Source organism: Streptomyces sp. ISL-12 (genome assembly GCF_018614415.1).
In the GTDB taxonomy this organism is placed as follows: domain Bacteria; phylum Actinomycetota; class Actinomycetes; order Streptomycetales; family Streptomycetaceae; genus Streptomyces.
The window spans coordinates 1-52,722 of sequence record NZ_JAGGOO010000048.1; the positions used below are offsets into that span (position 1 = coordinate 1).

A 52,722-nucleotide genomic window follows, 5' to 3' on the forward strand; every position below is an offset into this window, starting at 1 on the left:
CCCCCGCCCCTCTCCCCGCCCGCGAGGTGACCCCGCAGCACCTCCAACCCCGGGTGGGCATTGTCCCGGTGCCAGAGGAGTGAGTGTGGGTAGACGGGGGTCGGGTCGGTCACCGGGATGAGGCGCAGGTCGTGGCCCGTCGGCCAGATCAGGCGGGTGCGGGCGCCCATGAACGTGGCCAGGGTCGGCGTGTCGGCGATGGTGTCGAGCAGCGCGTCGCTGCCGAAGTTGGGGCCGGTCGCCTCGATGGTCAGGCCGAACTCGGCGACCAGGTCGTCGTAGTACGCGGCCCACTCCGTGCCCGGGACGACGCCCGGCATCCAGATCCGGTGGCCGGCGAGGTCGGCGAGACGCACCGAGCGGGCGTCGGCCAGGGCGTGGTCGGGGCCGGTCAGCAGGTGCAACGGCTCGTCGAGTACGCGGACCGACGCGATGTCATCGGGGAGCGGCCGGCCGGGTGCCGCCACCGCGCGGAACGTCGCGTCGAGCGCGCCCGAGCGGAGCGCGGTGACGGCCGTGTCGATGCCGAAGATCGTCATCACGTCGAGGTCGATCTCGGGGTGCGCCTCGTGGAAGCCGCGCATCAGGCGGGACTGCGCGCTGCGTGAGGTGAGGACGTCGACGCGCAGGGGGCGGCGGTCGGCGCGGACGGACGCCTCCGCGCGCTCGGCCACGCGCAGCAGCTCGCGGGCGTGGGGGAGGAAGGCCCGTCCGTCGATGGTCAGGTCGGCGCCGCGCGGCGTACGGACGAACAGCCGGACGCCGAGGCTCCGCTCCAGCGCGGCGACGCGTTTGGAGACGGCCTGCTGGGTGAGGCCCAGCACGGCGGCGGCCTCCTGGAACTGTCCCGCGTCGGCGACGGCGACGAAGGTCCGGACGGTGGCGAGGTCCATGACGACACCGTAGTCGTACAACCAGGGGTTGTGGGGGAAGGGTGTCCGGGTTGTTTGATGCCGGCGCTTCCCGATCGCTTTGATGTCGGCATGGGATGGCTCTGGGCGGCGTACGGGACCAGCGCGCTCGGGACGTGGCTCGCCTTCGGGGCGTTTCCGCTGATCGCCGTGCAGGTACTGCATGCTGGACCGGCCCAGGTCGCCGCGCTGTCCGCCGTGGGGACCGCCGTGGGCGCGGCCGTGGCGGTGCCGCTCGGGCCGTGGGTGGAGTTCCGGCGGAAGCGGCCGGTGCTGATCGGGATGGATCTGGTGCGGTGCGTGGCGCTGCTGACGGTACCCGTCGCGTACGGGGTCGGCGTGCTGACCTTCGTACAACTGGTGGTGGTAGCGACAGTCGTCGCCGTGGGCGATATCGGGTTCCGGGCCGCCTCCGGGGCGTATCTGAAGGCGGTGCTGGACGGGGAGGAACTGCTCGTCGCCAACGCGCGGCTGGAGGCCACCACTTGGTCGGCCACGATCGTCGGGCCGCCGCTGGGCGGTGCGGTGATCGGGGTGCTCGGGCCGGTGGTGACCGTCGCGGCCGACGCGGTCAGCTATCTGCTGTCCGCGCTGGGTATCCGGGCGATGGGCCGGGGAGGGCGGGACGCCTTGCCCCGGAGGCCGGAGGCCGCGGCGCGGATGCGGGCGGGGGAACTGTTCGACGGGTGGCGGTTCATCGTCTCCGACGCGGCGCTGCGGGCGCTGTTCCTCAACACCGCGCTGTTCAACGGGCTGGTGATGGCCACCTCGCCGTTGCTGGCCGTGCTGATGCTCGGGCCGCTCGGGTTCGCGCCGTGGGAGTACGGGCTGGCCTTCGCCGCGCCCTCGATCGGCGGGCTGCTCGGGGCACGGCTCGCCCGGCCGCTCGTCCGGCGGTTCGGGCCGTACCGGGTGCTGGTCGGGGCGGGGGCGTCGCGCGCTCTCTGGCCGGTCGGGCTGGCCTTCGTCGGGCCGGGGGCGGGTGGGCTGCTGGTGGTGGCCGGGGTCGAGTTCGGGCTGATCCTGTGCTGCGGGGTCTTCAACCCCGTCCACGCCACCTACCGCCTCCAGCGGACCCCGGCCGACCGGGTCACCCGCACGCTGACCGCCTGGACGGTCACGACCAGGGGCTCGACCGCGCTGCTCACCGCCCTGTGGGGCGTACTGGGCGGGCTGCTCGGGCCGCGTACGGCCGTCGGTCTGGCCGGCGTACTCCTGCTGGCGACCCCGCTGCTGCTGCCCCGCCGCCCGGCGCCGGACGGCGGGGCCGGGCGGCGGCCGTGAGGTCAGTGCCAGTCGACGGTCACCTCGCGGGTCTCCAGCTCGGCCAGGACGGGGTCGGGCCGGTCCGACAGCGCCTGCGCGCGCATCTGGCGCGACCTCTTGACACGGCGCAACGACTCCACGTCGAGCAGGGGGCCGGTGTCCGTGAGGAGGGGGAGATCGATGAAGTCGATCTCGGCGAGGGCGGGCAGCGCGGTCAGGGCGCTGATGTCCGTCAGCTTCTCCATGGTCCCCAGCTCCAGCTTCCGGAGCGAGGGGTGAGCGGTCAGCGGGGACAGGTCCGGCCACGGCAGGTGGGACAGGGAGAGTTCGGTGAGGGAACCGGCTTCGGGCAGCTCCGTCAGGGACTCGGTCCGCCGGAGATCCAGTTTCCGCAGGCCGGGGCAGTTCTCCAGGCCGCGCAGTGCGGGCAGGCCCGGGGCGTCCATCAGTCTCAGCTCGGTGAGCGGGGTGCCGGACAGCCCGCTGATGTCGGTGAGTGCCCGGCAGCCCGACAGGTCGACCTTGGTGACCGGGGCGCCGGCCAGCGCGTCGAGGTCCGTGAGCGCCGGGCAGTCCCAGACGCGTACGTGACTGAGGGAGGGCAGCCGGTTCAGCCGCCCGAGGCCGGTGAGGGAGGGGACGCCGGTCAGCTCCAGTTCGCGCAGGGCCGGCAGGCCGTCGAGGTCACCGACGGTGCGCAGGCTGGGGGCCTGCTGGACGGAGCACCGGGTCAGCTCGGGGTGGACGCCGAGGCCGGTCAGGTCGGCCAGCCCGTGGCAGGTGCCGAGGCTGAGCGTCCGCAGGCCGGTGAGCGCGGCGAACGGGGCGAGGTTCCGCAGCGCACCGGTTCCGGTCAGGTGGAGGTGGCGCAGACCGGGGAGGAGGGCCAGGTCGGCGAAGTCCTCCAGCGCGGTGCAGCCGAGGAGGACGAGCCGTTCCAGGGAGGGCAGCGGGCCGACGCCCGCGACGGAGACGAGTCCCTCGCCCCCCTCGACGCGCAGGTCCGTCAGGCCGGTCAGCGCGGCGACGCCGGTCAGGTCGCGCAGGGCCGGACAGCCCTTGACCCTGAGGGTCGTCAGCCGGGGGTGGTGGCCGAGCCCGCGGAAGCTCTGGAAGCGGGGGCAGTCCTCGACGACCAGCTCGGACAGGTTCGGGGCCGCGGCGACGCCGGTCAGGTCGCGCAGGGCTTGCAGCTCGCCAGGTCGAGCGCGAAGAGGTCGGGGACGTCGGCCAGGCCGGTCAGGTCGCGGATGCCGGTCCAGCCGAGGTCCAGCCGGGTGAGCCGGGTCAGTCCGGACAGCTCGGCGGGGGTCTTGAAGGACCGGCAGCCGCGCAGGTTCAGCCGCTCAAGCAGCGGGAAGGCCGCGCCGAAACCGGCGACCGACGTCACCCGCGTCATGCTCAGGTCCAGGTCGCGCAGGCGGCCGAGGGTCAGCAGGGGCGCCGTGTCGGCCACGGCGCGGCAGCGGTGCAGGTCGAGCCGGGTCAGCTCGGTGAGGGCGCTCAGCGGGGTGAGGTCCTCGACCTTGGCGCAGCCGCGCAGGTCGAGGCCGGTCAGGCCGGTGAGGGCGGCGAGCGGGGAGATGTCCTCGACCTTGGCGCAGCCGTACAGCCCGAGGGAGGTCAGGCCGGTGAGCGCGCCGATCTCCGTGAGGTCGGTGATGTCCTTGCTGCTCTCCAGCTCCAGCTTGCGCAGCGTGGTCAGGTGGCGCAGCCCGGTCAGCGTGACCATGCGGGTCAGCCGCAGCACGGTACGGCCCTCACGGCGGAACGCCGGTGCCAGCACGGCGGCGGCGAAGCCGTCCTCGTCGGCGGCGGACCCCCACCACAGCTGCAGCAGCGAGTCCGAGGACAGCTCGGCGACCGGCGCGAAGCGCGCGGCCAGCTCCAGCGCCGCCCCGTCGTCGGAGATCCGCACCAACTCCCGTAAGGCGGAGCGGGCCTGGGCGCGGGTGGCCGTCTCCAACCGCCCGCTCCAGTACGCGACTCGGGAACCGATGGCGTTGTGGGAACCGTCATTCGAAGGCATGCGCGAACCCTAGGGGGCGGGTGTGACACGGCACACCCGGAACGGCCGGAGCGGCGCCCGTAGGTGAACTCCCCGCCAACTCTGTGAGGGAGCTTGGCGACAGCTGTCCCAAACCCCTACCGCTCACTGTGAACACTGTTCTTGTCTGGAACGATGAGACATCCGTTGCCCCCGCTCACCGCGACCGTCCCCGCCCAGCGCTCCTCGGCACGCCACGGGACGCGCGGGACGGGCACGGCCGGGGGACGGGGCGCGGGGCGCAGGCTGTACGTGATCGACGGCATCCGTCTCGTCGCAGCCCTGATGGTGGCCCTGCACCACTTCGCCGGCACCGAGCGGACCGACCGGCCGGGCAACGTCATCTGGGGCCGGCCGGTCGGCGACATCATGCCGACGGTGCACCACGTCGGCACCTACGGCTGGATCGGCGTCGAGATCTTCTTCGTGATCAGCGGCTTCGTGATCTGCATGTCGAGCTGGGGGCGCACGCCCCGCCAGTTCTTCGTCTCCCGGGTGATCCGGCTCTACCCGGCGTACTGGTTCGCGGTCCTGTTCACCACGGCCGTCCTGGTCGCCGTACCGGGCGTGTGGGAGCGCCTCAAGGTGCGCGAGGTCCTGCTCAACCTCACCATGCTCCAGTCCGGCTCGGCCGTGCCGAACGTCGACGGCGTCTACTGGACCCTCTGGTCCGAGCTGCGCTTCTACCTGCTGTTCCTGGTCGTCGTCGCGATGGGGCTGACGTACCGCAGGGTCGTCGCCTTCTGCTGCGTGTGGGGCGCCGTGGCGATGCTGGCGCCGGTCTCCGACCTGCCGCTGCTGGAACTGGTCGCCAACCCGGACGGCGCCTGGTTCTTCATCGCCGGACTCGCCCTGTACCTGATGCACCGCTTCGGTCCCGACCTGCTGCTGTGGGGCATCCTCGGCACGGCCTGGCTGATGGGCCAGCTGGAGCTGGGGAAACGCATCGACGAGGTCGAGCACGTCTCCGGCTGGCGCGGCGCCTTCCTGATCTACACCGTCTTCCTGCTCTTCATGGCCGCCGTCGCCCTCGGCCACACCGACCGGATCCAGTGGAAGTGGCTGGTGACGGCGGGTGCGATGACGTATCCGCTGTACCTGATGCACTACGCGGCGGGGACGGCGCTGATCAGCCGGCTGCGGGACACGATGGACCCCCGGCTGCTGGTGGTGGTGCTGATCGCCGGGTTCTGCGTACTGAGCTGGCTGGTCCACCGGCTGGTGGAGCGCCCGGTGGCCCGCGCGCTCAAGAAGGGGCTGGACCGGTCCTTCACCCGGCTGTGGGAGGCCGACGCCCGCCGGGACTGAGCAGCCGCGGCGGGCGCCGGCCGGGGCTCAGCCGATGGTCCACTTCTGGTTGGCGGTTCCGGCGCAGGTCCAGATCTGCAGGCGGGTGCCGTCGGCCGAGGAGTTGTCCTTGGCGTCCAGGCACTTGTCGGCGCCGGTGTTGGTCAGGTCCCTGGCCGCGGTGTACGTCCACTGCTGGGCCTTGGTGCCGTTGCAGGTCCACAGCTGCACCACCGCGCCGTCCGCGGTCGAACCGCCGCTCACGTCCAGGCACTTGCCCAGCGCCCGGACCGTGCCGTCGCCGGGCAGCGTCCACTGCTGCGCGGCGACGCCGTTGCAGTCGTGGAGCTGGACGGGCGTGCCGTCGGCGCTGGAGGCACCGGCCACGTCGACGCACATGCCGCCGATGCCCTTGATCGGCCCGCCGGTGGCGCCACCGCCGGAGCCGGCGGCGGAGACCCGGACGTAGTCGACGGTCATCGTCTGCGGGAAGGCGGTGGCGGAGTCGGGGCTGCCGGGCCAGTTGCCGCCGACCGCGAAGTTGAGGATGAGGAAGAACGGGTGGTCGAAGACCCACTTGTTGCCGTTCACCCCGGACGGCGTCAGCGTCTTGTACGTCTGCCCGTCCACCGACCAGGTGATCGCCTCGGGGCTCCAGTCGACCGCGAAGGTGTGGAAGTCGTCGGCGAACGCCTTGCCGCCGGGCAGCGTGTACGCCGCGCCGATGCCGCCGCTGCCGGAGTAGCCGGGGCCGTGCACCGTGCCGTGGACCATGCCGGGCTCGTAGCCGACGTTCTCCATGATGTCGATCTCGCCGCTGTTCGGCCAGCCGACGCTGCCCAGGTCGTCGCCGAGCATCCAGAACGCGGGCCACACGCCCTGGCCGCGCGGCACCTTGACGCGGGCCTCGAAGCGGCCGTACTTCTGCGTGAAGGTCTTGGCGGTGTTCAGCCGGGCCGAGGTGTACTGGCAGGTGCCGTACCAGCACTGGAGGCCGCTGTCGGTGTTCTTGCGGGCGGTGATGACCAGGTTGCCGCTGCCGTCGAGGGCCGCGTTGGACGTGCTGTCCGTGTAGTACTGCAGTTCGTTGTTGCCGTTGCCCGTGCCGCCGGTCTCCAGCGTCCACTTGCCGGGGTCCGGGCGGCTGCCGGCGGCGCCGTCGAACTCGTCGGACCAGGTCACCGCGGCCTGAGCCGCGTCGGCCCGGTGCGTACCGGGCCCCGACGTGGTCAGGAGCAGGGCGACGACGAGCGCGCCGGTCACCAGCAGGACCAGTCCGCCCAGGGACCATCTGCGGGCGCGATGAGCAGCCATGATGAGCACACCTCGTTCATGGGGGGAGAGCGATGCCGTGCCGGGCATGCTAGGGAGCTGGTCATGACAAGCACTAGTGGACCCGAGTCCGGTCTCACTGCTCTGACCTGCGATTACCCCGGGTAATAAGCTTCGGGTGAGAGTGCTTAAGCGGCCTTTAACGGCCAGTTAAGGCGCGCGGCGCGGCCCGCCTGGTTTGAGGTGAGGTGCCGGCGGGGTAATGTCGTCGGCTCGATTGGCGTCCTCGATGCCCCGTATGGCAGACTAGCGGGGTTGCTCGGTCGAGTGCCGATGCTGCGCGCCTCCCGCCGGGAGGACCGGAAGCGAGTCCCACAGTACTCGTCGCCCCAGGTAGTGCACCGGAAGGTGCGGGGGCGGACGTACGGGAATCTTTCGGGAAGCGTATGCGGGGTTCCGGCCAGGCGCCCGGTGGGTCTTCGCCCCCGGTCCGCGGTTCCGGAAGGGCCCGCACTCCCCATAGCAGGGATGTTCGAAGTAGGGGCATCTGTGTCAGCGGGAGCGCGACACGCCCGACCGCGTGGGTCGGAGACGGGGACAGGAAACTCCGGGTCCCAGAGCGTTAGAGAGACAGGACTACGAAGTAGCCATGGCGGGACAGAAGATCCGCATCCGGCTCAAGGCCTACGACCACGAGGTCATCGACTCTTCGGCGAAGAAGATCGTCGAGACGGTGACTCGCACTGGTGCGTCGGTCGCGGGCCCGGTGCCGCTGCCCACTGAGAAGAACGTGTACTGCGTCATCAAGTCGCCGCACAAGTACAAGGACTCGCGCGAGCACTTCGAGATGCGCACGCACAAGCGCCTGATCGACATCCTCGACCCGACCCCCAAGACCGTTGACTCTCTGATGCGACTCGACCTCCCGGCCGGTGTCGACATCGAGATCAAGCTCTGAGGCCGGTGATCTGAAGATGACCAAGCAGATCAAGGGCATCCTGGGCGAGAAGCTCGGCATGACGCAGGTGTGGGACGAGAACAACCGTGTTGTTCCGGTCACCGTCGTCAAGGCCGGCCCCAACGTCGTCACCCAGGTCCGCACGAACGACGCCGACGGCTACGAGTCGGTCCAGATCGCCTTCGGCGAGATCGACCCGCGCAAGGTGAACAAGCCCCTCAAGGGCCACTTCGCCAAGGCCGACGTCACGCCCCGCCGCCACCTCGTCGAGATCCGCACGGCCGACGCCGCCGAGTACACGCTCGGCCAGGAAGTCACCGCCGAGGTCTTCGAGGCCGGTGTCAAGGTCGACGTGACCGGCAAGAGCAAGGGCAAGGGCTTCGCCGGTGTCATGAAGCGTCACAACTTCAAGGGCCTCGGCGCCGGACACGGCACCCAGCGCAAGCACCGCTCGCCCGGCTCCATCGGTGGCTGCGCCACCCCGGGCCGCGTGTTCAAGGGCCTCCGTATGGCGGGTCGCATGGGCAACGAGCGGGTCACCACCCAGAACCTGACCGTCCACGCCGTTGACGCGGAGAAGGGTCTGCTGCTCATCAAGGGCGCGGTTCCCGGTCCGAACGGCGGCCTCGTCCTGGTCCGCACCGCGGCCAAGGGGGCCTGAGGTAACCGATGAGCACTGTTGACATCCTTTCGCCGGCGGGCGACAAGGCCGGTACCGTCGAGCTCCCCGCGGAGATCTTCGACGTCGAGAAGGTCAGCGTCCCGCTGATCCACCAGGTCGTCGTCGCACAGCTGGCCGCTGCCCGCCAGGGCACCCACAAGACCAAGACGCGTGGCGAGGTCCGCGGCGGTGGCAAGAAGCCGTACCGCCAGAAGGGCACCGGCCGAGCCCGTCAGGGTTCGACCCGCGCGCCGCAGTTCGCCGGTGGTGGCGTCGTGCACGGTCCCGTGCCGCGCGACTACTCGCAGCGCACCCCGAAGAAGATGAAGGCTGCCGCCCTGCGTCACGCCCTCACCGACCGGGCGCGTCACAACCGCATCCACGTCGTCTCCGGCGTGGTCGAGGGCGAGATCTCCACCAAGGCCGCCAAGACGCTGTTCGGCAAGATCAGCGAGCGCAAGAACCTGCTGCTCGTCGCCGACCGCTCGGACGAGGCCGCGTGGCTCTCCGCCCGCAACCTGCCCCAGATCCACATCCTGGAGCCGGGCCAGCTGAACACGTACGACGTTCTCGTCTCGGACGACGTGGTCTTCACCCAGGCCGCGTTCGAGTCCTTCGTGTCTGGCACGGCTAAGTCGCCGGCTGCTGACACCGAAGGGAGCGAAGCCTGATGGCTACGCGTCACCCGAGCATCGCCTCGAAGGCGGCCAAGGCCGCCAAGGCCGCGCGCGTCGCCAAGGCACGTCGCCACGAGGCCGAGGGCAAGAACACCGTCGTCACCCCGGCGAGCAAGGCGTTCACGGACCCCCGTGACGTCCTGCTGAAGCCGGTCGTGTCGGAGAAGAGCTACGCGCTGCTCGACGAGGGCAAGTACACCTTCATCGTCGCGCCGGGCGCCAACAAGACCCAGATCAAGCAGGCCGTGCAGGCGGTCTTCTCGGTCAAGGTCACCGGGGTCAACACGATCAACCGCCAGGGCAAGCGCAAGCGCACCCGCACCGGTTTCGGCCAGCGCGCCGCGACCAAGCGCGCCATCGTGACCCTCGCCGAGGGCGACCGTATCGACATCTTCGGCGGTCCGACCTCCTGACGGAGGTCCGGATCGTCCGATATCGGACGAGGACTGAGAAATGGGAATCCGCAAGTACAAGCCGACGACTCCTGGCCGTCGTGGCGCCAGCGTCGCCGACTTCGTCGAGGTCACGCGGTCCACGCCGGAGAAGTCGCTGGTTCGCCCGCTGCACAGCAAGGGCGGCCGTAACAACGCCGGTCGTGTGACCGTTCGCCACCAGGGTGGCGGACACAAGCGCGCCTACCGCGTGATCGACTTCCGTCGGCACGACAAGGACGGCGTGCCGGCGAAGGTCGCGCACATCGAGTACGACCCCAACCGCACCGCGCGCATCGCGCTGCTGCACTACGCCGACGGCGAGAAGCGCTACATCCTCGCCCCGCGCAACCTGCAGCAGGGTGACCGCGTCGAGAACGGTCCCGGGGCCGACATCAAGCCGGGCAACAACCTGGCCCTCCGCAACATCCCGGTCGGTACCACGATCCACGCGATCGAGCTCCGCCCCGGTGGCGGCGCGAAGTTCGCCCGCTCCGCCGGCGCCTCCGTGCAGCTGCTCGCGAAGGAGGGCGCCTACGCCCACCTGCGCATGCCGTCCGGTGAGATCCGCCTGGTCGACGTCCGCTGCCGCGCCACTGTCGGCGAGGTCGGCAACGCCGAGCAGTCGAACATCAACTGGGGCAAGGCGGGCCGCAAGCGGTGGCTGGGCGTTCGCCCGACCGTCCGTGGTGTGGTCATGAACCCGGTGGACCACCCGCACGGTGGTGGTGAGGGCCGGACCTCCGGTGGCCGCCACCCCGTGTCCCCGTGGGGCAAGAAGGAAGGCCGTACTCGTTCGCCCAAGAAGGCGTCGAACAAGTACATCGTCCGCCGCCGCAAGACGAACAAGAAGCGCTAAGGACGGGTTGAGATGCCGCGTAGCTTGAAGAAGGGGCCCTTCGTCGACGACCACCTCATCAAGAAGGTGGACGCACAGAACGAAGCCGGCACCAAGAACGTCATCAAGACCTGGTCCCGTCGCTCGATGATCATCCCCAGCATGCTGGGCCACACGATCGCGGTGCACAACGGCAAGACCCACATCCCGGTGTTCGTCACCGAGTCCATGGTCGGCCACAAGCTCGGCGAGTTCTCGCCGACCCGCACCTTCCGGGGTCACGTCAAGGACGACCGGAAGTCGAAGCGCCGCTAAGGCGGGGTGGAATCGACTATGACTAACACCGAAGGGACAACCATGGAAGCCAGGGCCCAGGCGCGGTACATCCGCGTCACGCCCATGAAGGCCCGCCGCGTGGTGGACCTCATCCGTGGCATGGACGCCACGGAGGCTCAGGCGGTCCTGCGTTTCGCCCCGCAGGCCGCGAGCGTGCCGGTCGGCAAGGTGCTGGACAGCGCCATCGCCAACGCCGCGCACAACTACGACCACACCGACGCCGACAGCCTCTACATCTCCGAGGCGTACGTCGACGAGGGCCCGACCCTGAAGCGGTTCCGTCCGCGCGCCCAGGGCCGCGCCTACCGGATCCGCAAGCGGACCAGCCACATCACCGTGGTCGTCAGCAGCAAGGAAGGAACCCGGTAATGGGCCAGAAGGTAAACCCGCACGGGTTCCGGCTCGGTGTCACGACCGACTTCAAGTCGCGTTGGTACGCCGACAAGCTGTACAAGGACTACGTCAAGGAAGACGTCGCCATCCGTCGGATGATGACGTCCGGCATGGAGCGCGCCGGCATCTCGAAGGTGGAGATCGAGCGCACCCGTGACCGTGTCCGCGTGGACATCCACACGGCGCGTCCGGGCATCGTCATCGGCCGCCGCGGCGCCGAGGCCGACCGCATCCGCGGTGACCTGGAGAAGCTGACCGGCAAGCAGGTCCAGCTGAACATCCTCGAGGTCAAGAACCCGGAGACGGACGCTCAGCTGGTGGCCCAGGCCGTCGCCGAGCAGCTCTCCTCCCGCGTCTCCTTCCGCCGCGCCATGCGCAAGAGCATGCAGTCGGCGATGAAGGCGGGCGCCAAGGGCATCAAGATCCAGTGCGGTGGCCGCCTCGGCGGCGCCGAGATGTCCCGCTCGGAGTTCTACCGCGAGGGCCGTGTGCCCCTGCACACGCTCCGCGCGAACGTGGACTACGGCTTCTTCGAGGCCAAGACGACCTTCGGCCGCATCGGCGTGAAGGTCTGGATCTACAAGGGCGACGTCAAGAACATCGCCGAGGTCCGCGCCGAGAACGCCGCTGCCCGCGCCGGCAACCGCCCGGCCCGTGGTGGCAACGACCGCCCGGCCCGTGGTGGCCGCGGTGGCGAGCGTGGCGGTCGCGGTCGCAAGCCGCAGCAGCAGTCGGCTCCGGCCGCCGAAGCCCCCAAGGCTGACGCGCCCGCCGCTGCGGCTCCGGCTGAGAGCACCGGAACGGAGGCCTGACCAGTCATGCTGATCCCCCGTAGGGTCAAGCACCGCAAGCAGCACCACCCCAAGCGCAGTGGTATGGCGAAGGGTGGCACGCAGGTTGCGTTCGGCGAGTACGGCATCCAGGCGCTGACCCCGGCGTACGTCACGAACCGCCAGATCGAAGCGGCTCGTATCGCCATGACCCGCCACATCAAGCGTGGCGGCAAGGTCTGGATCAACATCTACCCGGACCGCCCCCTCACCAAGAAGCCGGCCGAGACCCGCATGGGTTCCGGTAAGGGTTCGCCGGAGTGGTGGGTGGCCAACGTCAAGCCCGGACGCGTCATGTTCGAGCTGTCGTACCCCAACGAGAAGATCGCGCGCGAGGCCCTGACCCGTGCGGCTCACAAGCTGCCGATGAAGTGCAAGATCGTCAAGCGCGAGGCAGGTGAAGCGTGATGTCGGCCGGTACCAAGGCGTCCGAGCTGCGCGAGCTGGGCAACGAGGAGCTGCTCAACAAGCTCCGCGAGGCCAAGGAAGAGCTGTTCAACCTCCGCTTCCAGGCGGCGACGGGTCAGCTCGAGAACCACGGCCGGCTCAAGGCCGTCCGTAAGGACATCGCGCGGATCTACACCCTGATGCGTGAGCGCGAGCTGGGCATCGAGACGGTGGAGAGCGCCTGATGAGCGAGAGCAACGTGACTGAGAACAACACCGAGGCGCGCGGCTTCCGTAAGACCCGTGAGGGCTACGTCGTCAGCGACAAGATGGACAAGACCGTCGTCGTCGCCGTCGAGGACCGCGTCAAGCACGCGCTGTACGGCAAGGTCATCCGCCGTACCAACAAGCTCAAGGCGCACGACGAGCAGAACGCCGCGGGTGTCGGCGACCGCGTCCTCCTCATGGAGACCCGGCCGCTGTCCGCCACGAAGCGCTGGCGCGTCGTCGAGATCCTCGAGAAGGCCAAGTAATTCTCCTGCGGGCAAACCCGCAGGACAGTTCCGCCAGGCTCCGGGGGCCGGTCGCTGACCGGCCCCCGGGGAACCGGCAGACAATCAGGAGATAGACGTGATCCAGCAGGAGTCGCGACTTCGTGTCGCCGACAACACGGGTGCGAAGGAAATCCTCACCATCCGTGTACTCGGTGGCTCAGGTCGCCGCTACGCGGGTATCGGTGACGTCATCGTCGCCACCGTCAAGGACGCGATCCCCGGTGGCAACGTGAAGAAGGGTGACGTCGTCAAGGCGGTCATCGTTCGCACCGTCAAGGAGCGCCGCCGTCCGGACGGCTCGTACATCCGCTTCGACGAGAACGCCGCCGTCATTCTGAAGAACGACGGCGACCCTCGCGGCACCCGTATCTTCGGCCCCGTCGGCCGTGAGCTGCGCGAGAAGAAGTTCATGAAGATCATCTCCCTCGCGCCGGAGGTGCTGTGAGCATGAAGATCAAGAAGGGCGACCTGGTCCAGGTCATCACCGGTAAGGACAAGGGCAAGCAGGGCAAGGTCATCGCGGCCTTCCCCCGCGAGGACCGCGTCCTGGTCGAGGGTGTCAACCGGGTCAAGAAGCACACCAAGGCCGGGCCGACCGCTCGCGGTTCGCAGGCCGGCGGCATCGTCACCACCGAGGCGCCGATCCACGTCTCCAACGTCCAGCTGGTCGTGGAGAAGGACGGCAACAAGGTCGTGACCCGCGTCGGTTACCGCTTCGACGACGAAGGCAACAAGATCCGCGTTGCCAAGCGGACGGGTGAGGACATCTGATGGCTACCACCACCACTCCGCGTCTGAAGACGAAGTACCGCGAGGAGATCGCGGGCAAGCTGCGTGACGAGTTCAAGTACGAGAACGTCATGCAGATCCCCGGCCTCGTCAAGATCGTGGTCAACATGGGTGTGGGCGACGCCGCCCGCGACTCCAAGCTGATCGACGGCGCGATTCGCGACCTCACCACGATCACCGGTCAGAAGCCGGCCGTCACCAAGGCCCGCAAGTCCATCGCGCAGTTCAAGCTGCGCGAGGGTCAGCCGATCGGTGCCCACGTCACGCTCCGTGGCGACCGCATGTGGGAGTTCCTGGACCGCACCCTGTCGCTCGCGCTGCCGCGCATCCGCGACTTCCGCGGCCTGTCCCCCAAGCAGTTCGACGGCCGTGGCAACTACACCTTTGGTCTCACGGAGCAGGTCATGTTCCACGAGATCGACCAGGACAAGATCGACCGCGTCCGGGGTATGGACATCACCGTGGTCACCACGGCGACCAACGACGCTGAGGGCCGCGCGCTCCTTCGTCACCTCGGCTTCCCCTTCAAGGAGGCGTGAGCGAGATGGCGAAGAAGGCTCTGATTGCCAAGGCTGCTCGCAAGCCGAAGTTCGGTGTGCGTGGCTACACCCGCTGCCAGCGCTGTGGCCGCCCGCACTCCGTGTACCGCAAGTTCGGCCTCTGCCGCGTGTGCCTTCGTGAGATGGCTCACCGTGGCGAGCTGCCGGGCGTGACCAAGAGCTCCTGGTAGTCCCCTTACAGGGACTCCCCAGGGCTCTCGGTAAGCAACTGGGTCGGCAGGGGCCCACCCTCGCATGCCTTAGGCTTGTGGGGTTGGGCGCCTGTCGTGCCCATACGACTTACTACGCCGTAGGTCCACCGCGCCGCACCCGTCCCGTCTCGGATCGGGGAGAGGGATGGCGCACCAGGAAACCCCGGCGAGAGAGGCCGAAGGCCAATTCATGACCATGACTGATCCGATCGCAGACATGCTTACGCGTCTGCGGAACGCGAACTCGGCGTACCACGACTCCGTGACGATGCCGGCGTCCAAGATCAAGTCTCACATCGCGGAGATCCTCCAGCAGGAGGGCTTCATCACGGGCTGGAAGGTCGAGGACGCCGAGGTCGGCAAGAACCTCGTCCTGGAGCTGAAGTTCGGCCCCAACCGTGAGCGCTCCATCGCGGGCATCAAGCGGATCTCCAAGCCCGGTCTCCGGGTTTACGCGAAGTCCACCAACCTGCCGAAGGTGCTCGGCGGCCTGGGCGTGGCGATCATCTCCACGTCGCACGGGCTCCTCACCGACAAGCAGGCCGGCAAGAAGGGCGTGGGTGGGGAAGTCCTCGCCTACGTCTGGTAGCGGAAGGGAACGGAGGAAACAGCTATGTCGCGCATCGGCAAGCTCCCCATCGCGGTTCCCGCCGGCGTGGACGTCACCATCGACGGCCAGACGGTCTCGGTCAAGGGCCCCAAGGGCTCGCTGACCCACACCGTCGTGGCGCCGATCGAGATCGCCAAGGGTGAGGACGGCGTGCTCAACGTCACCCGCCCCAACGACGAGCGTCAGAACAAGGCCCTGCACGGCCTGTCCCGCACGCTGGTGGCGAACATGATCACCGGCGTGACCCAGGGTTACGTGAAGAAGCTCGAGATCAGCGGTGTCGGTTACCGCGTTGTCGCCAAGGGTTCGAACCTGGAGTTCTCCCTCGGCTACAGCCACCCGATCCTGGTCGAGGCCCCCGAGGGCATCACCTTCAAGGTCGAGGCCCCCACCCGTTTCTCGGTCGAGGGCATCGACAAGCAGAAGGTCGGCGAGGTCGCGGCCAACATCCGCAAGCTGCGCAAGCCCGACCCGTACAAGGCCAAGGGCGTCAAGTACGAGGGCGAAGTCATCCGCCGCAAGGTCGGAAAGGCGGGTAAGTAAGCCATGGCATACGGGCAGAAGATCCTCAAGGGCGACGCTTACAAGCGCGCCGCGATCAAGCGCCGTCACATCCGCATCCGCAAGCGTGTCGCGGGTACGGCGGAGCGTCCCCGTCTGGTCGTGACCCGCTCCAACCGCCACATCGTGGCGCAGGTCATCGACGACCTGAAGGGCCACACCGTGGCGTCGGCGTCCACCCTGGACACCTCGATCCGCGGTGGCGAGGGCGACAAGTCCGCGCAGGCCAAGCAGGTCGGTGCCCTGGTCGCCGAGCGCGCCAAGGCCGCCGGTGTCGAGGCCGTGGTGTTCGACCGTGGTGGTAACCAGTACGCCGGGCGCATCGCCGCCCTGGCGGACGCCGCCCGCGAGGCCGGGCTCAAGTTCTGAGCCGCTTGTAGCTAGCGGAAAGAGAGAGGTAATCCAATGGCTGGACCCCAGCGCCGCGGAAGCGGTGCCGGTGGCGGCGAGCGGCGGGACCGGAAGGGCCGTGACGGCGGCGCTGCTGCCGCCGAGAAGACCGCATACGTTGAGCGCGTCGTCGCGATCAACCGTGTCGCCAAGGTTGTGAAGGGTGGTCGTCGCTTCAGCTTCACCGCGCTGGTCGTGGTGGGCGACGGTGACGGCACCGTGGGTGTCGGTTACGGCAAGGCCAAGGAGGTGCCGGCCGCCATCGCCAAGGGTGTCGAGGAGGCCAAGAAGCACTTCTTCAAGGTCCCCCGTATCCAGGGCACCATCCCGCACCCGATCCAGGGTGAGAAGGCTGCCGGCGTCGTGCTGCTCAAGCCCGCGTCGCCCGGTACCGGTGTTATCGCCGGTGGTCCCGTGCGTGCCGTGCTCGAGTGCGCCGGTATCCACGACATCCTGTCGAAGTCGCTCGGCTCCGACAACGCGATCAACATCGTGCACGCGACCGTGGCGGCCCTCAAGGGCCTGCAGCGTCCCGAGGAGGTCGCGGCCCGCCGCGGTCTGCCGCTCGAGGACGTCGCCCCCGCGGCTCTTCTCCGTGCGCGTGCCGGGGCGGGTGCGTAATCATGGCGCAGCTCAAGATTACGCAGGTCAAGTCCTACATCGGCAGCAAGCAGAACCACCGTGACACCCTGCGTTCCCTTGGTCTCAAGGGCATCAACACGCAGGTCGTCAAGGAGGATCGTCCCGAGTTCCGCGGCATGGTGCACACCGTCCGCCACCTCGTGACGGTCGAGGAGGTCGACTGATCATGGCGGAGCAGAACCCGCTCAAGATCCACAACCTCCGTCCCGCCCCGGGCGCCAAGACCGCCAAGACCCGTGTGGGTCGTGGTGAGGCGTCGAAGGGTAAGACGGCCGGTCGTGGTACCAAGGGTACGAAGGCCCGCTACCAGGTTCCGGAGCGCTTCGAGGGTGGCCAGATGCCCCTCCACATGCGTCTTCCGAAGCTGAAGGGCTTCAAGAACCCGTTCAAGACCGAGTACCAGGTCGTGAACCTCGACAAGCTGGCCAAGCTCTACCCGCAGGGTGGCGAGGTCACGGTCGAGGACCTGGTGGCCAAGGGCGCCGTTCGCAAGAACAGCCTGGTCAAGGTCCTCGGCGAGGGCGAGATCTCCGTGGCGGTCGAGGTGAAGGTCGACAAGGCCTCCGCCTCCGCCAAGGAGAAGATCGCCGCCGCCGGCGGCAGCGTCACCGAGCTCGTCTGAACACCACAGGCGTCTCGATGACTTGAGCGATCCCGACCGGGGATACCCCACAAATGGGGTATCCCCGGTTGGTCGTTCCAAGGGCAGTGGTCTCGCCGGTAAGGTGACCGGAACTGCCCACTTTCACGGGTGTCACACATGGGGCACCCTGAGCGGCAGTTGACCGTTACTCATTAAGTCGTCAGTCGAACCTCAAGACCGTCACCCTTGACGCGCCAGCGCGGGGGTCGCAGGAGGCACCGTGCTCACCGCGTTCGCCCGGGCGTTCAAGACGCCCGACCTGCGCAAGAAGCTCCTCTTCACGCTCGGGATCATCGTCGTGTACCGCGTGGGTACGCACATCCCCATCCCGGGTGTCGACTACAAGAGCGTTCAAGAGTGTGTGGACCAGGCGTCCGGCAACCAGGGCCTCTTCGGTCTGGTCAACATGTTCAGCGGCGGCGCCCTGCTGCAGATCACGGTCTTCGCGCTCGGCATCATGCCGTACATCACGGCCAGCATCATTCTGCAGCTGCTGACCGTCGTGATCCCGCGCCTGGAAGCCCTGAAGAAGGAGGGCCAGGCCGGCACGGCGAAGATCACGCAGTACACCCGCTACCTGACCATGGCACTCGCCATCCTCCAGGGCACCGGCCTGGTGGCCACCGCGCGCAGCGGCGCCCTGTTCTCCGGCTGCACCGTCGCCGGCCAGATCGTTCCCGACCAGGCGATCTTCACCACCATCGTCATGGTGATCTGCATGACCGCCGGTACCGCCTGCGTCATGTGGCTCGGTGAGCTGATCACCGACCGCGGCATCGGCAACGGCATGTCGATCCTCATGTTCATCTCGATCGCCGCGACCTTCCCGTCCGCCCTGTGGGCCATCAAGACGCAGGGCTCGCTGGCCGACGGCTGGATCGAGTTCGGCACGGTCATCGCGGTCGGCCTGGTCATGGTCGGCCTGGTGGTCTTCGTCGAGCAGGCACAGCGCCGCATCCCCGTGCAGTACGCCAAGCGGATGATCGGCCGCCGTTCCTACGGCGGTACGTCCACGTACATCCCGCTCAAGGTGAACCAGGCGGGCGTGATCCCCGTCATCTTCGCGTCGTCGCTGCTGTACATCCCGGCTCTGATCGCCCAGTTCTCCAGCGGCACGTCCGGCTGGAAGACCTGGATCGAGGCCAACCTCGTCCAGGGCGATCACCCCATCTACATCACGCTTTACTTCTTGCTCATTGTTTTCTTCGCGTTCTTCTACGTGGCGATCTCCTTCAACCCCGAGGAAGTCGCGGACAACATGAAGAAGTATGGTGGCTTCATCCCGGGCATCCGGGCTGGCCGACCGACCGCTGAGTATCTGAGCTACGTACTCAACCGGATCACCTGGCCGGGTTCGCTGTATCTGGGTCTTATCGCTCTCGTGCCGACGATGGCGTTGGTTGGTTTCGGGGCAAACCAGAACTTCCCGTTCGGTGGTACCAGCATCCTGATCATCGTGGGTGTGGGACTGGAGACGGTGAAGCAGATCGAGAGCCAGCTCCAGCAGCGCAATTACGAAGGGTTCCTCCGCTGATGCGAATCGTCCTCGTCGGGCCGCCGGGTGCCGGTAAGGGAACGCAGGCCACCCGCCTTGCCGAGACGCTGCACATCCCGCACATCTCCACGGGTGATCTGTTCCGCGCCAACATCAGCCGGCAGACGGAGCTGGGCAAGCTCGCGAAGTCCTACATGGACGCGGGGAATCTCGTCCCCGACGAGGTCACCATCGCCATGGCGAAGGACCGCATGGAGCAGCCCGACGCCGAGGGCGGCTTCCTGCTGGACGGCTTCCCGCGCAACGTCTCCCAGGCGGAGGCGCTGGACGAGCTGCTCGAAACCGAGGACATGAAGCTCGACGCGGTGCTGGACCTGGAGGCGCCGGAGGAAGAGGTCGTCAAGCGCATCGCCGGACGGCGCGTGTGCCGCAACGACTCGTCGCACGTCTTCCACGTCACGTACAAGCAGCCGGCCAAGGAGGGCGTCTGCGACGTCTGCGGCGGGGAGCTGTACCAGCGGGACGACGACTCCGAGGAGACCGTGCGCAAGCGGCTGGAGGTCTACCACACGCAGACCGAGCCGATCATCGACTACTACAAGTCGCAGGGGCTGGTCGTGACCATCTCCGCGATGGGGGCGGTCGACGAGGTCACGGGGCGGGCGCTGGAGGCGCTCAAGCGGGACCAGTAGGTTTTACGTGCGTGCAGCCGCGGTCCGCCTTCCGGCGGGCCGCGGCTGTCGTATGGAGGGCGTCGCGCGGCCCGGCGCCGGCGGCGTACCGTCCGCGCCCATCCGTGCCGCCCGGCGGCACGGATGGGCGCGGATCGACGGCCCCGTATCGTTGAGGGTGTTCGTCCCCTTCCCCTGGTTGAGAGAGGCCGCAGGTTTTCCATGGTGCAGATCAAGAGTCCCGAGCAGATCGCCAAGATGCGTGAGGCGGGGCTGGTCGTCGCCGCCATTCACGCGGCCACGCGGGAGGCGGCCGTGCCCGGCGCCACCACCAAGGACCTGGACCAGGTCGCCCGCAAGGTGCTCGCGGAGCACGACGCCAAGCCGAACTTCCTCGGCTACGGCGGCTTCCCCGCGACGATCTGCACCTCGGTCAACGAGGTCGTCGTCCACGGCATCCCCTCCGACGAGGTCGTGCTGAAGGACGGGGACGTCATCTCCATCGACTGCGGCGCGATCATCGACGGCTGGCACGGTGACGCCGCCTACACGGCCTTCGTGGGCTCCGGTCACTCCCCGGAGCTGGTCGAGCTCTCCCGGGTGACCGAGGAGTCGATGTGGGCCGGGATCGCTGCCATGAAGCAGGGCAACCGGCTGGTCGACATCTCCCGGGCGGTCGAGACGTACATCCGCCGGCAGCCCAAGCCCGGCGGCGGCCGGTACGGGATCATCGAGGACTACGGCGGCCACGGCATCGGCACCGAGATGCACATGGACCCGCACCTGCTGAACTACGTCGACCGGCGCCGGGGCAAGGGGCCGAAGCTGGTCCCCGGGTTCTGCCTGGCCATCGAGCCGATGGTGTCGCTCGGCACCCCGCGGACACGGGTGCTGGAGGACGAGTGGACGGTCATCACGACCGACGGCACCTGGTCCTCGCACTGGGAGCACTCCGTCGCGCTCACCGAGCAGGGCCCCCTGGTGCTGACCGCCCCCGACGGCGGCAAGGCCAAGCTGGCGGAGCTGGGGATCACGGCCGCGCCCGACCCGCTCGCATAGTGATCTCCCCGGTGGGCCAGACTTCCTCGTTTCGCCTTTCCGGGGGTGCTGACGTAGACTGACTCGTCGGCTCTGGTGCACCCGCATGTCTGCATGCAGACGTGTGTAAGTGTCGCGGGAGTCGATCAAGGTAGTCGATTCGAAGGGCGAAGCGTGGCCAAGAAGCAGGGTGCCATCGAGATCGAGGGCACTGTCGTCGAGTCTCTGCCGAACGCCATGTTCAAGGTTGAGCTCCAGAACGGCCACCAGGTCCTGGCACACATCAGCGGCAAGATGCGTATGCACTACATCCGCATCCTCCCTGACGACCGGGTCGTGGTGGAGCTGTCTCCGTACGACCTGACGCGTGGCCGGATCGTCTACCGGTACAAGTAGATCTTGCCCACGTCCCGTGGCCGCCAGGCCGGGGGGCCGCCGGCAACTGACCCGGAGAACCTCACCCCATGAAGGTCAAGCCGAGCGTCAAGAAGATCTGCGACAAGTGCAGGGTGATCCGCCGTCACGGTCGGGTCATGGTCATCTGCGACAACCCGCGCCACAAGCAGCGCCAGGGCTGACGCAGAACCCTCCCTCCGCGATTCGCAGTACTTCGCGCGACGCGAGCTGAATATGTTCATACGCAGAACCCGGGCGCTCAGGCGCCCGACACCCCCGGTTCGGAGGCCGGGGACCCTGTTCGTACCTGGTACGGCGGGCGGGGAGCCGGTTCTGTGGAAGACCTCCGAAGATCACCAGGAGCCATTGAATGGCACGCGTTTCCGGTGTTGACATCCCGCGCGAAAAGCGCGTGGAGATCGCCCTCACCTACGTGTTCGGCATCGGCCGGACCCTCTCGCAGCAGACGCTCGCCGCGACCGGCGTGGACCCGAACACCCGTGTTCGGGACCTCTCCGAGGAGCAGCTCGTCGCGATCCGCGAGTACGTCGACAACAACATCAAGACCGAGGGTGACCTCCGTCGCGAGATCCAGGCCGACATCCGCCGCAAGGTCGAGATCGGCACCTACCAGGGTCTGCGTCACCGCCGTGGTCTGCCGGTGCGCGGTCAGCGCACCAGCACGAACGCTCGTACCCGCAAGGGCCCGCGTCGCGCCATCGCCGGTAAGAAGAAGCCGGGCAAGAAGTAGTCCTCAGCGGACAACGCTTCATCAGCGGTCTTCGCTGTAGGACCGACCACCTCCCCGTAGGAGTTACAGATGCCCCCCAAGGGACGTCAGGGCGCTGCCAAGAAGGTGCGCCGCAAGGAAAAGAAGAACGTCGCTCACGGCCACGCGCACATCAAGAGCACGTTCAACAACACGATCGTGTCCATCACGGACCCGACCGGCAACGTGATCTCCTGGGCCTCCGCCGGCCACGTCGGCTTCAAGGGCTCCCGGAAGTCCACGCCGTTCGCCGCGCAGATGGCCGCCGAGTCGGCTGCCCGTCGCGCGCAGGAGCACGGCATGCGCAAGGTCGACGTGTTCGTGAAGGGCCCGGGTTCCGGTCGTGAGACCGCGATCCGCTCCCTCCAGGCCACCGGTCTCGAGGTCGGCTCCATCCAGGACGTCACGCCGACCCCGCACAACGGCTGCCGTCCGCCGAAGCGCCGTCGCGTCTGACGTTCGCTTTTCGGCTTGCGGTTCCGGGCGGTACGGCTCCTTTCGGTCGTGCCGCCCGTACCCTTGCAGTACATGGTCGGGCGTCAAATAGCGGGCGCCCCTGACTGAAGGAACACACATGCTGATCGCTCAGCGTCCCTCGTTGACCGAAGAGGTCGTCGACGAATTCCGCTCCCGGTTCGTGATCGAGCCGCTGGAGCCGGGCTTCGGCTACACCCTCGGCAACTCCCTGCGTCGTACGCTCCTGTCGTCGATCCCCGGTGCGGCTGTCACCAGCATCCGGATCGATGGTGTCCTGCACGAGTTCACCACCGTGCCGGGCGTCAAGGAGGACGTCACCGACCTGATCCTCAACATCAAGCAGCTGGTCGTCTCCTCGGAGCACGACGAGCCGGTCGTGATGTACCTGCGCAAGCAGGGTCCGGGTCTGGTCACCGCCGCCGACATCGCGCCGCCGGCCGGTGTCGAGGTGCACAACCCCGACCTCGTCCTCGCCACGCTCAACGGCAAGGGCAAGCTGGAGATGGAGCTGACGGTCGAGCGTGGCCGCGGTTACGTCTCCGCCGTGCAGAACAAGCAGGTCGGCCAGGAGATCGGCCGTATCCCGGTCGACTCGATCTACTCGCCGGTGCTGAAGGTCACGTACAAGGTCGAGGCCACGCGTGTCGAGCAGCGCACCGACTTCGACAAGCTGATCGTCGACGTCGAGACCAAGCAGGCGATGCGTCCGCGTGACGCCATGGCCTCCGCCGGCAAGACCCTGGTCGAGCTGTTCGGTCTCGCCCGCGAGCTGAACATCGACGCCGAGGGCATCGACATGGGTCCGTCCCCGACGGACGCCGCGCTCGCCGCCGATCTGGCGCTGCCGATCGAGGAGCTGGAGCTCACCGTTCGGTCGTACAACTGCCTCAAGCGCGAGGGCATCCACTCCGTGGGTGAGCTGGTCGCGCGGTCCGAGGCGGACCTGCTCGACATCCGCAACTTCGGTGCGAAGTCGATCGACGAGGTCAAGGCCAAGCTCGCGGGCATGGGCCTGGCGCTGAAGGACTCGCCTCCCGGGTTCGACCCGACCGCCGCGGCCGACGCCTTCGGCGCGGACGACGACGCGGACGCCGGGTTCGTGGAGACCGAGCAGTACTGACGGTTGTGCCTTCCGGGGGACGTCCGCGTCCCCCGGATCTCCGACAGGCGACCGCCTGCTCGGATACTGACTCCGGTACCTGATACGGCCGGGGCAGACACCTAGGAGAAACATCATGCCTAAGCCCACCAAGGGTGCCCGTCTGGGCGGCAGTGCCGCGCACGAGAAGCTGCTGCTCGCGAACCTCGCGAAGTCGCTCTTCGAGCACGGCAAGATCACCACCACCGAGGCGAAGGCCCGCAAGCTGCGGCCGTACGCCGAGCGTCTGGTCACCAAGGCGAAGAAGGGCGACCTTCACAACCGCCGTCAGGTGCTCCAGGTGATCACGGACAAGAGCATCGTCCACACGCTCTTCACCGAGATCGGCCCGCGCTACGAGAACCGGCCGGGCGGCTACACGCGTATCACCAAGATCGGCAACCGCCGTGGTGACAACGCGCCCATGGCCGTCATCGAGCTGGTCGAGGCGCTGACGGTCGCCCAGGAGGCGACCGGTGAGGCCGAGGCCGCGACGAAGCGCGCGGCCAAGGACGCCGAGGCGGCCGAGGCCACCGAGGCGCCCGCCGAGGAGTCGAAGGACGCGTAAGCGTCTGCGGGGTTCTGTGCGGTTGGCGGCTGCGGCTCGTTCGTGGCTGGTCGCGCAGTTCCCCGCGCCCCTTGAGGGGCGTGTTGCGGGTCCGTTCCTTTTCGGAGGGGCGGGCCCGCTTTCGCGTGGGTGAAAGGATCTGGGTGTGAGCGATGGAGTAGCGGACGGGCACGTGCGGGTGCGGCTCGATCTGTCCTACGACGGGACCCACTTCTCCGGCTGGGCCAAGCAGGCCGGGGGGCGGCGGACCGTGCAGGGGGAGATCGAGGACGCGTTGCGGACGGTCACGCGGTCGGGGGAGCGGACGTACGAGCTGACCGTGGCCGGGCGGACGGACGCGGGGGTGCACGCGCGGGGGCAGGTCGCGCACGTCGATCTGCCGGCGGAGGTGTGGGACGAGCACCGGGAGAAGCTGCTCAAGCGGCTGGCCGGTCGGTTGCCGAAGGACGTGCGGGTGTGGTCGGCCGAGGAGGCGCCGGCGGGGTTCGACGCGCGGTTCTCCGCGGTGTGGCGGCGGTACGCGTACCGCGTCACCGACAACCCGGGCGGGGTCGACCCGCTGCTGCGGGGGCATGTGCTGTGGCACGACTGGCCGTTGGACGTCGACGCCATGAACGAGGCGGCGCGGGCGCTGCTGGGGGAGCACGACTTCGCTGCCTACTGCAAGCGGCGGGAGGGCGCCACCACCATCCGGACCTTGCAGGAGCTGAGCCTGGTGCGGGGGGCGGACGGGGTCGTCACCGCGACGGTGCGGGCCGACGCCTTCTGCCACAACATGGTGCGGTCGCTGATCGGGGCGCTGCTGTTCGTCGGGGACGGACACCGGGGGCCCGAGTGGCCGGGGAAGGTGCTGGCGGCCGGCGTGCGGGACTCGGCGGTGCACGTGGTGCGGCCGCACGGGCTGACGCTGGAGGAGGTCGGCTACCCGGCCGACGAACTGCTGGCGGCGCGGAACCTGGAGGCCCGGAACAAGCGGTCATTGCCCGGCAGGGCGGGCTGTGAAGCCTGCTAGTTCCACAGACTCTCCCTCCGCTGCCGGAGCGCCGTAGGCGGCGGGAGTCAGCCGCTCGCCGCCGCCGAGGCCTGTGCCTCCCCCCGTCGGTGGATCTGGCGGTAGGTGAACGTGCCCAGGTCGTCGCCGGTGCGGAAGACCGCCGTGTCCTGTTCCGTGACGTCCTTGCCGCCGGTGAAGCCGGCGACGGTGAAGTAGACGTAGCGGCCGTAGGAGTTGGTCGTGTTCCGGCAGACGGGGCCGTCGCAGAAGGAGGCGACGCCGCCGCCGGAGAGCGGCTTGACGATGCTCTTGGTGTCGGTCTGCGCCTTGGCCTGGGCCGCCTTCGCGGCGGTGTCGAAGACGGCGACGCCGACCGTGACCGCGATGTCGTCCTTGGTGTAGGTGACGCGCATCAGCCGGGTGCAGTCGTTGGCCTCCAGCACCTTCGGCAGCGTCTGCTGGGCGGCTGAGGAGCAGGTGGTGGTGTCGGCCGTCGGGCCCTTCTTGTAGACCGTCTCGCCCATGGTCAGCTGGGTGCCGGGGAAGAGGGTCTCCGGGCTGAGCGCGGCCGTGTCCTTCTTGGCGCTGGAGATGAAGTCCTTCGGGTCCAGCGGAGGCGGCGCGCTGGTCGGGGCGAACGACGGGGCCGCGGCCGACGCGCTCGGGATCTCGGCCGCGCTCGGCAGCTGGGACGTCGGCGAGTCCGACGCCTGGCCCGAGCCGTCCGCCGAGACGACGGCCACGGCGACGGCGGTCGCCACCGCCACGGTGGCCAGCGCCCCGCCGCCGATGAACAGCAGCCGGCGGCGCTTGGCGCGTGCCTCGGACGCCTCGGCCAGCGCGGCCCAGTCCGGGGTGTCACCACCCCCGCTGTTCCACGGCTGTTGCTGCTGTTGGGATTGCGGTGTCCAGGGATCCCACTGGGAGTCAGGTCCCCCCTGCCCAAAGCTCATGGGGCGCATCTTAGACGGGACAGATGGCGTGCTGGTCCGTGTCCACAGGGAGGGGAGCGCCTAGCGTTCCGGTCATGCGTACGGGCAAAAGTGACATCTCGGGGTGGTTGGGGCAGCCGGCGGGGCGGGCGGCGTGGGCGGTGCTCGTGGCGGTGCTGGGTGTTTTGGTGGTGCACACGGCACGGGTGACCTCGGACGGAGGGATGGACAACGCCATCGTCGTGCGGGCCGCCCGGGCCTGGCTGGCCGGCGGCGATCCCTATGACGATCCCCACTTCCTCTATTTCCCGAGCGCGGTCCTGGCCGCCGTACCGCAGGCCCTGCTGCCGCCGGCGGTGCTGCGGTGGGCGGTGCCGCTCGTGGTCGCCGGGCTGCTGGCGCTGGGCTGGGCGTGTGCGCTGCGGCTGCACGGGGTGGCGCGGGGCAGCCGGCTCGCCGTCCTGGGGCTGACCGGGCTCGCGGCGGGGTTCGCGCCGTTCGCGCACCTGGTGCGGCTGGGCAACTGGACCGTCACGGCGGCCCTCGCCCTGCCGCTCTGCCTGCTCCTCGCGCACCGGGGCCGGTGGGCCGCGGCGGGCGCGGTGCTCGGCGCCGCCGTCGCGCTGAAGCCGCTGCTCGTCCCGGCCGCCCTGCTCTTCCTGCTGGCCGGGAGGTGGCGGGCGCTGGCGGCGGCCGTCCTGGTGCCGGCCCTCGCCTCCGGGGCGGCGGCGCTGCTGATGCCCGACCCGGCCGGCTTCTTCACTCGCACTCTCCCTTTCCTGCTGAGCGGCGACGACGGCTTCGTGCGGCTCTACGAGGCGTCCCCGGCCGCCGTGCTGCCCCGGCTCGGCGTGCCCGCGCCGCTCGCCCAGGGGGCGGCCGTCCTGGCGGCGGGCGCCGGGGTGCTGTGCGCCCGGGGGCGCTGGCGGCGCGGTGACCCCGGGCCGCTGCGGTACGCCGAGACCGCCGCCGGCCTGATGCTCTCGGCGTTCCTGGTCTCCCGCCCGTCCTACGACCACTATCTGCTGGTCGTCGTGCCCCTGCTGCTCGCCGGGCTGCCGTACGGCGGCTCGGTCGCCCGGCGCCCCGGCTTCTGGGTCGCGCTGGTGCCGCAGCTGCCCGGGGTGACCTGGCCCTGGCTGGAGACGGGGCGGCGGCGGGCCTTCAGGGACGCGTTCACGCTGGGTGCGCTGGCGGTGACGGTGGCGGCGCAGGCCCGGGGCCGCCGGGCGCCTCAGGTTCGGGAGGGCGGTGCCGTCCGGTCACGTACGCTGGAGATGGACAGCGGTTCCGGGCGACCCTCGTTTTGACCCTTCTGGGGGCACACCGGTATCCTGCATGTTCGTTGTGTATTGGCTTGCTCATTCTCACGGGACGGGCCCTTACACCGGTCCACCGGGCCGATGACCAGCGACCCACGTACGCGGTATGCGTCGCCGCAGTGCGGTCCAGGCTGTCGTGATCGTTTCGGTGACCTGTTCAGGACCATTCACTCGAAGCGAAGGCTACGAACCGTGCGTACGTACAGCCCCAAGCCCGGCGATGTGACGCGCCAGTGGCACGTCATCGACGCTCAGGACGTCGTCCTGGGCCGTCTGGCCTCCACCGCGGCCTCCATCCTGCGTGGCAAGCACAAGCCGATCTACGCGCCCCACGTCGACACCGGTGACTTCGTCATCATCATCAACGCCGACAAGGTGCACCTCTCCGGCAACAAGCGGACCCAGAAGATGGCCTACCGCCACTCCGGCTACCCGGGCGGTCTGCGCTCCGTCCGCTACGACGAGCTCCTGGACAAGAACCCGGAGAAGGCCATCGAGAAGGCCGTCAAGGGCATGCTCCCCAAGAACACGCTGGGCCGTCAGATGCTCTCGAAGCTGAAGGTCTACAAGGGTGACCAGCACCCGCACGGCGCGCAGCAGCCGCAGCCGTTCGAGATCACCCAGGTCGCGCAGTAAGTCCGGCCACCCCCAAGACTGAACAGAATCTTCTGAGGAGAATCGTGGCCGAGACCACTGCCGAGCAGCCGCTCGAAGAGCTTGACATCGACAGCTACACCACCGAGTCCGAGGTGCCCGTCGAGGGCGAGTACACCTCCGAGTCGATGGCCTCCCGCTTCGGCGAGCCCCAGCCGGCCGCCGGCCTGGGCCGCCGCAAGAACGCCATCGCCCGTGTCCGGATCGTCCCGGGCACCGGCAAGTGGAAGATCAACGGCCGCACCCTTGAGGACTACTTCCCCAACAAGGTGCACCAGCAGGAAGTCAACGAGCCCTTCAAGGTGCTCGAGCTGGACGACCGCTACGACGTCATCGCCCGGATCTCCGGCGGCGGCGTCTCCGGCCAGGCCGGTGCCCTCCGTCTCGGTGTCGCCCGCGCGCTGAACGAGGCCGACGTGGACAACAACCGCGGCGCCCTCAAGAAGGCCGGCTTCCTGCGCCGCGACGACCGCGCGGTCGAGCGGAAGAAGGCCGGTCTGAAGAAGGCCCGCAAGGCTCCGCAGTACAGCAAGCGCTAAACCCCACGCGCCTGCGCGTACTCCGAACGCCCCGGCGGCACGCCACTTGTGCCTCCGGGGCGTTCGTTTATCCACAGCCGGGGGCGTATAACGGCACAAGACGCTCAAAGGCTTATGTGATCGGATGTCGGTTCGGGTGTCGGTGCGGTGTGCATCTGACGATTCCTCAGGAGGACAAGTGGGACGACTCTTCGGCACGGACGGCGTGCGCGGTGTCGCCAACGCGGATCTGACGGCCGAGATGGCGCTCGGCCTCTCCGTCGCCGCGGCGCACGTACTGGCCGAGGCGGGCACGTTCGAGGGGCACCGGCCGACCGCCGTGGTCGGACGTGATCCGCGGGCGTCCGGCGAATTCCTGGAGGCCGCCGTCGTCGCGGGCCTGGCCAGCGCCGGTGTCGACGTGCTGCGGGTCGGTGTGCTGCCGACGCCCGCGGTCGCCCACCTCACCGGCGCGCTCGGCGCCGACCTCGGGGTGATGCTCTCCGCGAGCCACAACGCCATGCCCGACAACGGGATCAAGTTCTTCGCCCGCGGCGGCCACAAACTCGCCGACGAGCTGGAGGACCGCATCGAGTCCGTCTACGCCGAGCACCGCACCGGGGCGCCCTGGGACCGGCCGACCGGGGCCGGCGTAGGCCGGGTGCGGGAGTACAAGGAGGGGCTCGACCAGTACGTCGCCCACCTCGTCGGCGTGCTGCCGAACCGGCTGGACGGGCTGAAGATCGTCCTCGACGAGGCGCACGGCGCGGCCTGGCGGGTCTCGCCGGAGGCGTTCGCGCGGGCCGGCGCCGAGATCGTCACCATCGGTGCCGAACCGGACGGCCTCAACATCAACGACGGCTGCGGCTCCACCCACCTGGACCTGCTGAAGGCCGCCGTCGTGGAGCACGGCGCCGACCTCGGCATCGCGCACGACGGCGACGCCGACCGCTGCCTGGCCGTGGACCACACCGGCGCGGAGGTGGACGGCGACCAGATCCTCGCCGTGCTGGCCCTGGCGATGCGGGAGCGCTCCGCGCTGCGCTCGGACACGGTGGTCGCGACCGTCATGTCCAACCTCGGCTTCAAGCTGGCCATGGAGCGCGAGGGCATCCAGTTCGTGCAGACCGCGGTCGGCGACCGGTACGTGCTGGAGGCGATGAAGCAGCACGGGTACGCCCTCGGCGGCGAGCAGTCCGGGCACGTGATCGTGCTGGACCACGCCACCACCGGCGACGGCACCCTGACCGGGCTGCTGCTGGCGGCGCGGGTCGCGCAGTCCGGACGTACGCTGCGGGAGCTGGCCTCCGTCATGGAGCGGCTGCCGCAGGTGCTGATCAATGTGCCCGATGTGGACAAGTCCCGGGTGAAGACCTCCGCCGAGCTGGCCACGGCGGTCGCCGAGGCGGAACGCGACCTGGGCTCCACCGGGCGGGTGCTCCTGCGTCCCTCCGGGACGGAGCCGCTGGTGCGGGTCATGGTCGAGGCGGCCGACATCGAGCAGGCGCGGGCCGTGGCGGGGCGGTTGGCGGATTCGGTGAAGTCGGCGCTCGGCTAGCGGTCCGCGCCGGGTACGGGGCGAGGCGCTGTGGGGTGCGGGGCGGGGGCGGGCGGCCTGACGTGTGGCTCCCCGTACGCCGTGTGCCCCGGACACCCGTCCGTACCCGTCGGGCGGACCGCCCGTCACGCCATCCGGAAACCCGCGGGCCCTCGCACCGCGGCGGCGGCGAGTTCCCCGACCCGGGCGGCGGGCACGGGCACACCGGGCGCCTGCTGGACCCAGGCCACGAACTCGGTGACCGTGAGGCCGGACGGCGGCTGACCCACGTACGGGAGGGCGTACAGCGGGGTGTTGGGTTCGCTGCGCCAGCTGTCGGCCAGGGGGCCGAGGTCCACCGTGTCGAAGCCGAGGACGTCCAGCAGGCCGGCCACCTCCTTCTTGGCCCCCGGATCGTCGCCGGACAGGGGTAGCGCGGTGCGGTCGGGGGCTCCGGCCGGGCGGAACAGCTCCAGCAACTGCTTGGGGCCGATGTTGTGCAACGCCTTCACCACCCGGGCGTCCGCCAGATGGCGCTGCACCAGTTCGCTGGAGGTCAGCTCGTCGCGGTCGAGTTCAGGCACGCGGAAACCGGGATACAGCGCGTAGTTCATCGGGTCGATCACGGTCTTGCCGGCCAGCTCCGCCCGGGGCAACCGCTGGTGGGCGGCGAGCGGTACGGCGGCGAGGACCAGGTCACCGGCGCTCGCCGCCTCCGCCGGGGTGGCCGCGCGGGCCCGCTCACCGAGCTCCGCTACGACACCGGCCAGCGTCTCGGGGCCGCGCGAGTTGCTCAGTACGACGTTCAGGCCGGCGTCGACGGCGCGGCGGGCGGCCCCGAGGCCGACCATGCCGGTGCCGATGACACCGAGGGTTGTTGCGCTCACTGTGCTGTCCGTTCTGTGCTGCGTTCGCTTGTCCCCATCACAGCCCGAGTGACCTGCGCGAACAATGACCAGAAACGCTCCGCTGCGATCACATCGTGTGATAGATCGGGGTGATGGAACTGAGGGCGTTGCAGTACTTCGTCACCGTCTCCGAGGAACTGCACTTCGGGCGCGCGGCGCAACGGCTGGGCATAGTGCAGCCGGCGGTGAGCCAGCAGATCGCCCGGCTGGAACGCGAGCTGGGCGTGCGGCTGCTCGACCGCACGTCGCGCCGGGTACAACTCACCCCGGCCGGCGAACGCGTGCTCGCCGCGGCCCGCGAGGCCCTCGCCGCGGCGGCCCGGGTGCGGGTGGTCGCCTCGGAACCGGCGGCCGTCCTGCGGATCGGGGTGGCGTCCTGCGCCACCCGGCGGATCGACCGGGCGGTGCGCCGCCTGAGCGACGGCGAACGCCCCGCCGAGCCGAGACTGGTCGATCTGCCGGTGGCCGCGCGACTCGACGCCGTCCGCGACGGAGAGCTGGACCTGGCGCTGGTGCGGGGCGCGCTCACCTCCACGGCGGTGCCGGTAGTGCGAGCCGTGCGGGCCTGGTCAGAGCCGCTGTACGCGGTGATCGGGCGGGAACACCCCGCCGCCCGCAGGCCCGCGGTCAGCCTGCGCGACCTCGATCCGCGCGGTCTGCGGCTGCCGGCCCGCGACAGCGACCCGCCGCTGCACGACGCGATCCTCGCCGCCCTGCCCGTGGCTCCGCTCCGGCCGCCCGCCGGGGACCTGCTCAACGTACTGTTCGAGGTGGGCCGGGACACCGAGGGCTGGACACTGGTGCCGGCCGAGCAGTTCGACGGGTCCCGCTCCGAGCGGCTGCTGCGGATGCCGCTCGACCCGCCGGTGACCGTCGACGGCCACGTCGTCGCCTCACGGGCCACCCCGGAGCCGTGCATGGCGTCGTACGTGGCCGCGTTCGCGGATTGAACTCCAGGGCGGACCCGCACGGACCGTGTGACGCGCGAGCCGGTTGTGCATCGGTGCGCACTGGTGTGAACCGGTGCTAGCCCGGCCGGTCAGGGACGCCGTCCGGGCCGACGCTTCATGGCGGCCCACAGGGTCTTCTGGAGGAGCAGGGTCAGGGTGCCGGCGACGATGATGCCCACCAGGTTCAGCAGGAGCTGTTCCGTGGAGCGCCAGCCCTGGACGGCGTCGCCGTAGATCAGGGCCACGGCCGCGTTCGCGGCGGCCGGGACCGTGGTGACCGAGATGGCCACGCCGACCAGGGCGCCCGACTTCGCGGAGGTCAGGGAGAGCATGCCGGCGGCGCCGGCCAGGACCGCCACCACGAACGAGAACCAGTCCGGGGCGTAGACGAACCCGGTGTTGGGCCGTTCGCCCTCCAGCTTCGCCTCGGTGAACAGGCCGACGGAGTCCATGAACAGGCTGAAGGCCGCCGTCACCGCCATGGCGACCGCGAAGCCCGCCAGCAGGGCGACGGCCGAGCGCAGCGCCAGGCGCGGGGCGCGCTGGACGGCGGCGGTGCAGATGCCGGCCAGCGGGCCGAACTCCGGCCCGACCGCCATCGCGCCGACGATCAGGATCGCGTTGTCCAGCACCACACCGCAGGCCGCGATCATCGTGGCGAGCGTGATGAAGGCGACGTAGGTGACCGAGAGGGTCGACTCCTCGTGGGTCGCCTCCTGGAGCTGCTCCCACAGCACCGCGTCCGCCGCCTCGCCCGGCGCCTCCTTCTCGGCCCGGTCGGCGTACTCGGACAGCGACAGGTCGATGTCCTCGGCGGTGATGGCGCCGTGGCGCTGCAGGCCCAGCCGGCGCAGCCGGCCGATGAGGTCGTCGCCCGCCTCCCGCGCCACGTCGCACATCACCACGTCCCCGGCGGGGGAGCGGGCGGCCCCGGGGAGGACGACCAGGTGGGCGGTGCCGACGGTCGTGTCGAGGAGACGGACCACCTCGTCGGTCTGCTCGGGCGGGGTGATCAGGCGCAGATGCAGCATGCGGCCTATTGAACCGTCGGACGACCCCGGGTGAGGTCACAGTTTGCGCAGGTGCAGCCGCTGCACCTTGTGGTCCGGGCCCTTGCGCAGGATCAGGGTGGCGCGGCCCCGGGTGGGGGCGACGTTCTCGATCAGGTTGGGCTTGTTGATGGTGCGCCAGGTGGTGCGGGCGTAGTCGAGGGCCTCCTCCTCCGACACCTGGGTGTACTTGCGGAAGTAGGAGGAGGGGTTCTGGAAGGCGGTCGCGCGCAGCTTCTTGAAGCGGTTGAGGTACCAGCTCTCGATGTCCTCGGGGCGGGCGTCGACGTACACGCTGAAGTCGAAGTAGTCGGCGAGGCCGACCCTGGTGCGGCCGTCCTTGCCGGGGAGGGCGGGCTGGAGGACGTTGAGGCCCTCGACGATCAGGATGTCCGGGCGGCGGACGGTCAGCTTCTCGCCGGGGACGATGTCGTAGATCAGGTGGGAGTAGACGGGCGCCGTCACCTCCGCCTTGCCGGCCTTGATGTCGGCGACGAAGCGGGTCAGCGCGCGGCGGTCGTACGACTCGGGGAAACCTTTCCGCGCCATCAGGCCGCGCGCCTCCAGCTCCCGGGTCGGCAGCAGGAACCCGTCGGTGGTGACCAGCTCGACGCGCGGGTGCTCGGGCCAGCGGGAGAGCAGCGCCTGGAGGAGGCGGGCGACGGTGGACTTGCCGACCGCGACCGAGCCGGCCACGCCTATGACGAAAGGGGTGCCGGACTGGGAGCCCTGTTCGCCGAGGAAGGTGTTGAGCGCGCCGCGCAGGCCGTCGGTGGCGCCGACGTAGAGGTTGAGCAGCCGGGAGAGCGGGAGGTAGATGTCCCGCACCTCGTCGAGGTCGATGACGTCACCGAGGCCGCGCAGCTTCTCCACCTCCTCGGCGGTGAGCGGCAGCGGCGTCTTCTCACGCAGCGCGCTCCACTCGGCACGGGTGAGGTCGACGTAGGGAGTCGCCTCCGGCCTGGGCCGGTGGGCGCTCCGGGGGGTCGAGGGGACGGCCGAAGGGGCCGTCGAAGGGACCGGAGAGATCACAGTCCATTGTTAACGGAGTTTGAACGGGGTGCAGGGTGGGGTCGGTCACGTCGCCCGGCCGGAGCCCATGCGGGCCGACGCGGGCCGGGCAGCCGTGGGAATTTCCGATATCGGGCACGATCCGGCAGGTTCGTGATCGGATCTGACCGTAGGCTGCCGATCATGTGCGGAATCGTGGGATATGTGGGAACGCAGTCGGCGCTCGACGTCGTGATGGCCGGGCTGAAGCGACTGGAGTACCGGGGATACGACTCGGCGGGCGTCGCCGTGCTCGCGGACGGCGGCCTCGCCACCGCCAAGCGGGCCGGCAAGCTCGTCAACCTGGAGAAGGAGCTGGCCGAGCATCCGCTGCCGGCCGGGACCACCGGCATCGGCCACACCCGGTGGGCCACGCACGGCGGCCCCACCGACGCCAACGCCCATCCGCACCTGGACAACGCGGGCCGGGTCGCGGTCGTGCACAACGGCATCATCGAGAACTTCGCCGCGCTGCGGGCCGAGCTGACCGAGCGCGGTCACGGTCTCGTCTCCGAGACGGACACCGAGGTCGTCGCCCATCTGCTCGCCGAGGAGTACTCGGCCTGCGCCGACCTGGCGGAGGCGATGCGGCTGGTGTGCCGGCGCCTTGAGGGCGCGTTCACGCTGGTCGCGACGCACGCGGACGAGCCGGACGTGGTGGTCGGCGCCCGCCGCAACTCGCCGCTGGTGGTCGGGGTGGGCGAGGGCGAGTCCTTCCTCGCCTCCGACGTGGCGGCGTTCATCGCGCACACCCGCGAGGCCCTCGAACTCGGCCAGGACCAGGTGGTCGAGCTGCGCCGGGACGGCGTCACGGTGACCGGCTTCGACGGCTCCCCGGCCGACGTCCGCGCCTACCACGTCGACTGGGACGCCTCCGCCGCCGAGAAGGACGGTCACGCCTCCTTCATGCTCAAGGAGATCGCCGAACAGCCGAAGGCGGTCGCCGACACGCTGCTGGGCCGCATCGACGCGGCGGGCTCCCTGACGCTGGACGAGGTGCGGATCCCGGCGGGGGAGCTGCGCGAGACGGACAAGGTCGTCATCGTCGCGTGCGGTACGGCCTTCCACGCCGGGCTGATCGCCAAGTACGCGATCGAGCACTGGACGCGGATTCCGTGTGAGGTCGAGCTGGCGAGTGAGTTCCGCTATCGCGACCCCATCCTCGACTCCCGGTCACTGGTCATCGCCATCTCCCAGTCCGGCGAGACCATGGACACGCTGATGGCCCTGCGGCACGCCCGCGAACAGGGCTCCAAGGTGCTGGCCATCTGCAACACCAACGGTTCGACGATCCCCCGCGAATCCGACGCCGTGCTCTACACGCACGCCGGTCCGGAGGTCGCCGTCGCCTCGACCAAGGCGTTCCTGACCCAGCTGGTCGCCTGCTACCTGGTCGCGCTGTACCTGGGTCAGGTGCGCGGCACCAAGTGGGGGGACGAGATCCGGGCGGTGATCCGGGACCTGGCGGGCATCGGGGAGGCGGTCGGCCGGGTGCTGGGCACCATGGAGCCGGTACGCGAACTGGCGCGCACGCTCGCCGGGAAGGACACGGTGCTGTTCCTGGGGCGGCACGTGGGCTATCCGGTCGCGCTGGAAGGCGCGCTCAAGCTGAAGGAACTGGCCTACATGCACGCCGAGGGCTTCGCGGCGGGCGAGCTGAAGCACGGGCCGATCGCGCTGATCGAGGAGGACGTGCCGGTCGTCGTGGTGGTGCCGTCCCCGCGCGGGCGCTCGGTCCTGCACGACAAGATCGTCTCCAACATCCAGGAGATCCGCGCCCGGGGCGCCCGCACCATCGTCATCGCCGAGGAGGGCGACGACGCGGTGACGCCGTACGCCGACCACCTGATCCGGGTACCGGTCACACCGACGCTCCTCCAGCCCCTGGTGGCGACGGTGCCGCTGCAGGTCTTCGCCTGCGAACTGGCGACGGCCCGGGGCAACGAGGTGGATCAGCCCCGGAACCTGGCGAAGTCGGTGACGGTGGAGTGAGCTTTCAGCGCCTGGAGGAAGGGGGCGAAGGCGGCGGGCGGGAAGGTGAGGGTGGCGTGGGCGGGGTTCTTGGAGTCGCGGACGGCTACGCGGGGGTGGGCGGTGGCTATCTCCACGCAAGAGCTGCCGTCGCCGGCACTGGAGCAGGAGGATTTACGCCAGTGGTCGAGGGCGATCACGAGACGCTCACACTTCCTTGGTCAGGCGGTGTATGAAGTCACGCGAACGCGTTGGGTCCAGCGACGCGGCTTCCAGCCTACGTAGCGGCGTTCGAGGAGGTAGCTGAGCTGGGCTCGTGAGGTGGCGCGGTCGCCGACCTGAGTGCGCAATGCCGCTTCGTGGATGATCGCTTCGTATGGTGTGGGCTCGTCGCCCCCGAGGATCACTTTCCGCCGCATCCTGTGCCGGACACGCAGTTCGAGATCTTCGTCGGGCAGTTCAGGAATGTTGTCGGTGTAGATGGCGCGGGCGTAGTTCTCTGTCAGAAGAGGGCCGGGGATATACAGAACTTGGCATGCTGTCCCAGCTCGGCGAGGTCCAGGAACGGTGTGAGCAGCAGTCCTCGGTACTCCTCCCACCAGCCGCGCGTTCGATCGGTCGCCATGGCGACCAAGGCGTCGATCAGTGCTTGGTCTGTGCAGGAGTAGCTGCCTGCGAGGCGGCGCAGGCGCTTCTCGCTGACCCCTGCCAGACCCATCTCGATCTGGCTGATCTGTGCGGGACCCACTCCCAGCAGTGCCGCCGCCTCGCGGGTCGCGAGCCCTGTCGCCCGCCTCGACGACTGGCTCGCCCGTGCCGTGACCGCCGAGCAGGCGGAGGAGCTCTTCGGTGCGGAGGAGGAGCAGGGCGCCCCGTAGGGTGCCCGCATGAGCATCATCGGGGTCGGGATCGACGTGGCGGAGATCGAGCGGTTCGCGGTGTCGCTGGAGCGTACGCCCGCGTTGGCCGAGCGGCTCTTCCTGGAGAGCGAGCTGCTGCTGCCGGGCGGTGCGCGGCGTGGGGTCGCCTCCCTGGCCGCTCGGTTCGCGGCGAAGGAGGCGCTGGCCAAGGCGCTGGGGGCGCCGGCCGGACTGCTCTGGACCGACGCCGAGGTCTACGTCGAGGACAGCGGGCGGCCCCGGCTGCGGGTGAGGGGGACGGTGGCGGCGCGCGCCGCCGAGCTGGGCGTGACCTCGTGGCACGTGTCGCTGAGCCATGACGCCGGGGTGGCGTCGGCCGTGGTGATCGCGGAGGGGTGAACCCCGGGTCTCAGTCCTGCGTCGGGCGGACCCTGACGTGCATGCGCTCGCCCTGGGCGCCGTACAGCGCGATCCACTCCACCGGGCGGTCGCCCGCGTTGGCCAGGCCGTGCGGGACGCGGGTGTCGAACTCCGCCGACTCGCCCGCCGCGAGGACCAGATCGTGGTCGCCGAGGGCGAGGAGCAGGCGGCCGGAGAGGACGTACAGCCACTCGTGCCCCTCGTGGGAGCCCTGCTCGGGGCGGCTGGTGCGCGGGCCGGCCGGGGCCGGGAGGATCTGCTTGTAGGCGTGCAGGCCGCCGAGGTGCGGGGCCGGAGTGAGGGGGATCCAGGTCTGGCCGTGGCGGACGAAGGGCCGGGGGTGGACGCGGGGGTCGCCGGTGCGGGAGCCGACCAGGTCGTCCAGGGAGACGCGGAACACCTCGGCCAGCGGCAGCAGATGACGCAGGGTCGGCTCGCGTTGTCCCGACTCCAGCCGGGACAGCGTGCTCACGGAGATGCCGGTGGCCGCGCCGAGCTGGGCCAGCGTGGTGCCGCGGGTCTGGCGCAGGGCGCGCAGGCGGGGGCCGAAGCCGGTCAGTACCGCCGCCGGACCGCTCTCCTCACGCGGGTCGTTCACGGGGCGCGATGCCGGTGAGGATGAGGTCGATGCCGGCCAGGAACTCCACCCGGTCGTCGTGGCGGGGCAGGTCGCCCGCGATGTCCCGGACGAACCGGTACTCCTCGGGGTCGAGGTCCGCCCAGGCCGCCGCCATCGTGGTCAGGAACTCGGTGCGGTCGGTGCCCGGCTCGACCGCGCGGGCGTTGGCCGCGTTCTGGCCGGCCACTCCGACGACGTAGTTCAGCAGCGCGGACGCGGCCGTGAACTGGACGGCGCGGGGTACGCCGAGCGCCTGGACCTGGCGGCCGAGGCGTTCGAAGATCCGCAGGATCGGCGCGTCCATGTCCATGGAGGAGCGGGCGAGCTGTGTGCCGACCCACGGATGGGCGTCGATCGCGTCGAACACGCCGAGCGCGGTGGCGCGGATGGCGTCCTGCGGGGTGGTGTCGGCGGCGGCGGGGGGTACGGCGGCGGCGACCACGGCGTCGGTGGCGGCGTGCAGGAGTTCGTCCTTGCCGGTGACGTGCCAGTAGATCGCGCCGGGCCCGGTGGCGAGCCGCTCGGCGAGGGCGCGGAAGGTGAGCCCGCCCTCGCCCGCCGTGTCGAGCAGCTCGATCGCGGCCTCGACGATGCGCTCGCGGGAGAGCGGGTGCTCGCGGCGGCGCTCGGGGCGGCGGGTCCTGGTTGCTGCCATGCGGCCATTGTGACACACGGTCTGGAACCCCGTTCCAGCTTGACAGGAATGGAACAAGGTTCCAGTGTGGGGAGTGGAACAAATGGAACGACATTCCAGCACTGTAGGGAGCGTTGTCATGACTACCGACGTCACGATCATCGGCGCCGGGCTCGGCGGGCTCACCCTCGCCCGTGTCCTCCACGTCCACGGCATACCGGTCACCGTCCACGAGGCGGAGGCCTCGCCGACCGCCCGGGCGCAGGGCGGGATGCTCGACATCCACGACCACAACGGGCAGCTCGCCCTCAAGGCCGCGGGCCTCTACGAGGAGTTCCGCGGCCTCGTCCTGGAGGGCCGCCAGGCATCCCGCGCCCTCGCCCCGGACGGGACCGTCCTGCTCGACGAACCCGACGACGGCACGGGCGGACGCCCCGAGGTGCACCGCGGTGAGCTGCGGCGACTGCTGCTCGACTCGCTGCCGGAGGGCACCGTGCGGTGGGGGCGCAAGGTGAGCGGCGTCCGGGCGCTGGGCGGGGGCCGGCACGAGGTGGCCTTCGCCGACGGCACGACCGTCGTCACGGGGCTGCTGGTCGGCGCGGACGGCGCCTGGTCGCGGGTGCGGCCGCTGCTCTCCGCCGCCGTGCCCGAGTACACCGGCACGTCGTTCGTCGAGACGTACCTGTACGACGCCGACACCCGGCACCCCGGCGCCGCGAAGGCGGTCGGCGGCGGATCGATGTACGCGCTCGCGCCGGGGAAGGGCATCATGGCGCACCGGGAGAGCGGGGGCACCCTGCACACGTACGTGGCGCTGGCCCGGCCGCTGGAGTGGTTCGACGGCATCGACTTCACCGACGCGAGTGCGGCCGCCGCACGGATCGCCGGGGAGTTCGAGGGCTGGGCGCCCGAACTCACCGCGCTGATCACCGACGGCGAGACCGCGCCCGTACCGCGCCCCCTGTACACGCTGCCGGCCGAGCACCGCTGGGACCGGGTGCCGGGGGCGACCCTGCTCGGCGACGCCGCCCACCTCATGATCCCGTCGGGGGAGGGCGCCAACCTGGCCATGTACGACGCCGCCCGGCTCGGTGAGCTGCTCGCCGCGCACCCCGGTGACACCGAGGCCGCGCTCGCCGTCCACGAGCGGGAGATGTTCCCGCGCAGCGCCGCCGAGGCCGTCGCGGCGGGCCGGCTGCACGCGGCGATGTTCGGCGACGACTCGCCCCACGGGCTGCTCGGCCTGTTCGCCGGAGGCGAGCCGTCCGCCTGACGGGAGGGCGCGGGCGGCCGGGCGGGCTCGCCGTCCGTGGTTTCCCCCTCGTTGGTTCTCCGGATTCCCGGAAGAAAGTGAGGTGGCCCACGCTGAGCCACCTTTCTTTCCCCTGGTTCCGGCGACGGAGAAACAATCGGTGTCCGATGTCAGGTGATTTTCGGCGCAGAACGTACAAGGCGACTGGACGGGCAGAGGATGACGCACACCGCGTTCCCCTGTCCCGCCTCCGGTCGCCGGACGCCACGCCGCTCGTGAACGGCCGCCGGGTGGCGGACGACCCGCGGGCGGTGGCCGAAGTGCAGCGCCGGGCGGGCAACCGTGCCACCGTCCGGACCGTACGGCTCCGGGTGGACCGGCACAACGTGCTGGACCTCACCGCGGCCGCCGCCTACGACGCAGCCGCCGGGTCCGTCACCCCGCGCGGGCGGGGCGCGGCGCTCCGGAACATCGTGTGGGCGGAGCACTGGGCGCCCATTTCGGAGGTGTGCCGAAAACACAAGTACACCATCGCCGTCCGGGAGACCGGTGAGCATTCCATCCGGCGTATCGCGGAAGGCGCCAAAGCCAAACCGCACGACATTCTGGAGAAATCGATCAAGCCGTCCTCCGTCCGCCGGGCCTACGGCACGGGGACCGGGCAGGCGGAGAGCGACCCGGTGGCCGTACTGAGCTGGCTGACCACCCATGACCTGGACGGTTTCGTCGGCCACTGGAACGAGCGGGGACTGATCGGCGTGCGGATCGACCACCCGCCGCAGTCGGTCCTCGACGCCGGGATCGTGCGGACCGGCGCCAAGGGGGAGCAGTACGTGCCGATCGACATGAAGGCGCCCGGCGGCGGCCCGCACCTGAGGCGCCTGAAGGCCGACCCGAACTGGAAGCAGTACCTCTACACCGGGGACTACGACCTGCACGAGGCGTACGCCGCGACCGGCGGCACGACCGGTGGCCAGATCGCCGAGGCCACCCCCGAGAAGGCCAAGCTGCTCAGCCGTCTCAACGACGGCATCGCGGGCGGCGCCCGGGAGCAGGTGGTGCGCGGCGGCACCGCCGCCGTGGGCCGGCGCGGGCTGCACATGGCGAGCGGCTCCGACTACGCCATGTTCCAGCACGGCGACCAGGCCACCTACCGGATGAACCAGTACCTGGAGGCGCGGGCGCTGGAGGAACCGGTCGGCCGGCAGGCGGCGCAGCTGGTGCGGGCGGTCGCCACCGAGAGCGACGAGCCCCTGGCGTGGTGCCGCATGGGGCAGTGGTACGTGACCACGAACCGCAAGGAACACGCGGTACTGCGGGACCGCTGGAAACTGGCCGTGCCCCACACCTGGGGCGACGCGGAGCGGGAACGCACCGCCCGCGGCGGTTACCGCACCGCCCGCTACACGGACTGACCGTCCGGGGCCCGCCTGCGCCGTTGCGTCCCCGCGTTTCGCCGCGCGGTGCGGGGCACACTCGGACCCATGCGGACTGCGTACGGCGTGGAGACGGTCAGGACGGCGGAGCGGGCGGCGATGGCGCGGCTGCCCGAGGGGGCCTTGATGCAATGCGCGGCGGCCGGGCTCGCCGCCGCCTGCGCCGACCTGCTCGGCCGGGTGCCGGGCCGGGTGTACGGCAGCCGGGTGGTGCTGCTGGTCGGCAGCGGCGACAACGGCGGCGACGCGCTGTACGCCGGGGCGCGGCTGGCCCGGCGGGGCGCGGGCGTGACCGCCGTCCTGCTCGCGCCCGAGCGGGCGCACGCCGGGGGGCTCGCGGCGCTGCGCCGGGCGGGCGGGAGCGCGGCGGGCGTGGATTCCGGGGTGGGGCTGATCGAGCGGGCCGACCTGGTCGTCGACGGCATCGTCGGGATCGGGGGCAAGGGCGGGCTGCGGCCGGAGGCGGTGCCGCTCGCCGAGGCGGCGGAGCGGGCGCGGGCCGCCGTGGTCGCCGTGGACCTGCCGAGCGGGGTGGACGCGGAGACGGGGCAGGTGCGGGGGGCGGCCGTGCGGGCCGACCTGACCGTGACGTTCGGGACGCACAAGCCGGGGCTGCTGATCGACCCGGCGCGGGAGTACGCCGGGTCGGTGCGGCTCGTCGACATCGGGCTGGAGTGGGACGAGACGCCGGTGCTGGAGGCGTTGCAGCACGCGGACGTGGCGCGGCTGCTGCCGGTGCCGGGGGCCGAGAGCGACAAGTACCGGCGGGGGGTCGTGGGCATCGCCGCCGGGTCGGCCCGCTATCCGGGCGCGGCGGTGCTCGCGGTGTCGGGCGCGCTGCGGGGCGGGGCGGGTGCGGTGCGGTACGTCGGTCCGGCCGGGGACGCGGTGATCGCCCGGTTCCCGGAGACGCTCGTGTCCGACCAGGGACCGAAGCGGGCGGGGCGGGTGCAGGCGTGGGTGGTCGGACCGGGGGCCGGGGACGACGCCGGGACCGTGGCGGAGGTGGTCGCGGCGGAGGTGCCGGTGCTGATCGACGCGGACGGGCTGCGGCTGGCGGACGCCGGGGCGGTACGGGCGCGGACGGCGCCGACGCTGATGACGCCGCACGCCGGGGAGGCGGCGGCGCTGCTCGGGGTGAGCCGCGAGGAGGTCGAGGGGGCGCGGCTGGCGGCGGTGCGGGAACTGGCGGGGCGGTACGGGGCGACGGTGCTGCTGAAGGGGTCGACGACCTTGGTCGCGGGGGCGGGCGAGGGGCCCGTGCGGGTCAACGGGACGGGGACGCCCTGGCTGGCCACGGCCGGCAGCGGGGACGTGCTGTCCGGGCTGGCGGGGTCCTTGCTGGCGGCGGGGCTGTCGGCGCTGGACGCGGGGAGCGCGGGGGCGTATCTGCACGGGCTGGCGGGGAGGCTCGCGGCTCGGGGGGCGCCGGTGGGGGCGCACGACGTGGCGTCGGCGATTCCTCGGGCGTGGCGGGATGTAAGGGATGTGCGGGAAGTAAGGGAAGTAACGGATGCGCGGGAAGTAAGGGAAGTAAGGGAAGTAAGGGATGTGCAAGATGTACGGGGGTGACCCGCGGGCCGGTCACGGGGCGCGCGGCGTCGGTGCCGGCGTCGGTGCCGGCGGCGGGGTGCGCGCCCGCCCGGAGACATCCCCGGCCTCCCTGTCCGACCCCTCTGAGACACTGGCCCCACGATGAGTGAGACAACTGCCCGCCGGGGCGCCGCCCTGCGGGCCCGGGCCGAGATCGATCTGGACGCGCTGCGGGGCAACGTGCGCACCCTGCGCGCGCTGCTCGCGCCGGGTGCGGAGCTGATGGCCGTGGTGAAGGCGGACGCCTACGGCCACGGCGCGATCCCGTGCGCCCGCGCGGCGGTCGAGGCCGGCGCCACCTGGCTCGGTACCGCCACCCCGCAGGAGGCCCTCGCGCTGCGCGCCGACGCGGGGCTGCCGGACGACCTGCGGATCATGTGCTGGCTCTGGACGCCCGGAGGGCCCTGGCAGGAGGCGGTCGAGGCCGGCCTCGACGTCTCCGTCAGCGGCATGTGGGCCCTGCGCGAGGTCGAGGACGCCGCCCGTCGCGCCGGGCGTCCGGCGCGGGTGCAGCTCAAGGCCGACACCGGGCTCGGCCGCAGCGGCTGCCAGCCGGGCCCGGACTGGCACGAGCTGGTCGGCGCCGCCCTGCGCGCCGAGGACGAGGGGCTGCTCCGCGTCACCGGACTCTGGTCCCACTTCGCCTGCGCCGACGAGCCCGGCCACCCCTCCATCGCCGCCCAGCTCACCGTCTTCCGGGAGATGACGGCGTACGCCGAGGAGCGGGGCGTGCGCCCCGACGTACGGCACATCGCCAACTCCCCGGCCACCCTCACCCTCCCCGAGGCCCACTTCGACCTCGTACGCACCGGCATCGCGCTCTACGGCCTCTCGCCCAGCCCCGAGCTGGGCACCCCCGCCGACCACGGACTGCGCCCGGTGATGACGCTGTCCGCCTCCCTCGCCCTGGTCAAGGACGTCCCCGGCGGCCACGGCGTCAGCTACGGGCACCACTACACCACCGCCGGCGAGACCACCCTCGGCCTCGTCCCCCTCGGCTACGCGGACGGCATCCCGCGGCACGCCTCCGCCACCGGCCCGGTCCTGGTCGACGGCAAGTGGCGTACGGTGGCGGGCCGGATCGCGATGGACCAGTTCGTGGTCGACCTCGGCGGCGACCGGCCCGCGGCCGGTGCCGAGGCGGTGCTGTTCGGACCGGGCGACCGGGGCGAGCCCACCGCCGAGGACTGGGCGCAGGCCGCGGGCACCATCGGGTACGAGATCGTCACCCGGATCGGGGCCCGGGTGCCGCGCGTCCATGTGCATGAGTGACCCGTGAGTGATCCGAGCATGAGTGCTTCGTGCATGAGTGATCCGAGCACGAGTGCTTCGCGCATGAGTGACCCGGTGGCGAGGAGGAGCGGTTCGTGAGCGAGAGCAGCGGGGAGGCCGTCGCCTCCGCCGCCGAGGCAGCCGCGGAGGTCGCGATAGAGGTCGCCGCCGGCGGCTGGCGCCGGGCGACCGGCATAGCGGGCGTCGCGATAGGCGTGGTCGCGGCGGGCGCGGCGGCCGGCGTCGCGATAGAGCGGCTCACCGTCGGCCGCGGCATGCGCCGGCGGGCCCGCCTCGCCCTCGACTCGACGGGTCCGTACGGCTCGCTGCGCGGCATACCCGGCCAGGCGTACGCCGACGACGGCACCGAGCTGTACTACGAGATCGACGACGTCGAACCGGAGGACGGGACCGCGCCGCGCCGCCGCCGGCTCTTCGGCCGCAAGGCCCCCGCCCCCGTGACCGTCGTCTTCTGCCACGGCTACTGCCTCAGCCAGGACTCCTGGCACTTCCAGCGCGCCGCCCTGCGCGGCGTCGTCCGGTCCGTCTACTGGGACCAGCGCAGCCACGGCCGGTCCGGGCGGGGCGTGTCCCAGGTCCGGGACGGCGAGCCGGTCAGCATCGAGGACCTGGGCCGCGACCTGAAGGCGGTCATCGACGCCACCGTCCCCGAGGGGCCGATCGTGCTGGTCGGGCACTCGATGGGCGGGATGACCGTGATGGCCCTGGCCGACGAGTTCCCCGAGCTGATCCGCGAGCGCGTCGTCGGCGTCGCGCTGGTCGGCACCTCGTCGGGGCGGCTCGGCGAGGTCAACTTCGGACTCCCCGTGGCCGGCGTGAACGCCGTGCGGCGGATACTGCCGGGCGTGCTGAAGGCGCTGGGGCAGCGGGCCGAACTGGTGGAGAAGGGACGCCGGGCCACCGCGGACCTGTTCGCCGGGATCATCAAGCGGTACTCCTTCGCGGCCCGGGACGTCGACCCGGCCGTCGCCCGGTTCGCCGAGCGCATGATCGAGTCCACGCCGATCGACGTCGTCGCCGAGTACTACCCGGCCTTCGACGACCACGACAAGACGGCGGCCCTCGTCCGCTTCCAGGACATACCCGTCCTGGTGCTGGCCGGGGTGCGGGACCTGGTGACCCCCAGCGAGCACAGCGAGGCCATCGCCGGCGAACTGCCGGACGCGGAACTGGTCCTCGTACCGGACGCCGGGCACCTGGTGATGCTGGAGCACCCGGAGGTGGTCACCGACCGCCTCGCCGACCTGCTCGTCCGCGTCGGTGCCGTCCCCTCAGGGGCTACCGTGGGTGGCTATGGAAGCACCAGCAACCCCGCAGGGCCCGGACAGCCCGGCTGAGCCCACCCCTGCCGCAGAGATCACCGTCACCTCCCCCGAGCAGATGCGCGAGCTGGGCCGCCGCCTGGCCAAGCTGCTGCGCCCCGGCGACCTCGTGATGCTCAGCGGCGAGCTGGGCGCCGGCAAGACCACACTGACCCGGGGACTCGGCGAGGGCCTCGGCGTGCGCGGCGCCGTCACCTCGCCGACGTTCGTCATCGCCCGCGTCCACCCCTCCCTCGGCGACGGCCCGCCGCTGGTCCACGTCGACGCCTACCGGCTGTCCGGCGGCCTGGACGAGATGGAGGACCTCGACCTGGACGTCTCGCTGCCGGACTCCGTGATCGTCGTGGAGTGGGGCGAGGGCAAGGTCGAGGAGCTGACCGACGACCGGCTCCAGCTCGTCATCCACCGCGCCGCCGGCGACACCACCGACGAGGTACGGCACGTGACCCTGACCGGGATCGGCGCGCGCTGGACGACGGCCGACCTGACGGTCCTGACCGCCTGAGCCGGCCGGACCTCCCGCGCTTCCCGACAACACGTCACTTCCCGACAATACGTCGGGAACATATTGCGTTCCGCGTGCTGCCCGTGGTCACATGGTATCCAGTACGTGGTTAGGCATGCCTAACCACGCCCGCCCCCGAGCTTCAGGAGGCGACCATGTCGGCTTCGCAGACCCAGCCGGTCCAGGTGCCCATGCGCGATCTGCTGGCCGCCTGTGCCGCGGCCCGGACCCTCTCCACACCGCCGCGCGCACCCGAGCCCGAGCCCCGGCAGCAGCCCGCGCCGCACCACCGCGACGCGGCCTGAGCCGGGGCCGCCGCGCGGCGCTCAGCGGACGACCACGACCTTCTGCCCGATCGTCGCGAAGTCCCACATGGCGTCGCCGTCCGCGCGCGTCTCCCGGATGCCGCCCGTCTTCACGCCCGGCGCGGGCTTCTCCGTCGAGCCGTCCACCGCCGCGCTGAACCCGATGACCACCCCGTCGACGCCGGCGAAGCGCACGACGTGCTCGACCGGGATGCCGTCGGAGCCGGTGACCCGGTTGGAGCGGGAGGTGACCGTGTAGGTGCCCGGCGCCGGGTCCACCGTGCTGGGCGTGACCCGGAAGGTGCGCTGGACCCGGTCGCCCGCGCCGACCAGCCAGACCCGGTCGTCGTCCACCGAGTACACCACGCGTTCACCCTTTCCGGACCCCGTGGGCAGGGCCTCGGGGTGCCGTTTGTCGCGGGGTGCCTTGGAAGCCCCGGGAGCCCCGGGGACTCCGGAGACGCCGGGGGAGGGGGAGGCGCTCGCGCGCGGCCTGCCCAGTTCGGCCGGGACGGTCACCGACGCCTGGTGGGCGAGGAAACCGATCGCGGCCAGGGCCGCCGCGGTGAGCCCGGTGACCATCGCGGAGCTGCTGCTTGGCACTGGCGACCACCTCGGCGTCGTGCGGGACGCGGCGGGCGCCGTTGCGGGCCGCGCCGTCACTGATTCCGTAGCGACGGTAGCAGTCGGTGACCTCCCGACCGGCCCGGCCGACACGGCTGTCCGGGCCGCCGTAGGCTGTCCGTGTGCTCTTGCTCGCTCTGGATACCGCCACCCCCGCCGTCACCGTCGCGCTGCACGACGGCACGGACGTCATCGCCTCCGCCGGCCAGGTGGACGCGCGCCGCCACGGTGAGCTGCTGCTGCCCGCCGTCGACCGGATGCTCGCCGGGACCGGGCTACGGCTCGACGCGGTCACCGGCGTCGTCGCCGGCACCGGCCCCGGGCCGTACACGGGGCTGCGCGTCGGCCTGATGACCGCCGACACCTTCGGGCTCGCGCTCGGCGTGCCCGTGCACGGAGTGTGCACGCTGGACGGCCTCGCCTACGCCGCCGACCTGGAGGGCCCCTTCGTGGTGGCGACCGACGCCCGCCGCAAAGAGGTCTACTGGGCCCGCTACGCCGACTCCCGCACCCGGCTCACCGACCCGGCCGTCGACCGCCCCGCCGACATCGCGGACGAGGTCGCGGGCCTCCCGGCGGTCGGCGCGGGCGCGCTGCTGTACCCGGACGCCTTCCCCCAGGCCCACGAGCCCGAGCACGTCTCCGCCGCCGCGCTCGCCTGCCTGGCCGCCGAGCGGCTCGCGGCCGGCGAGGAACTGCCCCCGCCCCGGCCGCTCTACCTGCGCCGCCCCGACGCCCAGGTCCCCAAGAACTACAAGGTGGTCACCCCCAAGTGACCGCCCCAGTGAGCTCGACCGCCGCACTGCGCGAGATGCGCTGGTGGGACATCGACCCGGTGCTGCTCCTGGAACGGGAGCTGTTCCCCGAGGACGCCTGGTCCCGGGGCATGTTCTGGTCCGAACTGGCACACGCCCGGGGCCCGGGGGCGACCCGCCGCTACCTGGTCGCCGAGGAACCCGACGACGGCCGGATCGTCGGGTACGCGGGGCTGGTCGCCTCCTCCAGCGACCAGGCCGACGTCCAGACCATCGCCGTCGCCCGCGACCAGTGGGGCACCGGCCTCGGCTCCCGGCTGCTGACCGAACTGCTCCGCGCGGCCACCGCCTTCGAGTGCGCCGAAGTGATGCTGGAGTGCCGCGTCGACAACGTCCGGGCGCAGCGACTCTACGAGCGCTTCGGCTTCGCGCCCATCGGCGTCCGGCGCGGCTACTACCAGCCGGGCAACGTGGACGCCCTGGTGATGCGCCTCACCGATCCGGCGAACTCCGTACCCGATCCCGTACAAGGAACCGAGACCCATGGCTGACGAACCCCTGGTACTGGGGATCGAGACCTCCTGCGACGAGACCGGTGTCGGTGTCGTGCGCGGCACCACCCTGCTGGCCGACGCCGTCGCCTCCAGCGTCGACGAGCACGCCCGCTTCGGCGGGGTCGTCCCGGAGGTCGCGAGCCGCGCCCACCTGGAGGCGATGGTCCCCACCATCCGGCGCGCGCTGAAGGAGGCCGGGGTCAGCGCCCGCGACCTCGACGGCATCGCCGTCACCGCCGGGCCGGGCCTGGCCGGCGCGCTGCTGGTCGGCGTCTCGGCGGCGAAGGCGTACGCCTACGCGCTGGGCAAGCCGCTCTACGGCGTCAACCACCTCGCCTCGCACATCTGCGTCGACCAGCTGGAGCACGGCCCGCTGCCCGAGCCGACGATGGCCCTGCTGGTCTCCGGCGGGCACTCCTCGCTGCTGCTCTCCTCCGACATCACCTCCGACGTGCGGCCGATGGGCGCGACCATCGACGACGCGGCCGGCGAGGCGTTCGACAAGATCGCCCGCGTACTGAACCTCGGTTTCCCCGGCGGCCCGGTCATCGACCGTTACGCCCGCGAGGGCGACCCGTCCGCGATCGCGTTCCCGCGCGGTCTGACCGGGCCGCGCGACCCGGCGTACGACTTCTCCTTCTCGGGGCTGAAGACGGCCGTGGCCCGCTGGATCGAGGCGAAGCGGGCGGCGGGGGAGGAGGTGCCGGTGCGCGATGTGGCGGCCTCCTTCCAGGAGGCGGTCGTCGACGTGCTGACCCGCAAGGCGGTGCGGGTCTGCAAGGACGAGGGCGTCGACCACCTGATGATCGGCGGCGGTGTCGCCGCCAACTCCCGGCTGCGGGCGCTGGCCCAGGAGCGCTGCGAGGCGGCCGGCATCCGGCTGCGCGTGCCGCGCCCCAAGCTGTGCACGGACAACGGGGCGATGGTGGCCGCGCTCGGCGCCGAGATGGTCGCCCGGAACCGGGCCGCCTCCGACTGGGACCTGTCGGCGGACTCGTCCCTCCCGGTCACCGACCCGCACGTCCCGGGGAACGGTCACGGTCACGATCACGTGCACGAGGTCAGCAAGGAGAACCTGTACTCATGACCGTCGCCGTGATGTGGGAGGCGCGGGCCGTATCCGGCCGGGGCGAGGACCTGCTCGCCTGGGCCCGCGCCCAGGAGCTGCCCGCCGCCCCGCTGCGCCGCGAGACGTTCCGCGCCCCGCAGGACCGCGTCCTCGTCATCACCTGGTGGGACGCGGAGTACGGCGCCGACCTGCCGGAGCTTGCGGAGCCGGCCGAGGACCTGGTCACCCGGGCGGTGCACCGCTGGCGGTTCGAGTCGGTCGCGGAGGACTGACCGGCGTGCAGGAGTACTCCGCCGGGTCCCGGCCCTCGCGGCCCCTCCACAGCCGGACCCCGCGCCGGCGTTCGTAGCGGGCGGCGGCCAGGGCGCGGCCCGTCCGGTCCGGCGCCGGGTACCGCGCGCACCGGGCGGCACCGCGGAGCGCCGACGGCCGACGGCAACGCCGCAGACGGGCGGATCATCGGCCCCCCCGGCGCCGCGCGGTTCCGGTGCCGGGCTCACTCCGCGGCCGACACCTCCGTCTCGCAGCGCAGCCGCCGGTCGGGGCCGACCTTCCGTGCCGGTCCCGTGAGGGTGAGCCGGGCCGTGTGCCGTACGTCCGCGCTGGACGCTCCCAGGCGCAGGTCCAGCGCGCCCGGCTCGACCACCCTCCGCCCGGAGCGGTCGGTGAAGGAGGAGAGGTCCGCGTGGAACCGGAACGTCACCCGCCGGGCCTCGCCCGGGGCCAGTTCCAGACGCCGGTAGCCGATCAGGCGGACGTCGGGGCGGGTCACGCGGGCCACCGGGTCGTGCAGGTAGAGCTGCACCACCTCGGCGCCCGCCCGGTCGCCGGTGTTGCGGACGGTCACGGACACGTCGTACGAGCCGTCCGTGCCGATCGCGGCGGGCGGGCCGGTGAAGTCCTCCCACGCGAACGCCGTGTACGAGCGGCCGTGTCCGAAGGGGTACAGCGGCGTCGGGTCCAGGTTGCTGACCTCGCCGGCCAGGCCCAGCGGGGGCTGGAGGTAGGTCCACGGCTGGCCGCCGGGCAGCCGCGGCACGCTCACCGGGAGGCGGCCCGACGGGTTGACGCGCCCGGACAGCACGCCCGCCACCGCCGGGCCGCCCTCCTCCCCGGGGAAGAACGCCTGGACCACCGCGCCCAGCCGCCCGTGCCAGCGGCCCAGCGCGTACGGCCGCCCGGTGAGCAGCACGAGGACCACCGGGACGCCCGTCGCCACCAGCGCGTCGAGCAGCTCGCCCTGCACGCCCGGCAGCCGCAGGTCGCCGGCGTCGCAGCCCTCGCCCGAGGTGCCCCGGCCGAACAGGCCCGCCCGGTCGCCCAGTACGGCCACGCACACGTCGGCCTCGGCGGCCCGCGCCACCGCCTCCGCGATGCCGTCGGTGTCCGGTCCCGAGGTGTCGCAGCCCTCGGCGAAGGTCACCTTGGCGTCCGGGAGTTCGGACCGCAGGGAGTCCAGGACGGTCGGGATGTCGATGCCGGCCGGGGTGCCCGGGTGGCTGGGCAGGACGTGGGACGGGAAGGAGTAGCAGCCGAGCATCGCCAGCGCGTCGGCGGCCCGGGGGCCGACCACCGCGATCCGGGTGTCGGGGGCCAGCGGCAGCAGGCCGCCGGGGTTGTCGAGGAGGACGACCGACTCCTCGGCCAGCCGGCGGGCGAGCGCCCGGTTGGCGGGGGAGTCCAGGTCGACGGGGCCGTCGCCGGCGGGCGGTGCGGGCGTCCAGTCCTCGTCCAGCAGGCCCAGTTCGCACTTCTGGAGCAGGACGCGCCGCGCCGACTGCTCGATCAGCGCCTCGGGGACCTCGCCCGCCCGGACCGCTTCGAGCAGCGGGGTGCCGTAGCACTTGACCGTCGGCAGTTCCACGTCGACGCCGGCCGCGAGGGCGAGGTGCGCCGCCTCGGCGGGGCTCCCGGCGACGCGGTGCAGGGACTGGAGGAAGCCGACGCCGAAGTAGTCGGCGACCACCGTGCCGGTGAACCCCCACTCCTCGCGCAGCAGGCCGGTCAGCAGCGCCGGGTCGGCCGAGGCGGGCACGCCGTCGGTCTCGGTGTACGCCGCCATCACCGACCGGGCGCCGCCCTCGCGCAGGGCCAGCTCGAACGGGGGCAGGGTGACGTCCGCCAGCTCCCGCACCCCAGCGCGCACCGGCGCGAGGTTGCGCGCCCCGGCGGACGCGGCGTACCCGGCGAAGTGCTTGAGCGTGGCGACGATCCCGGCCGACTCCAGCCCCCGCACATAGGCGGCGCCGACCGTGCCGACCAGGTACGGGTCCTCGCCGATGGTCTCCTCCACCCGGCCCCAGCGCGGATCGCGTACGACGTCCAGGACCGGCGCGAGGCCCTGGTGGACGCCGACCGAGCGCAGGTCACGGCCGATGCGCCCGGCCATCTCCTCGACGAGGTCCGGGTCGAAGGTCGCGCCCCAGGCCAGCGGCACCGGGTAGGCGGTGGCCCGCCAGGCGGTGAAGCCGGCCAGGCACTCCTCGTGGGCCAGCGCCGGGATGCCGAAGCGGCCGGCCGCCATGATGCGCCGCTGGGCGCTCGCCAGCGACCGGGCGCCGGCGGCCGGATCGACGGGGGCGGTGCCGAAGGGGCGGGTGAGCTGCCCGAGGCCCCGGGTGATCAGCTCCTCCCAGTCGTACTCCTCGGTCATCTCGCGCTGGAGCGGGGCGACGCCCGCACCGTCCGCGGAGGCGCCCACCCACACGCCGTAGAGCTGGGCGGTCTTCTCCTCCAGGGTCATCCGGGCCAGGAGGTCGTCGACACGGGCGGCGGCGGGCAGGGCGGGGTCACGCCAGGGCGCGGTGGTCATGGAACTCCTGTTCCGGGAACTCCGAGGCTCTTACGGTCGATGGACTGAAAGGGTTCGAATGTTTCGATGTAAAAAGCGAATGTTCCGGGAACCTATGGCCCCACGCGCTCTTCGTCAAGAGGTCCCGCAGGGATACGATCGCCGCCATGACATCCCCGCAGCCCGCTGAAACCCGGACGCGAGGGCGGTCCTCACAGACCGCGACCCTCGCCGAGATCGCCCGCGAGGCCGGTGTGTCGGCGCCGACTGTTTCGAAGGTCCTCAACGGCCGTGCCGACGTCGCCCCGGCCACCCGTGCCCGGGTGGAGGAACTGCTGCGCGCCCACGGCTACCGGCGCCGCCGCGCCGAGGCCACCCGCTCGCCCCTGATCGACCTGGTCTTCCACGAACTGGAGAGCGCCTGGGCGATGGAGGTCATCCGGGGCGTGGAGAACGTCGCCCGCGACACCGGCCTCAGCGTCGTGCTGTCGGAGAGCGCGGGCCGGCTCACCCCGGGCCGGACCTGGGCCGACCAGGTCGCCGCCCGCCGCCCGCACGGCGTCGTCCTCGTCCTGTCCGGCCTCGACGAGTCCCAGCGCGCGCTGCTGACCAGCCGTTCCATCCCGTTCGTGGTGATGGACCCGGCCGGCGACCCGGGCGCCGACGTGCCCTCCATCGGCGCCACCAACTGGCAGGGCGGGCTGGCCGCCACCCGGCACCTGGTCGAGCTGGGCCACACCCGGATCGGCGCGATCAGCGGGCCCACCCGGATGATGTGCAGCCGCGCCCGGATCGACGGCTACCGGGCCGCGCTGGACACCGCCGGGCTGCCCGCCGACCCCGCCCTGATCCGCACCGGCGACTTCCACCACGAGACCGGCTACCGCCAGGGCCTGGAACTGCTGCGCCGCCCCGACCGGCCCACCGCGGTCTTCGCCGGCAACGACCTCCAGGCGCTCGGCCTGTACGAGGCCGCCCGCGAACTGGGGCTGCGCATCCCGGAGGACCTGAGCGTGGTCG

At 71.1% G+C, this 52,722-nt stretch carries 65 protein-coding genes and 1 pseudogene (1 of these 66 only partly in view); 52 read left to right on the forward strand and 14 right to left on the reverse strand.

From position 1 onward, the window contains the following. Positions 1-893, reverse strand: an 893-nt coding sequence (locus tag J7I94_RS13975) for a LysR family transcriptional regulator (RefSeq protein ID WP_215167402.1), incomplete at its 3' end; no start/stop codon positions are given. 90 nt (positions 894-983) lie between these two features. Between J7I94_RS13975 and J7I94_RS13980 the strand changes: the two genes are divergently transcribed. Next, positions 984-2,195 carry an MFS transporter gene (locus J7I94_RS13980; RefSeq protein ID WP_306522089.1) on the forward strand — a complete coding sequence of 404 codons (1,212 nt, stop codon included), beginning with the start codon at positions 984-986 and terminating at the stop codon, positions 2,193-2,195. Between the two features lie 2 nt (positions 2,196-2,197). Here J7I94_RS13980 and J7I94_RS38325 read toward each other — a convergent pair whose 3' ends face one another. Beyond that, positions 2,198-2,623, reverse strand: coding sequence for a hypothetical protein (locus J7I94_RS38325; protein ID WP_251075132.1), 426 nt, complete (start codon positions 2,621-2,623; stop codon positions 2,198-2,200). A gap of 725 nt (positions 2,624-3,348) precedes the next feature. Further along, positions 3,349-4,206 (reverse strand): leucine-rich repeat domain-containing protein, encoded by an 858-nt coding sequence (locus J7I94_RS38330; RefSeq protein ID WP_251075133.1) that lies wholly within the window; start codon positions 4,204-4,206, stop codon positions 3,349-3,351. A 153-nt stretch (positions 4,207-4,359) separates the two neighbouring features. Between J7I94_RS38330 and J7I94_RS13990 the strand changes: the two genes are divergently transcribed. Beyond that, positions 4,360-5,532: an acyltransferase gene (locus J7I94_RS13990; protein ID WP_215167404.1), complete on the forward strand. Its 1,173-nt coding sequence runs from the start codon at positions 4,360-4,362 to the stop codon at positions 5,530-5,532. 27 nt (positions 5,533-5,559) lie between these two features. Here the strand turns inward: J7I94_RS13990 and J7I94_RS13995 are convergent, their stop codons facing one another. Then, on the reverse strand, positions 5,560-6,825 hold the full coding sequence (locus tag J7I94_RS13995; protein WP_215167405.1) for a glycoside hydrolase family 16 protein: 1,266 nt from the start codon (positions 6,823-6,825) through the stop codon (positions 5,560-5,562). Positions 6,826-7,432: 607 nt separating this feature from the next. Here J7I94_RS13995 and rpsJ point away from each other — a divergent pair. The 31 genes from rpsJ to truA all read left to right on the forward strand — a co-directional run bounded on the left by rpsJ (position 7,433) and on the right by truA (position 24,797). Beyond that, complete coding sequence (gene rpsJ, locus J7I94_RS14000) at positions 7,433-7,741, forward strand: 30S ribosomal protein S10 (protein ID WP_003948644.1); 309 nt, start codon at positions 7,433-7,435, stop codon at positions 7,739-7,741. A 16-nt stretch (positions 7,742-7,757) separates the two neighbouring features. Continuing rightward, on the forward strand, positions 7,758-8,402 hold the full coding sequence (gene rplC, locus J7I94_RS14005) for a 50S ribosomal protein L3 (protein ID WP_215167406.1): 645 nt from the start codon (positions 7,758-7,760) through the stop codon (positions 8,400-8,402). A gap of 8 nt (positions 8,403-8,410) precedes the next feature. After that, complete coding sequence (gene rplD / locus J7I94_RS14010; protein ID WP_215167407.1) at positions 8,411-9,073, forward strand: 50S ribosomal protein L4; 663 nt, start codon at positions 8,411-8,413, stop codon at positions 9,071-9,073. Beyond that, entirely contained in the window at positions 9,073-9,492 is a 420-nt protein-coding gene (rplW, locus tag J7I94_RS14015; protein WP_215167408.1) for a 50S ribosomal protein L23, read from the forward strand. Before rplD ends, rplW begins: the two co-directional genes overlap by 1 nt. Positions 9,493-9,532: 40 nt before the next feature. After that, positions 9,533-10,369, forward strand: a complete 837-nt coding sequence (gene rplB, locus J7I94_RS14020; RefSeq protein ID WP_018543909.1) for a 50S ribosomal protein L2 — start codon at positions 9,533-9,535, stop codon at positions 10,367-10,369. A 12-nt stretch (positions 10,370-10,381) separates the two neighbouring features. Continuing rightward, complete coding sequence (gene rpsS / locus J7I94_RS14025) at positions 10,382-10,663, forward strand: 30S ribosomal protein S19 (RefSeq protein WP_132857210.1); 282 nt, start codon at positions 10,382-10,384, stop codon at positions 10,661-10,663. Between the two features lie 42 nt (positions 10,664-10,705). Continuing rightward, a complete protein-coding gene (rplV, locus tag J7I94_RS14030) occupies positions 10,706-11,053 on the forward strand; it encodes a 50S ribosomal protein L22 (RefSeq protein ID WP_019329637.1) in 348 nt (115 codons plus the stop codon). After that, the gene (rpsC, locus tag J7I94_RS14035) at positions 11,053-11,889 is read left to right on the forward strand and encodes a 30S ribosomal protein S3 (protein ID WP_215167409.1); all 837 of its coding nucleotides are present in this window, start codon (positions 11,053-11,055) and stop codon (positions 11,887-11,889) included. Before rplV ends, rpsC begins: the two co-directional genes overlap by 1 nt. 6 nt (positions 11,890-11,895) lie before the next feature. After that, on the forward strand, positions 11,896-12,315 hold the full coding sequence (gene rplP / locus J7I94_RS14040; RefSeq protein ID WP_190206087.1) for a 50S ribosomal protein L16: 420 nt from the start codon (positions 11,896-11,898) through the stop codon (positions 12,313-12,315). After that, entirely contained in the window at positions 12,315-12,539 is a 225-nt protein-coding gene (rpmC, locus tag J7I94_RS14045; protein WP_010036720.1) for a 50S ribosomal protein L29, read from the forward strand. The genes rplP and rpmC overlap by 1 nt, the downstream gene beginning before the upstream one ends. Further along, the gene (rpsQ, locus tag J7I94_RS14050; protein WP_189417909.1) at positions 12,539-12,826 is read left to right on the forward strand and encodes a 30S ribosomal protein S17; all 288 of its coding nucleotides are present in this window, start codon (positions 12,539-12,541) and stop codon (positions 12,824-12,826) included. The genes rpmC and rpsQ overlap by 1 nt, the downstream gene beginning before the upstream one ends. A gap of 97 nt (positions 12,827-12,923) precedes the next feature. After that, positions 12,924-13,292: a 50S ribosomal protein L14 gene (rplN, locus tag J7I94_RS14055; protein WP_003974257.1), complete on the forward strand. Its 369-nt coding sequence runs from the start codon at positions 12,924-12,926 to the stop codon at positions 13,290-13,292. Between the two features lie 2 nt (positions 13,293-13,294). Continuing rightward, a complete protein-coding gene (gene rplX / locus J7I94_RS14060; protein WP_003992365.1) occupies positions 13,295-13,618 on the forward strand; it encodes a 50S ribosomal protein L24 in 324 nt (107 codons plus the stop codon). Next, on the forward strand, positions 13,618-14,175 hold the full coding sequence (gene rplE, locus J7I94_RS14065) for a 50S ribosomal protein L5 (RefSeq protein WP_030930495.1): 558 nt from the start codon (positions 13,618-13,620) through the stop codon (positions 14,173-14,175). Before rplX ends, rplE begins: the two co-directional genes overlap by 1 nt. A gap of 5 nt (positions 14,176-14,180) precedes the next feature. Beyond that, positions 14,181-14,366, forward strand: coding sequence for a type Z 30S ribosomal protein S14 (locus tag J7I94_RS14070; RefSeq protein WP_003948630.1), 186 nt, complete (start codon positions 14,181-14,183; stop codon positions 14,364-14,366). Between the two features lie 211 nt (positions 14,367-14,577). Further along, entirely contained in the window at positions 14,578-14,976 is a 399-nt protein-coding gene (rpsH, locus tag J7I94_RS14075) for a 30S ribosomal protein S8 (RefSeq protein ID WP_007384075.1), read from the forward strand. Between the two features lie 24 nt (positions 14,977-15,000). Then, a complete protein-coding gene (gene rplF / locus J7I94_RS14080) occupies positions 15,001-15,540 on the forward strand; it encodes a 50S ribosomal protein L6 (protein ID WP_215167410.1) in 540 nt (179 codons plus the stop codon). Positions 15,541-15,543: 3 nt separating this feature from the next. Then, a complete protein-coding gene (gene rplR, locus J7I94_RS14085; RefSeq protein WP_215167411.1) occupies positions 15,544-15,927 on the forward strand; it encodes a 50S ribosomal protein L18 in 384 nt (127 codons plus the stop codon). Between the two features lie 36 nt (positions 15,928-15,963). Beyond that, entirely contained in the window at positions 15,964-16,569 is a 606-nt protein-coding gene (gene rpsE, locus J7I94_RS14090) for a 30S ribosomal protein S5 (protein ID WP_108014598.1), read from the forward strand. A 2-nt stretch (positions 16,570-16,571) separates the two neighbouring features. Then, positions 16,572-16,754 (forward strand): 50S ribosomal protein L30, encoded by a 183-nt coding sequence (rpmD, locus tag J7I94_RS14095; protein ID WP_003974250.1) that lies wholly within the window; start codon positions 16,572-16,574, stop codon positions 16,752-16,754. Positions 16,755-16,756: 2 nt separating this feature from the next. Next, positions 16,757-17,212 carry a 50S ribosomal protein L15 gene (rplO, locus tag J7I94_RS14100; RefSeq protein WP_189417905.1) on the forward strand — a complete coding sequence of 152 codons (456 nt, stop codon included), beginning with the start codon at positions 16,757-16,759 and terminating at the stop codon, positions 17,210-17,212. Positions 17,213-17,453: 241 nt separating this feature from the next. Continuing rightward, entirely contained in the window at positions 17,454-18,767 is a 1,314-nt protein-coding gene (secY, locus tag J7I94_RS14105) for a preprotein translocase subunit SecY (RefSeq protein WP_215167412.1), read from the forward strand. Then, positions 18,767-19,420, forward strand: coding sequence for an adenylate kinase (locus J7I94_RS14110; protein WP_215167413.1), 654 nt, complete (start codon positions 18,767-18,769; stop codon positions 19,418-19,420). The genes secY and J7I94_RS14110 overlap by 1 nt, the downstream gene beginning before the upstream one ends. 201 nt (positions 19,421-19,621) lie before the next feature. After that, positions 19,622-20,458: a type I methionyl aminopeptidase gene (gene map / locus J7I94_RS14115; protein WP_215167414.1), complete on the forward strand. Its 837-nt coding sequence runs from the start codon at positions 19,622-19,624 to the stop codon at positions 20,456-20,458. Between the two features lie 153 nt (positions 20,459-20,611). After that, positions 20,612-20,833, forward strand: a complete 222-nt coding sequence (gene infA, locus J7I94_RS14120) for a translation initiation factor IF-1 (protein ID WP_003948620.1) — start codon at positions 20,612-20,614, stop codon at positions 20,831-20,833. Positions 20,834-20,901: 68 nt separating this feature from the next. After that, positions 20,902-21,015, forward strand: a complete 114-nt coding sequence (rpmJ, locus tag J7I94_RS14125; RefSeq protein ID WP_003974245.1) for a 50S ribosomal protein L36 — start codon at positions 20,902-20,904, stop codon at positions 21,013-21,015. 188 nt (positions 21,016-21,203) lie between these two features. Then, a complete protein-coding gene (rpsM, locus tag J7I94_RS14130; protein ID WP_004984507.1) occupies positions 21,204-21,584 on the forward strand; it encodes a 30S ribosomal protein S13 in 381 nt (126 codons plus the stop codon). A gap of 69 nt (positions 21,585-21,653) precedes the next feature. Beyond that, a complete protein-coding gene (gene rpsK, locus J7I94_RS14135) occupies positions 21,654-22,058 on the forward strand; it encodes a 30S ribosomal protein S11 (protein WP_003948617.1) in 405 nt (134 codons plus the stop codon). Positions 22,059-22,176: 118 nt separating this feature from the next. Next, the gene (locus J7I94_RS14140; protein WP_003966937.1) at positions 22,177-23,199 is read left to right on the forward strand and encodes a DNA-directed RNA polymerase subunit alpha; all 1,023 of its coding nucleotides are present in this window, start codon (positions 22,177-22,179) and stop codon (positions 23,197-23,199) included. A 115-nt stretch (positions 23,200-23,314) separates the two neighbouring features. Beyond that, positions 23,315-23,785, forward strand: coding sequence for a 50S ribosomal protein L17 (rplQ, locus tag J7I94_RS14145; RefSeq protein ID WP_215167415.1), 471 nt, complete (start codon positions 23,315-23,317; stop codon positions 23,783-23,785). A 145-nt stretch (positions 23,786-23,930) separates the two neighbouring features. Next, positions 23,931-24,797, forward strand: coding sequence for a tRNA pseudouridine(38-40) synthase TruA (gene truA, locus J7I94_RS14150; protein ID WP_215167416.1), 867 nt, complete (start codon positions 23,931-23,933; stop codon positions 24,795-24,797). Positions 24,798-24,844: 47 nt separating this feature from the next. Here truA and J7I94_RS14155 read toward each other — a convergent pair whose 3' ends face one another. Continuing rightward, a complete protein-coding gene (locus tag J7I94_RS14155) occupies positions 24,845-25,732 on the reverse strand; it encodes a hypothetical protein (RefSeq protein ID WP_215167417.1) in 888 nt (295 codons plus the stop codon). A gap of 74 nt (positions 25,733-25,806) precedes the next feature. Between J7I94_RS14155 and J7I94_RS14160 the strand changes: the two genes are divergently transcribed. The 4 genes from J7I94_RS14160 (at position 25,807) to glmM (ending at position 29,763) form a co-directional block, all read left to right on the forward strand. Next, positions 25,807-27,021, forward strand: coding sequence for a glycosyltransferase 87 family protein (locus J7I94_RS14160; protein WP_215167418.1), 1,215 nt, complete (start codon positions 25,807-25,809; stop codon positions 27,019-27,021). Between the two features lie 204 nt (positions 27,022-27,225). Then, positions 27,226-27,669 (forward strand): 50S ribosomal protein L13, encoded by a 444-nt coding sequence (gene rplM / locus J7I94_RS14165; protein WP_055632362.1) that lies wholly within the window; start codon positions 27,226-27,228, stop codon positions 27,667-27,669. A 44-nt stretch (positions 27,670-27,713) separates the two neighbouring features. Beyond that, positions 27,714-28,226 carry a 30S ribosomal protein S9 gene (gene rpsI / locus J7I94_RS14170; protein ID WP_215167419.1) on the forward strand — a complete coding sequence of 171 codons (513 nt, stop codon included), beginning with the start codon at positions 27,714-27,716 and terminating at the stop codon, positions 28,224-28,226. 178 nt (positions 28,227-28,404) lie between these two features. After that, positions 28,405-29,763 carry a phosphoglucosamine mutase gene (glmM, locus tag J7I94_RS14175; protein ID WP_215167420.1) on the forward strand — a complete coding sequence of 453 codons (1,359 nt, stop codon included), beginning with the start codon at positions 28,405-28,407 and terminating at the stop codon, positions 29,761-29,763. A 125-nt stretch (positions 29,764-29,888) separates the two neighbouring features. On the opposite strand, the gene J7I94_RS14180 is transcribed toward glmM, so the two are convergent. Beyond that, a complete protein-coding gene (locus J7I94_RS14180; RefSeq protein ID WP_215167421.1) occupies positions 29,889-30,629 on the reverse strand; it encodes an NADPH-dependent F420 reductase in 741 nt (246 codons plus the stop codon). Between the two features lie 113 nt (positions 30,630-30,742). Between J7I94_RS14180 and J7I94_RS14185 the strand changes: the two genes are divergently transcribed. Further along, entirely contained in the window at positions 30,743-31,600 is an 858-nt protein-coding gene (locus J7I94_RS14185; protein ID WP_215167485.1) for a LysR family transcriptional regulator, read from the forward strand. An 89-nt stretch (positions 31,601-31,689) separates the two neighbouring features. Here the strand turns inward: J7I94_RS14185 and J7I94_RS14190 are convergent, their stop codons facing one another. After that, positions 31,690-32,631 (reverse strand): DUF389 domain-containing protein, encoded by a 942-nt coding sequence (locus tag J7I94_RS14190; protein ID WP_215167422.1) that lies wholly within the window; start codon positions 32,629-32,631, stop codon positions 31,690-31,692. Between the two features lie 36 nt (positions 32,632-32,667). Beyond that, positions 32,668-33,678: a type I pantothenate kinase gene (gene coaA, locus J7I94_RS14195; RefSeq protein ID WP_374198385.1), complete on the reverse strand. Its 1,011-nt coding sequence runs from the start codon at positions 33,676-33,678 to the stop codon at positions 32,668-32,670. 165 nt (positions 33,679-33,843) lie between these two features. Between coaA and glmS the strand changes: the two genes are divergently transcribed. Next, positions 33,844-35,691, forward strand: a complete 1,848-nt coding sequence (gene glmS, locus J7I94_RS14200) for a glutamine--fructose-6-phosphate transaminase (isomerizing) (protein WP_215167424.1) — start codon at positions 33,844-33,846, stop codon at positions 35,689-35,691. On the opposite strand, the gene J7I94_RS14205 is transcribed toward glmS, so the two are convergent. Both J7I94_RS14205 and J7I94_RS14210 read right to left on the reverse strand, forming a co-directional pair. Continuing rightward, the gene (locus J7I94_RS14205; RefSeq protein WP_215167425.1) at positions 35,652-35,870 is read right to left on the reverse strand and encodes a DUF397 domain-containing protein; all 219 of its coding nucleotides are present in this window, start codon (positions 35,868-35,870) and stop codon (positions 35,652-35,654) included. The genes glmS and J7I94_RS14205 overlap by 40 nt on opposite strands. Positions 35,871-35,960: 90 nt before the next feature. Further along, positions 35,961-36,466: pseudogene (locus J7I94_RS14210) on the reverse strand (Scr1 family TA system antitoxin-like transcriptional regulator); the annotation flags it as partial. A gap of 91 nt (positions 36,467-36,557) precedes the next feature. Here J7I94_RS14210 and J7I94_RS14215 point away from each other — a divergent pair. Further along, positions 36,558-36,929: a holo-ACP synthase gene (locus J7I94_RS14215; RefSeq protein ID WP_215167426.1), complete on the forward strand. Its 372-nt coding sequence runs from the start codon at positions 36,558-36,560 to the stop codon at positions 36,927-36,929. A 10-nt stretch (positions 36,930-36,939) separates the two neighbouring features. Here J7I94_RS14215 and J7I94_RS14220 read toward each other — a convergent pair whose 3' ends face one another. Both J7I94_RS14220 and J7I94_RS14225 read right to left on the reverse strand, forming a co-directional pair. Next, positions 36,940-37,548 (reverse strand): helix-turn-helix domain-containing protein, encoded by a 609-nt coding sequence (locus J7I94_RS14220; protein ID WP_215167427.1) that lies wholly within the window; start codon positions 37,546-37,548, stop codon positions 36,940-36,942. Next, complete coding sequence (locus J7I94_RS14225; RefSeq protein WP_215167428.1) at positions 37,532-38,224, reverse strand: TetR/AcrR family transcriptional regulator; 693 nt, start codon at positions 38,222-38,224, stop codon at positions 37,532-37,534. Before J7I94_RS14225 ends, J7I94_RS14220 begins: the two co-directional genes overlap by 17 nt. Positions 38,225-38,342: 118 nt before the next feature. Here J7I94_RS14225 and J7I94_RS14230 point away from each other — a divergent pair, with 118 nt between their 5' ends. From J7I94_RS14230 to J7I94_RS14260, 7 genes are all read left to right on the forward strand, one after another. After that, on the forward strand, positions 38,343-39,476 hold the full coding sequence (locus J7I94_RS14230; protein ID WP_215167429.1) for an NAD(P)/FAD-dependent oxidoreductase: 1,134 nt from the start codon (positions 38,343-38,345) through the stop codon (positions 39,474-39,476). A 269-nt stretch (positions 39,477-39,745) separates the two neighbouring features. Beyond that, on the forward strand, positions 39,746-40,870 hold the full coding sequence (locus J7I94_RS14235; protein ID WP_215167430.1) for a hypothetical protein: 1,125 nt from the start codon (positions 39,746-39,748) through the stop codon (positions 40,868-40,870). A gap of 69 nt (positions 40,871-40,939) precedes the next feature. Next, positions 40,940-42,463: an NAD(P)H-hydrate dehydratase gene (locus J7I94_RS14240; protein WP_215167431.1), complete on the forward strand. Its 1,524-nt coding sequence runs from the start codon at positions 40,940-40,942 to the stop codon at positions 42,461-42,463. Between the two features lie 123 nt (positions 42,464-42,586). Further along, positions 42,587-43,756, forward strand: a complete 1,170-nt coding sequence (gene alr / locus J7I94_RS14245) for an alanine racemase (RefSeq protein ID WP_215167432.1) — start codon at positions 42,587-42,589, stop codon at positions 43,754-43,756. Between the two features lie 95 nt (positions 43,757-43,851). Further along, positions 43,852-45,114, forward strand: a complete 1,263-nt coding sequence (locus J7I94_RS14250; protein WP_215167433.1) for an alpha/beta fold hydrolase — start codon at positions 43,852-43,854, stop codon at positions 45,112-45,114. Then, positions 45,071-45,604: a tRNA (adenosine(37)-N6)-threonylcarbamoyltransferase complex ATPase subunit type 1 TsaE gene (gene tsaE / locus J7I94_RS14255; RefSeq protein ID WP_215167434.1), complete on the forward strand. Its 534-nt coding sequence runs from the start codon at positions 45,071-45,073 to the stop codon at positions 45,602-45,604. Before J7I94_RS14250 ends, tsaE begins: the two co-directional genes overlap by 44 nt. 155 nt (positions 45,605-45,759) lie before the next feature. Then, entirely contained in the window at positions 45,760-45,909 is a 150-nt protein-coding gene (locus J7I94_RS14260) for a hypothetical protein (protein ID WP_215167435.1), read from the forward strand. Positions 45,910-45,930: 21 nt separating this feature from the next. On the opposite strand, the gene J7I94_RS14265 is transcribed toward J7I94_RS14260, so the two are convergent. Beyond that, positions 45,931-46,512 (reverse strand): hypothetical protein, encoded by a 582-nt coding sequence (locus J7I94_RS14265; protein ID WP_215167436.1) that lies wholly within the window; start codon positions 46,510-46,512, stop codon positions 45,931-45,933. 143 nt (positions 46,513-46,655) lie between these two features. On the opposite strand from J7I94_RS14265, the gene tsaB reads away from it, so the two are divergent. Genes tsaB through J7I94_RS14285 form a run of 4 tightly spaced genes read left to right on the forward strand, consistent with a single transcriptional unit; the run spans position 46,656 to position 49,183 of the window. After that, entirely contained in the window at positions 46,656-47,309 is a 654-nt protein-coding gene (gene tsaB / locus J7I94_RS14270) for a tRNA (adenosine(37)-N6)-threonylcarbamoyltransferase complex dimerization subunit type 1 TsaB (RefSeq protein ID WP_215167437.1), read from the forward strand. Between the two features lie 35 nt (positions 47,310-47,344). Then, positions 47,345-47,839 (forward strand): ribosomal protein S18-alanine N-acetyltransferase, encoded by a 495-nt coding sequence (gene rimI, locus J7I94_RS14275; RefSeq protein ID WP_215167486.1) that lies wholly within the window; start codon positions 47,345-47,347, stop codon positions 47,837-47,839. Continuing rightward, on the forward strand, positions 47,832-48,929 hold the full coding sequence (tsaD, locus tag J7I94_RS14280) for a tRNA (adenosine(37)-N6)-threonylcarbamoyltransferase complex transferase subunit TsaD (protein ID WP_215167438.1): 1,098 nt from the start codon (positions 47,832-47,834) through the stop codon (positions 48,927-48,929). The genes rimI and tsaD overlap by 8 nt, the downstream gene beginning before the upstream one ends. Next, on the forward strand, positions 48,926-49,183 hold the full coding sequence (locus J7I94_RS14285) for a hypothetical protein (protein WP_215167439.1): 258 nt from the start codon (positions 48,926-48,928) through the stop codon (positions 49,181-49,183). Before tsaD ends, J7I94_RS14285 begins: the two co-directional genes overlap by 4 nt. 224 nt (positions 49,184-49,407) lie before the next feature. Here J7I94_RS14285 and J7I94_RS14290 read toward each other — a convergent pair whose 3' ends face one another. Next, positions 49,408-51,723 carry a glycoside hydrolase family 3 N-terminal domain-containing protein gene (locus J7I94_RS14290; protein ID WP_215167440.1) on the reverse strand — a complete coding sequence of 772 codons (2,316 nt, stop codon included), beginning with the start codon at positions 51,721-51,723 and terminating at the stop codon, positions 49,408-49,410. A gap of 146 nt (positions 51,724-51,869) precedes the next feature. Between J7I94_RS14290 and J7I94_RS14295 the strand changes: the two genes are divergently transcribed. Then, positions 51,870-52,722, forward strand: partial view of a LacI family DNA-binding transcriptional regulator gene (locus tag J7I94_RS14295; protein ID WP_215167441.1) — the 5' portion only. Its footprint extends 200 nt past the window's final position; the window shows 853 of its 1,053 coding nt (coding positions 1-853); its start codon is at positions 51,870-51,872; the stop codon falls past the right edge of the window.

What these genes read in the sequence shown, in the direction of transcription:
- rpsC (WP_215167409.1), top strand. Translation starts at nt 11,053, where the DNA reads ATGGGCCAGAAGGTAAACCCGCACGGGTTCCGGCTCGGTGTCACGACC.
- rpsH (WP_007384075.1), top strand. Translation starts at nt 14,578, where the DNA reads ATGACCATGACTGATCCGATCGCAGACATGCTTACGCGTCTGCGGAAC.
- J7I94_RS14290 (WP_215167440.1), bottom strand. Translation starts at nt 51,723, where the DNA reads ATGACCACCGCGCCCTGGCGTGACCCCGCCCTGCCCGCCGCCGCCCGT.
- rplW (WP_215167408.1), top strand. Translation starts at nt 9,073, where the DNA reads ATGGCTACGCGTCACCCGAGCATCGCCTCGAAGGCGGCCAAGGCCGCC.
- rplP (WP_190206087.1), top strand. Translation starts at nt 11,896, where the DNA reads ATGCTGATCCCCCGTAGGGTCAAGCACCGCAAGCAGCACCACCCCAAG.
- J7I94_RS14285 (WP_215167439.1), top strand. Translation starts at nt 48,926, where the DNA reads ATGACCGTCGCCGTGATGTGGGAGGCGCGGGCCGTATCCGGCCGGGGC.
- rpsE (WP_108014598.1), top strand. Translation starts at nt 15,964, where the DNA reads ATGGCTGGACCCCAGCGCCGCGGAAGCGGTGCCGGTGGCGGCGAGCGG.
- J7I94_RS38325 (WP_251075132.1), bottom strand. Translation starts at nt 2,623, where the DNA reads ATGGACGCCCCGGGCCTGCCCGCACTGCGCGGCCTGGAGAACTGCCCC.
- rplX (WP_003992365.1), top strand. Translation starts at nt 13,295, where the DNA reads ATGAAGATCAAGAAGGGCGACCTGGTCCAGGTCATCACCGGTAAGGAC.
- J7I94_RS14190 (WP_215167422.1), bottom strand. Translation starts at nt 32,631, where the DNA reads ATGCTGCATCTGCGCCTGATCACCCCGCCCGAGCAGACCGACGAGGTG.
- rpsQ (WP_189417909.1), top strand. Translation starts at nt 12,539, where the DNA reads ATGAGCGAGAGCAACGTGACTGAGAACAACACCGAGGCGCGCGGCTTC.
- J7I94_RS14185 (WP_215167485.1), top strand. Translation starts at nt 30,743, where the DNA reads ATGGAACTGAGGGCGTTGCAGTACTTCGTCACCGTCTCCGAGGAACTG.
- rpsM (WP_004984507.1), top strand. Translation starts at nt 21,204, where the DNA reads ATGGCACGCGTTTCCGGTGTTGACATCCCGCGCGAAAAGCGCGTGGAG.
- rplE (WP_030930495.1), top strand. Translation starts at nt 13,618, where the DNA reads ATGGCTACCACCACCACTCCGCGTCTGAAGACGAAGTACCGCGAGGAG.
- rplV (WP_019329637.1), top strand. Translation starts at nt 10,706, where the DNA reads ATGGAAGCCAGGGCCCAGGCGCGGTACATCCGCGTCACGCCCATGAAG.
- J7I94_RS14160 (WP_215167418.1), top strand. Translation starts at nt 25,807, where the DNA reads ATGCGTACGGGCAAAAGTGACATCTCGGGGTGGTTGGGGCAGCCGGCG.
- rpmC (WP_010036720.1), top strand. Translation starts at nt 12,315, where the DNA reads ATGTCGGCCGGTACCAAGGCGTCCGAGCTGCGCGAGCTGGGCAACGAG.
- rplF (WP_215167410.1), top strand. Translation starts at nt 15,001, where the DNA reads ATGTCGCGCATCGGCAAGCTCCCCATCGCGGTTCCCGCCGGCGTGGAC.
- rplR (WP_215167411.1), top strand. Translation starts at nt 15,544, where the DNA reads ATGGCATACGGGCAGAAGATCCTCAAGGGCGACGCTTACAAGCGCGCC.
- rplB (WP_018543909.1), top strand. Translation starts at nt 9,533, where the DNA reads ATGGGAATCCGCAAGTACAAGCCGACGACTCCTGGCCGTCGTGGCGCC.
- rpsJ (WP_003948644.1), top strand. Translation starts at nt 7,433, where the DNA reads ATGGCGGGACAGAAGATCCGCATCCGGCTCAAGGCCTACGACCACGAG.
- rpmD (WP_003974250.1), top strand. Translation starts at nt 16,572, where the DNA reads ATGGCGCAGCTCAAGATTACGCAGGTCAAGTCCTACATCGGCAGCAAG.
- rpmJ (WP_003974245.1), top strand. Translation starts at nt 20,902, where the DNA reads ATGAAGGTCAAGCCGAGCGTCAAGAAGATCTGCGACAAGTGCAGGGTG.
- rpsS (WP_132857210.1), top strand. Translation starts at nt 10,382, where the DNA reads ATGCCGCGTAGCTTGAAGAAGGGGCCCTTCGTCGACGACCACCTCATC.
- map (WP_215167414.1), top strand. Translation starts at nt 19,622, where the DNA reads ATGGTGCAGATCAAGAGTCCCGAGCAGATCGCCAAGATGCGTGAGGCG.
- glmS (WP_215167424.1), top strand. Translation starts at nt 33,844, where the DNA reads ATGTGCGGAATCGTGGGATATGTGGGAACGCAGTCGGCGCTCGACGTC.
- rplQ (WP_215167415.1), top strand. Translation starts at nt 23,315, where the DNA reads ATGCCTAAGCCCACCAAGGGTGCCCGTCTGGGCGGCAGTGCCGCGCAC.
- J7I94_RS14140 (WP_003966937.1), top strand. Translation starts at nt 22,177, where the DNA reads ATGCTGATCGCTCAGCGTCCCTCGTTGACCGAAGAGGTCGTCGACGAA.
- J7I94_RS14230 (WP_215167429.1), top strand. Translation starts at nt 38,343, where the DNA reads ATGACTACCGACGTCACGATCATCGGCGCCGGGCTCGGCGGGCTCACC.
- rpsK (WP_003948617.1), top strand. Translation starts at nt 21,654, where the DNA reads ATGCCCCCCAAGGGACGTCAGGGCGCTGCCAAGAAGGTGCGCCGCAAG.
- J7I94_RS38330 (WP_251075133.1), bottom strand. Translation starts at nt 4,206, where the DNA reads ATGCCTTCGAATGACGGTTCCCACAACGCCATCGGTTCCCGAGTCGCG.
- J7I94_RS14240 (WP_215167431.1), top strand. Translation starts at nt 40,940, where the DNA reads ATGCGGACTGCGTACGGCGTGGAGACGGTCAGGACGGCGGAGCGGGCG.
- alr (WP_215167432.1), top strand. Translation starts at nt 42,587, where the DNA reads ATGAGTGAGACAACTGCCCGCCGGGGCGCCGCCCTGCGGGCCCGGGCC.
- tsaD (WP_215167438.1), top strand. Translation starts at nt 47,832, where the DNA reads ATGGCTGACGAACCCCTGGTACTGGGGATCGAGACCTCCTGCGACGAG.
- J7I94_RS14070 (WP_003948630.1), top strand. Translation starts at nt 14,181, where the DNA reads ATGGCGAAGAAGGCTCTGATTGCCAAGGCTGCTCGCAAGCCGAAGTTC.
- J7I94_RS13990 (WP_215167404.1), top strand. Translation starts at nt 4,360, where the DNA reads ATGAGACATCCGTTGCCCCCGCTCACCGCGACCGTCCCCGCCCAGCGC.
- rplC (WP_215167406.1), top strand. Translation starts at nt 7,758, where the DNA reads ATGACCAAGCAGATCAAGGGCATCCTGGGCGAGAAGCTCGGCATGACG.
- J7I94_RS14260 (WP_215167435.1), top strand. Translation starts at nt 45,760, where the DNA reads ATGTCGGCTTCGCAGACCCAGCCGGTCCAGGTGCCCATGCGCGATCTG.
- J7I94_RS14110 (WP_215167413.1), top strand. Translation starts at nt 18,767, where the DNA reads ATGCGAATCGTCCTCGTCGGGCCGCCGGGTGCCGGTAAGGGAACGCAG.
- J7I94_RS13995 (WP_215167405.1), bottom strand. Translation starts at nt 6,825, where the DNA reads ATGGCTGCTCATCGCGCCCGCAGATGGTCCCTGGGCGGACTGGTCCTG.
- rimI (WP_215167486.1), top strand. Translation starts at nt 47,345, where the DNA reads ATGCGCTGGTGGGACATCGACCCGGTGCTGCTCCTGGAACGGGAGCTG.
- tsaE (WP_215167434.1), top strand. Translation starts at nt 45,071, where the DNA reads ATGGAAGCACCAGCAACCCCGCAGGGCCCGGACAGCCCGGCTGAGCCC.
- J7I94_RS14215 (WP_215167426.1), top strand. Translation starts at nt 36,558, where the DNA reads ATGAGCATCATCGGGGTCGGGATCGACGTGGCGGAGATCGAGCGGTTC.
- rplO (WP_189417905.1), top strand. Translation starts at nt 16,757, where the DNA reads ATGGCGGAGCAGAACCCGCTCAAGATCCACAACCTCCGTCCCGCCCCG.
- rplD (WP_215167407.1), top strand. Translation starts at nt 8,411, where the DNA reads ATGAGCACTGTTGACATCCTTTCGCCGGCGGGCGACAAGGCCGGTACC.
- J7I94_RS14225 (WP_215167428.1), bottom strand. Translation starts at nt 38,224, where the DNA reads ATGGCAGCAACCAGGACCCGCCGCCCCGAGCGCCGCCGCGAGCACCCG.
- J7I94_RS14155 (WP_215167417.1), bottom strand. Translation starts at nt 25,732, where the DNA reads ATGAGCTTTGGGCAGGGGGGACCTGACTCCCAGTGGGATCCCTGGACA.
- J7I94_RS13980 (WP_306522089.1), top strand. Translation starts at nt 984, where the DNA reads ATGGGATGGCTCTGGGCGGCGTACGGGACCAGCGCGCTCGGGACGTGG.